This window comes from Alteromonas sp. AWQ4_252 (assembly GCF_056158205.1).
The window spans coordinates 1,787,332-1,844,805 of the sequence record NZ_JBSWSV010000001.1 but is presented as its reverse complement, the minus strand read 5'-3'; the positions used below and the strand labels follow the sequence as shown (position 1 = coordinate 1,844,805).

Annotated in this window: 60 protein-coding genes and 1 other RNA gene (2 of these 61 cut by a window edge); 26 read left to right on the top strand and 35 right to left on the bottom strand. The window is 45.9% G+C overall.

All coding sequences use genetic code 11. The features are described from left to right. Positions 1-932, bottom strand: partial view of an undecaprenyl-phosphate glucose phosphotransferase gene (locus tag ACXACM_RS08285; protein WP_474821017.1) — the 5' portion only. 466 nt of this gene lie to the left of the window's left edge; 932 of the gene's 1,398 nt are visible here — the first part of the coding sequence; its start codon is at positions 930-932; its stop codon lies beyond the left edge, outside the window. A gap of 832 nt (positions 933-1,764) precedes the next feature. Between ACXACM_RS08285 and ACXACM_RS08280 the strand changes: the two genes are divergently transcribed. Both ACXACM_RS08280 and ACXACM_RS08275 read left to right on the top strand, forming a co-directional pair. Further along, positions 1,765-2,487 carry a hypothetical protein gene (locus ACXACM_RS08280; RefSeq protein WP_474821016.1) on the top strand — a complete coding sequence of 241 codons (723 nt, stop codon included), beginning with the start codon at positions 1,765-1,767 and terminating at the stop codon, positions 2,485-2,487. After that, on the top strand, positions 2,477-3,841 hold the full coding sequence (locus tag ACXACM_RS08275) for an O-antigen ligase family protein (RefSeq protein ID WP_474821015.1): 1,365 nt from the start codon (positions 2,477-2,479) through the stop codon (positions 3,839-3,841). Before ACXACM_RS08280 ends, ACXACM_RS08275 begins: the two co-directional genes overlap by 11 nt. Here ACXACM_RS08275 and ACXACM_RS08270 read toward each other — a convergent pair. The 5 genes from ACXACM_RS08270 to ACXACM_RS08250 all read right to left on the bottom strand — a co-directional run bounded on the left by ACXACM_RS08270 (position 3,807) and on the right by ACXACM_RS08250 (position 10,116). Then, complete coding sequence (locus ACXACM_RS08270; RefSeq protein WP_474821013.1) at positions 3,807-6,755, bottom strand: CHAT domain-containing protein; 2,949 nt, start codon at positions 6,753-6,755, stop codon at positions 3,807-3,809. The genes ACXACM_RS08275 and ACXACM_RS08270 overlap by 35 nt on opposite strands. Further along, complete coding sequence (locus ACXACM_RS08265; RefSeq protein ID WP_474821012.1) at positions 6,756-7,223, bottom strand: hypothetical protein; 468 nt, start codon at positions 7,221-7,223, stop codon at positions 6,756-6,758. Then, complete coding sequence (locus tag ACXACM_RS08260; protein WP_474821011.1) at positions 7,210-8,682, bottom strand: peroxidase family protein; 1,473 nt, start codon at positions 8,680-8,682, stop codon at positions 7,210-7,212. The genes ACXACM_RS08265 and ACXACM_RS08260 overlap by 14 nt, the downstream gene beginning before the upstream one ends. A gap of 74 nt (positions 8,683-8,756) precedes the next feature. After that, on the bottom strand, positions 8,757-9,356 hold the full coding sequence (locus ACXACM_RS08255; protein ID WP_474821009.1) for a hypothetical protein: 600 nt from the start codon (positions 9,354-9,356) through the stop codon (positions 8,757-8,759). Continuing rightward, positions 9,349-10,116, bottom strand: a complete 768-nt coding sequence (locus tag ACXACM_RS08250) for an RNA polymerase sigma factor (protein WP_474821008.1) — start codon at positions 10,114-10,116, stop codon at positions 9,349-9,351. The genes ACXACM_RS08255 and ACXACM_RS08250 overlap by 8 nt, the downstream gene beginning before the upstream one ends. A 226-nt stretch (positions 10,117-10,342) precedes the next feature. Between ACXACM_RS08250 and ACXACM_RS08245 the strand changes: the two genes are divergently transcribed. Further along, the gene (locus ACXACM_RS08245) at positions 10,343-10,870 is read left to right on the top strand and encodes a hypothetical protein (RefSeq protein WP_474821007.1); all 528 of its coding nucleotides are present in this window, start codon (positions 10,343-10,345) and stop codon (positions 10,868-10,870) included. A gap of 14 nt (positions 10,871-10,884) precedes the next feature. Here the strand turns inward: ACXACM_RS08245 and rnpB are convergent. From rnpB to zapE, 3 genes are all read right to left on the bottom strand, one after another. Then, positions 10,885-11,233: RNase P RNA component class A (gene rnpB, locus ACXACM_RS08240), an RNA gene on the bottom strand. A gap of 79 nt (positions 11,234-11,312) precedes the next feature. Next, the gene (locus ACXACM_RS08235; RefSeq protein WP_474821005.1) at positions 11,313-12,035 is read right to left on the bottom strand and encodes a YebC/PmpR family DNA-binding transcriptional regulator; all 723 of its coding nucleotides are present in this window, start codon (positions 12,033-12,035) and stop codon (positions 11,313-11,315) included. A gap of 924 nt (positions 12,036-12,959) precedes the next feature. Then, the gene (gene zapE, locus ACXACM_RS08230) at positions 12,960-14,063 is read right to left on the bottom strand and encodes a cell division protein ZapE (protein WP_474824279.1); all 1,104 of its coding nucleotides are present in this window, start codon (positions 14,061-14,063) and stop codon (positions 12,960-12,962) included. Positions 14,064-14,362: 299 nt separating this feature from the next. Here zapE and ACXACM_RS08225 point away from each other — a divergent pair, with 299 nt between their 5' ends. From ACXACM_RS08225 to ACXACM_RS08215, 3 genes are all read left to right on the top strand, one after another. Then, positions 14,363-14,800, top strand: a complete 438-nt coding sequence (locus ACXACM_RS08225) for a ZapG family protein (protein WP_474821004.1) — start codon at positions 14,363-14,365, stop codon at positions 14,798-14,800. Positions 14,801-14,880: 80 nt separating this feature from the next. Next, complete coding sequence (locus ACXACM_RS08220; protein WP_474821003.1) at positions 14,881-16,251, top strand: DegQ family serine endoprotease; 1,371 nt, start codon at positions 14,881-14,883, stop codon at positions 16,249-16,251. Positions 16,252-16,442: 191 nt separating this feature from the next. Further along, complete coding sequence (locus tag ACXACM_RS08215) at positions 16,443-17,531, top strand: trypsin-like peptidase domain-containing protein (RefSeq protein WP_474821002.1); 1,089 nt, start codon at positions 16,443-16,445, stop codon at positions 17,529-17,531. Between the two features lie 35 nt (positions 17,532-17,566). Here ACXACM_RS08215 and ACXACM_RS08210 read toward each other — a convergent pair whose 3' ends face one another. Further along, positions 17,567-17,791: a hypothetical protein gene (locus ACXACM_RS08210; RefSeq protein ID WP_474821001.1), complete on the bottom strand. Its 225-nt coding sequence runs from the start codon at positions 17,789-17,791 to the stop codon at positions 17,567-17,569. A gap of 370 nt (positions 17,792-18,161) precedes the next feature. Here ACXACM_RS08210 and ACXACM_RS08205 point away from each other — a divergent pair, with 370 nt between their 5' ends. Genes ACXACM_RS08205 through ACXACM_RS08190 form a run of 4 tightly spaced genes read left to right on the top strand, consistent with a single transcriptional unit; the run spans position 18,162 to position 21,320 of the window. Beyond that, a complete protein-coding gene (locus tag ACXACM_RS08205; protein WP_474820999.1) occupies positions 18,162-19,010 on the top strand; it encodes a MipA/OmpV family protein in 849 nt (282 codons plus the stop codon). Between the two features lie 9 nt (positions 19,011-19,019). Further along, positions 19,020-19,391, top strand: coding sequence for a DUF3019 domain-containing protein (locus ACXACM_RS08200; protein WP_474820998.1), 372 nt, complete (start codon positions 19,020-19,022; stop codon positions 19,389-19,391). Further along, positions 19,391-20,095, top strand: coding sequence for a response regulator (locus ACXACM_RS08195; protein ID WP_474820997.1), 705 nt, complete (start codon positions 19,391-19,393; stop codon positions 20,093-20,095). Before ACXACM_RS08200 ends, ACXACM_RS08195 begins: the two co-directional genes overlap by 1 nt. Before the next feature lies 1 nt (position 20,096). After that, entirely contained in the window at positions 20,097-21,320 is a 1,224-nt protein-coding gene (locus ACXACM_RS08190; protein ID WP_474820995.1) for an ATP-binding protein, read from the top strand. A 10-nt stretch (positions 21,321-21,330) separates the two neighbouring features. Here ACXACM_RS08190 and murA read toward each other — a convergent pair whose 3' ends face one another. From murA to ACXACM_RS08155, 7 genes are all read right to left on the bottom strand, one after another. Then, positions 21,331-22,593, bottom strand: coding sequence for a UDP-N-acetylglucosamine 1-carboxyvinyltransferase (murA, locus tag ACXACM_RS08185; RefSeq protein ID WP_474820994.1), 1,263 nt, complete (start codon positions 22,591-22,593; stop codon positions 21,331-21,333). Positions 22,594-22,606: 13 nt separating this feature from the next. Beyond that, positions 22,607-22,864: a BolA family protein gene (locus tag ACXACM_RS08180; RefSeq protein WP_474820993.1), complete on the bottom strand. Its 258-nt coding sequence runs from the start codon at positions 22,862-22,864 to the stop codon at positions 22,607-22,609. A gap of 26 nt (positions 22,865-22,890) precedes the next feature. Next, positions 22,891-23,199: an STAS domain-containing protein gene (locus tag ACXACM_RS08175; protein ID WP_474820991.1), complete on the bottom strand. Its 309-nt coding sequence runs from the start codon at positions 23,197-23,199 to the stop codon at positions 22,891-22,893. Next, positions 23,196-23,855, bottom strand: a complete 660-nt coding sequence (locus ACXACM_RS08170; protein ID WP_474820989.1) for an MlaC/ttg2D family ABC transporter substrate-binding protein — start codon at positions 23,853-23,855, stop codon at positions 23,196-23,198. Before ACXACM_RS08170 ends, ACXACM_RS08175 begins: the two co-directional genes overlap by 4 nt. Before the next feature lie 89 nt (positions 23,856-23,944). Beyond that, on the bottom strand, positions 23,945-24,418 hold the full coding sequence (gene mlaD, locus ACXACM_RS08165; protein WP_474820988.1) for an outer membrane lipid asymmetry maintenance protein MlaD: 474 nt from the start codon (positions 24,416-24,418) through the stop codon (positions 23,945-23,947). A gap of 9 nt (positions 24,419-24,427) precedes the next feature. Beyond that, positions 24,428-25,204 (bottom strand): lipid asymmetry maintenance ABC transporter permease subunit MlaE, encoded by a 777-nt coding sequence (mlaE, locus tag ACXACM_RS08160; RefSeq protein ID WP_474820987.1) that lies wholly within the window; start codon positions 25,202-25,204, stop codon positions 24,428-24,430. Further along, positions 25,201-26,001 (bottom strand): ATP-binding cassette domain-containing protein, encoded by an 801-nt coding sequence (locus tag ACXACM_RS08155; RefSeq protein ID WP_474820985.1) that lies wholly within the window; start codon positions 25,999-26,001, stop codon positions 25,201-25,203. Before ACXACM_RS08155 ends, mlaE begins: the two co-directional genes overlap by 4 nt. Positions 26,002-26,453: 452 nt before the next feature. On the opposite strand from ACXACM_RS08155, the gene ACXACM_RS08150 reads away from it, so the two are divergent. The 12 genes from ACXACM_RS08150 to mgtE all read left to right on the top strand — a co-directional run bounded on the left by ACXACM_RS08150 (position 26,454) and on the right by mgtE (position 35,829). Further along, the gene (locus ACXACM_RS08150; protein WP_474824277.1) at positions 26,454-27,410 is read left to right on the top strand and encodes a calcium/sodium antiporter; all 957 of its coding nucleotides are present in this window, start codon (positions 26,454-26,456) and stop codon (positions 27,408-27,410) included. Position 27,411: 1 nt separating this feature from the next. Beyond that, positions 27,412-28,383, top strand: coding sequence for a KpsF/GutQ family sugar-phosphate isomerase (locus ACXACM_RS08145; RefSeq protein WP_474824275.1), 972 nt, complete (start codon positions 27,412-27,414; stop codon positions 28,381-28,383). Continuing rightward, positions 28,383-28,937 carry a 3-deoxy-manno-octulosonate-8-phosphatase KdsC gene (kdsC, locus tag ACXACM_RS08140; protein ID WP_474820984.1) on the top strand — a complete coding sequence of 185 codons (555 nt, stop codon included), beginning with the start codon at positions 28,383-28,385 and terminating at the stop codon, positions 28,935-28,937. The genes ACXACM_RS08145 and kdsC overlap by 1 nt, the downstream gene beginning before the upstream one ends. Beyond that, the gene (gene lptC, locus ACXACM_RS08135; RefSeq protein ID WP_474820983.1) at positions 28,934-29,497 is read left to right on the top strand and encodes an LPS export ABC transporter periplasmic protein LptC; all 564 of its coding nucleotides are present in this window, start codon (positions 28,934-28,936) and stop codon (positions 29,495-29,497) included. The genes kdsC and lptC overlap by 4 nt, the downstream gene beginning before the upstream one ends. After that, entirely contained in the window at positions 29,466-30,023 is a 558-nt protein-coding gene (lptA, locus tag ACXACM_RS08130; RefSeq protein ID WP_474820981.1) for a lipopolysaccharide transport periplasmic protein LptA, read from the top strand. The genes lptC and lptA overlap by 32 nt, the downstream gene beginning before the upstream one ends. A 2-nt stretch (positions 30,024-30,025) precedes the next feature. Then, a complete protein-coding gene (gene lptB, locus ACXACM_RS08125) occupies positions 30,026-30,751 on the top strand; it encodes an LPS export ABC transporter ATP-binding protein (protein ID WP_474820980.1) in 726 nt (241 codons plus the stop codon). A gap of 89 nt (positions 30,752-30,840) precedes the next feature. After that, on the top strand, positions 30,841-32,328 hold the full coding sequence (locus ACXACM_RS08120) for an RNA polymerase factor sigma-54 (protein ID WP_474820979.1): 1,488 nt from the start codon (positions 30,841-30,843) through the stop codon (positions 32,326-32,328). Between the two features lie 31 nt (positions 32,329-32,359). After that, positions 32,360-32,647 carry a ribosome hibernation promoting factor gene (hpf, locus tag ACXACM_RS08115; RefSeq protein WP_474820977.1) on the top strand — a complete coding sequence of 96 codons (288 nt, stop codon included), beginning with the start codon at positions 32,360-32,362 and terminating at the stop codon, positions 32,645-32,647. A 3-nt stretch (positions 32,648-32,650) separates the two neighbouring features. Next, a complete protein-coding gene (gene ptsN, locus ACXACM_RS08110) occupies positions 32,651-33,094 on the top strand; it encodes a PTS IIA-like nitrogen regulatory protein PtsN (RefSeq protein WP_474820976.1) in 444 nt (147 codons plus the stop codon). A 48-nt stretch (positions 33,095-33,142) separates the two neighbouring features. Beyond that, positions 33,143-33,988 carry an RNase adapter RapZ gene (rapZ, locus tag ACXACM_RS08105; protein WP_474820975.1) on the top strand — a complete coding sequence of 282 codons (846 nt, stop codon included), beginning with the start codon at positions 33,143-33,145 and terminating at the stop codon, positions 33,986-33,988. Then, positions 33,988-34,260, top strand: coding sequence for an HPr family phosphocarrier protein (locus tag ACXACM_RS08100; RefSeq protein ID WP_474820973.1), 273 nt, complete (start codon positions 33,988-33,990; stop codon positions 34,258-34,260). The genes rapZ and ACXACM_RS08100 overlap by 1 nt, the downstream gene beginning before the upstream one ends. A gap of 210 nt (positions 34,261-34,470) precedes the next feature. Continuing rightward, positions 34,471-35,829, top strand: a complete 1,359-nt coding sequence (mgtE, locus tag ACXACM_RS08095) for a magnesium transporter (RefSeq protein ID WP_474820971.1) — start codon at positions 34,471-34,473, stop codon at positions 35,827-35,829. 37 nt (positions 35,830-35,866) lie between these two features. On the opposite strand, the gene ACXACM_RS08090 is transcribed toward mgtE, so the two are convergent. The 7 genes from ACXACM_RS08090 to rplM all read right to left on the bottom strand — a co-directional run bounded on the left by ACXACM_RS08090 (position 35,867) and on the right by rplM (position 40,959). Next, positions 35,867-36,334, bottom strand: a complete 468-nt coding sequence (locus ACXACM_RS08090; RefSeq protein WP_474820970.1) for a ClpXP protease specificity-enhancing factor — start codon at positions 36,332-36,334, stop codon at positions 35,867-35,869. Further along, positions 36,331-36,963, bottom strand: coding sequence for a stringent starvation protein SspA (sspA, locus tag ACXACM_RS08085; RefSeq protein ID WP_216024528.1), 633 nt, complete (start codon positions 36,961-36,963; stop codon positions 36,331-36,333). Before sspA ends, ACXACM_RS08090 begins: the two co-directional genes overlap by 4 nt. Before the next feature lie 110 nt (positions 36,964-37,073). Then, positions 37,074-37,808: a cytochrome c1 gene (locus ACXACM_RS08080; RefSeq protein ID WP_474820968.1), complete on the bottom strand. Its 735-nt coding sequence runs from the start codon at positions 37,806-37,808 to the stop codon at positions 37,074-37,076. Next, positions 37,805-39,070 (bottom strand): cytochrome b, encoded by a 1,266-nt coding sequence (locus ACXACM_RS08075; RefSeq protein ID WP_474820967.1) that lies wholly within the window; start codon positions 39,068-39,070, stop codon positions 37,805-37,807. Before ACXACM_RS08075 ends, ACXACM_RS08080 begins: the two co-directional genes overlap by 4 nt. Positions 39,071-39,072: 2 nt before the next feature. Continuing rightward, positions 39,073-39,702, bottom strand: coding sequence for a ubiquinol-cytochrome c reductase iron-sulfur subunit (gene petA, locus ACXACM_RS08070; RefSeq protein ID WP_474820965.1), 630 nt, complete (start codon positions 39,700-39,702; stop codon positions 39,073-39,075). A gap of 423 nt (positions 39,703-40,125) precedes the next feature. After that, a complete protein-coding gene (gene rpsI, locus ACXACM_RS08065) occupies positions 40,126-40,518 on the bottom strand; it encodes a 30S ribosomal protein S9 (RefSeq protein WP_474820964.1) in 393 nt (130 codons plus the stop codon). A gap of 12 nt (positions 40,519-40,530) precedes the next feature. Then, entirely contained in the window at positions 40,531-40,959 is a 429-nt protein-coding gene (gene rplM / locus ACXACM_RS08060) for a 50S ribosomal protein L13 (protein ID WP_474820963.1), read from the bottom strand. 400 nt (positions 40,960-41,359) lie between these two features. On the opposite strand from rplM, the gene ACXACM_RS08055 reads away from it, so the two are divergent. Further along, positions 41,360-42,256 (top strand): hypothetical protein, encoded by an 897-nt coding sequence (locus ACXACM_RS08055; RefSeq protein ID WP_474820961.1) that lies wholly within the window; start codon positions 41,360-41,362, stop codon positions 42,254-42,256. Here the strand turns inward: ACXACM_RS08055 and ACXACM_RS08050 are convergent. The 11 genes from ACXACM_RS08050 to djlA form a co-directional block, all read right to left on the bottom strand. After that, positions 42,253-42,678 carry a MazG nucleotide pyrophosphohydrolase domain-containing protein gene (locus ACXACM_RS08050; RefSeq protein ID WP_474820960.1) on the bottom strand — a complete coding sequence of 142 codons (426 nt, stop codon included), beginning with the start codon at positions 42,676-42,678 and terminating at the stop codon, positions 42,253-42,255. The genes ACXACM_RS08055 and ACXACM_RS08050 overlap by 4 nt on opposite strands. Further along, positions 42,656-44,842, bottom strand: a complete 2,187-nt coding sequence (relA, locus tag ACXACM_RS08045) for a GTP diphosphokinase (RefSeq protein WP_474820958.1) — start codon at positions 44,840-44,842, stop codon at positions 42,656-42,658. The genes ACXACM_RS08050 and relA overlap by 23 nt, the downstream gene beginning before the upstream one ends. Positions 44,843-44,848: 6 nt before the next feature. Further along, complete coding sequence (gene rlmD / locus ACXACM_RS08040) at positions 44,849-46,192, bottom strand: 23S rRNA (uracil(1939)-C(5))-methyltransferase RlmD (RefSeq protein ID WP_474820956.1); 1,344 nt, start codon at positions 46,190-46,192, stop codon at positions 44,849-44,851. Positions 46,193-46,202: 10 nt separating this feature from the next. Then, complete coding sequence (gene acpS / locus ACXACM_RS08035) at positions 46,203-46,580, bottom strand: holo-ACP synthase (RefSeq protein ID WP_474820955.1); 378 nt, start codon at positions 46,578-46,580, stop codon at positions 46,203-46,205. Positions 46,581-46,583: 3 nt separating this feature from the next. Beyond that, the gene (pdxJ, locus tag ACXACM_RS08030; RefSeq protein WP_474820954.1) at positions 46,584-47,327 is read right to left on the bottom strand and encodes a pyridoxine 5'-phosphate synthase; all 744 of its coding nucleotides are present in this window, start codon (positions 47,325-47,327) and stop codon (positions 46,584-46,586) included. Between the two features lie 75 nt (positions 47,328-47,402). Continuing rightward, the gene (gene recO / locus ACXACM_RS08025) at positions 47,403-48,089 is read right to left on the bottom strand and encodes a DNA repair protein RecO (protein ID WP_474820953.1); all 687 of its coding nucleotides are present in this window, start codon (positions 48,087-48,089) and stop codon (positions 47,403-47,405) included. 11 nt (positions 48,090-48,100) lie between these two features. Then, positions 48,101-48,382, bottom strand: a complete 282-nt coding sequence (locus tag ACXACM_RS08020) for a hypothetical protein (RefSeq protein WP_474820952.1) — start codon at positions 48,380-48,382, stop codon at positions 48,101-48,103. Continuing rightward, on the bottom strand, positions 48,366-50,099 hold the full coding sequence (gene recJ, locus ACXACM_RS08015; protein ID WP_474820950.1) for a single-stranded-DNA-specific exonuclease RecJ: 1,734 nt from the start codon (positions 50,097-50,099) through the stop codon (positions 48,366-48,368). The genes ACXACM_RS08020 and recJ overlap by 17 nt, the downstream gene beginning before the upstream one ends. Before the next feature lie 2 nt (positions 50,100-50,101). Further along, entirely contained in the window at positions 50,102-50,884 is a 783-nt protein-coding gene (locus ACXACM_RS08010) for a DsbC family protein (RefSeq protein ID WP_474820949.1), read from the bottom strand. A 151-nt stretch (positions 50,885-51,035) separates the two neighbouring features. Then, positions 51,036-51,950, bottom strand: coding sequence for a site-specific tyrosine recombinase XerD (gene xerD / locus ACXACM_RS08005; RefSeq protein WP_474820947.1), 915 nt, complete (start codon positions 51,948-51,950; stop codon positions 51,036-51,038). After that, positions 51,950-52,792: a co-chaperone DjlA gene (gene djlA, locus ACXACM_RS08000; protein WP_474824273.1), complete on the bottom strand. Its 843-nt coding sequence runs from the start codon at positions 52,790-52,792 to the stop codon at positions 51,950-51,952. The genes xerD and djlA overlap by 1 nt, the downstream gene beginning before the upstream one ends. Before the next feature lie 351 nt (positions 52,793-53,143). On the opposite strand from djlA, the gene lptD reads away from it, so the two are divergent. The 3 genes in view from lptD to pdxA are tightly spaced (at most 60 nt apart) and all read left to right on the top strand, a layout consistent with a single transcriptional unit that may run on beyond the window. Beyond that, positions 53,144-55,387 (top strand): LPS assembly protein LptD, encoded by a 2,244-nt coding sequence (gene lptD, locus ACXACM_RS07995; RefSeq protein WP_474820945.1) that lies wholly within the window; start codon positions 53,144-53,146, stop codon positions 55,385-55,387. Positions 55,388-55,447: 60 nt separating this feature from the next. Then, the gene (gene surA / locus ACXACM_RS07990; RefSeq protein WP_474820944.1) at positions 55,448-56,728 is read left to right on the top strand and encodes a peptidylprolyl isomerase SurA; all 1,281 of its coding nucleotides are present in this window, start codon (positions 55,448-55,450) and stop codon (positions 56,726-56,728) included. A 15-nt stretch (positions 56,729-56,743) separates the two neighbouring features. After that, positions 56,744-57,474: the 5' portion of a 4-hydroxythreonine-4-phosphate dehydrogenase PdxA gene (gene pdxA, locus ACXACM_RS07985; RefSeq protein ID WP_474824271.1), read on the top strand. It continues 256 nt past the right edge of the window; 731 of the gene's 987 nt are visible here — the first part of the coding sequence; the start codon lies at positions 56,744-56,746; the stop codon falls past the right edge of the window.

Below are 57,474 nucleotides of genomic sequence, written 5' to 3'. Positions count from 1 at the left end.
AAGATAACTGGCCCCTTGGAAGTCAGTTTAACCGCAGCGGCGATAAACAACATAGGTATAGCAATCACAGTGAGTATAGAAGTGGCGAGAATAATATCTTCCGCCCTTTTAATTGCTGTCATAGCACCACGCATTGGCGTATCAAATACACTGATCGTTTGCATATTTCCGATATTACACAAACGGGAATGAACCATGTTGTACATAAAGAAATTAGGGACAAAATGGACTTCGGCGTTGGTATCACCTAATTCGTGGAGAATTTGTTCGATACGTCGATTCGCTGTCATTGGCAACGTGATAAAAACCTGGTCTAGCTCACCTGCACGAACTGCATTCACTGCATCGCTGAGGCTTCCCTCAATAGTGATGTTGTCTGGAACTGCCAGGCGGGATAAATCCCTGTCATCGTAAACACCGCCGATCTTAAACCCTATGTGGGGGTTCATTCTCAACTCATTGACCAGGGCAACGGCATTTTCATTCATACCGATAATACCCACAGTACGACTGTTGTAACCCTGTCGACGTATGCTGTAGAGAAATGCACGCATGGCAAGTCGCCATGTGCACAGAAACAGTGGTGCAACTGTTATCCATCCAGACAAAACGACCCTGGAGTAGTCTTCAGAGGTTTTCGTGAGGAATAGATAGCTTAGAACGACCACCACACTAACAAACCAGCTTAGTGCGGTATAGAAAATGAGCTCTTTAGTGGTACCTGAACGCCAGGAACGATACAACCAGAAAAGTTCAGCAGATAACAAATAGGTTGTACTGCCAATGAGCCCTAGTAAATGATAATGCACCGACATACCCACAGAGTAAGCTGTGCCGACGGCCAACAAAGTGACTTGTATAATTAGGAAATCAATAAAACGATAGACAATCGCAAATTGATTCACATTATTTCTAACGAAACCGGTCCCCATAATGTGCCGTCCTTGTTCCTTCTAAACACTCAAAATGAAATCATAACCTTGGTAAATTTTAGGCGTACACATTAGTCTGTCTATGGCGCACTCCATAAGCATACGCCATATTAATGAGCAAAATTGATACCAACATGTAGCGAGTGATTTACAACTTATGATGCATAATTATAGTCGCAACTTCACGAATGAGAAACATCTTCTACTATACATACATATGTAAACCACTATATTTATTTGTGCAGAGTTAAACACTCCCTGAACAGGCGACACTAGCAATGTATGCGTCTAAAGATGTGTAAATGAAACTGACAATACCATCAAAAAACTGTCACTAAGTAACAAAAAAGTGCTAAGCCACCCCCATTTTTTTAACATATCTAATTAATTCAGGTTGCGGTAAGAGTTATTATTCACCACACTGCGGTTCGCATAATACTGATTTGACATGAGTAATACTAAAGGCCTAGTTAAACAATACACAGTATCGGTGTTAAATGAAGTTCATCAACGCCTGTAAAAAAAGCGGACACCACAGTAGGATGCGCATCCTTTTATACACAAATAAATAGCATGAAGCTGTTAGGCCAACCAGGTTTTTACCATTCTTTTGAAAAAAGCGACCTACAAAGTGGAACGAAATTTGAATTAAATTTCAGTACTGGTAGCCTGATAGTCGTTTCTTTGTTCAAATACCGCTCCATGCAGGTCTACACATATTTCTCGTGAAACTGGTATGATTCAATTTTGGTTGTCTTGCCGTTTTTGTGATAGTTGTTGCCATATACCACTTACACGTCGCTTTCGTACATTACGGAGAGTTAACACGGTAATGCCTAATAGTGCCACTGCTGCCCATCAGTCCCTCAGAATACCAATTATTTTCGGTATGGCAGTTTTATTTTCTGGGTTGTATTGTCTTTATTACGCGACAGTTTATGCTGATTTGCAATCAGCGAAAGAATCGGTGAACCGCGCTTTCAACTCGGCCTATGTCGGCAATAAAGCGGTAGCACCTCTGCCGAACAAAACTATAGAAACAATAAACACCCTGGGCAGTTATCTCCCCTACGACAGTGAAGCACAAACTACAGTTTTAAAAGCTCGTATGGTTAATTGGAAGCTAGGGGAAGCTTGCACTCCTGATAACCTTGAGCACGCCCTGAAAATGATTTCGCAAACAGAACAGATTCAGCCTACGCACTATCAAGCTTTTGTTATCCGTACGGTGTTATTGCATCATTTTGGTTCTGCCGATCAACTTTTTATCGACCAACTCGACAAAGGGTTGGCTATAGCTCCTTTCGAGTGGGAGTTTCAGAGCTTAGTAGCACCGGTTTTAGTGGCGCGCTGGCATAGTTTGCCCTCCCAGGTTCAGGAGAAAGCTCTACCAGTCATACGTGGTGCACTTCGCCAGAAACCCACACGAGAACTACTCATAGCCACAATGAAGCGGGAGAAAAATGTTTCCCCTTTTATCAAGCTATCGCCGGGTAAATGGATAACTAAACGATTGCGTAAAATTGAGAGTGAACTTGCCAGCAATGAAGTTTAGCTCTGTAAAAGAGTTCGGGCAGTTAGCCTTTCTAGCTGTAATATTTATTGTTTTCCCTTGGCTCCACGGGCTCGACCTTGTTTGGGAGCAACTTTTTGCGGCAGGTATTATTCTTCTCTTTTCGGCATCTGGGTTATTGTTTTGCAATTTTCAGATGACGCGAAACAGTGCTATTGCTATATCTTTATTGGCATTATGGGTAGTTTATAACCTCATTTATATCGTTCCGCTTCCACCGTCATTTATAGCGCTGGTGTCACCCAAAGCACCTTTCTGGTATGCCTACCAGGGTTTGAATGAAGCAACACACCTAACCGTATATTGGCAAGCATCAATAATTGAGTGGGTGAAATTTCTGGCGTTAGCTTTGTTGTTCATTGCTATGTGGATTTTCATCACGTCGTCTCGCCGGCTAATTGGACTTATTGTTGTTATCTTTACCGGAGCCGCACTAACTACGCTTTATTCAATCTGCAACTTCATTACTGCTGGTGAATACGAGATAGTCAGTGCAATTCCTCCCTGGACGTATCCGTGGAAAGATGGAATAAGAGGTACATTTAGCTATAAGAATCAATATGCTATTTATATTGGACTGGCAGCTTCCCTGGGTATTGGCTTATTAATAGATACACTCAGGGATAATAGTAAAAGATGGATAAGTGTTGTCCTTGCTTTAACAATTGCGGCCATGGCGTATACCCTTATTAATACCAGTAGCAGAGGAGCCTTACTGTCAGTGAGTGCTGGGCTAGGCGCATCTGCGTCACTCTACATGATTAGGCAACCCCGCATTCTTACCATGTTGTTCTCTCTGCGTACTGCGATTGTCACCGCTACAGTTGCGGGTATTTTGGTAACCGGATTTCTGCATTCTCCGTTATATCAACGCTTCTCTGAAGATAAACTTGATGACAATGGGCGAAACGAGTTGCGACAAACGGTTCAAAGTGTGATTAGAGATCACCCTTTAGTAGGTTCTGGCCCCGGGACTTACCCGTATATTCAGCATATTTATAAGCCCATCTTGCTCGGTAATACAAAAATGTCAAAACGGGCCCACAACGATTACCTCGAAACTTTAGCAACTACCGGTAGCATTGGGTTCGTGTTGCTAATGCTTCCACTGGGCTGGCTTTTAATACGACAATTTAAGGCGATAAACACTGCGCACCCTGGTGTTTTATTCGGCTGCCGGGCGGCAACAGTCTCCTATTTATGTCAGGCGACGTTTGATACCAATGCTGGGATCTTCTTTTTACCGGTGTTGTTTATCAGCGTACTGAGTATTGGTTTTATTTTGGGAGAGCGCCCTACCCTTACAAAGCCAAACGCTCATAATGAGGTGTTGTAACAGTAAATACAAAACCCGCCCAATATCGAGGGTCTTGAAAGCGTCGATTTTGCGAAAGTTTTTGCCGAGCGAAAAGCATCGCTTTTGCAATATTTCCGTCATTATCACTTAATGCCGAATAAAATAACGCCATAAATTCAGCCGTCGCCCGATCAGGCACTTTCCATAAGGTTGAGATCGTGGCGCCAGCGCCCTGATATAAATACCCATGACTAAGGCTTCGCATACCAATTCCCCGGTACGCTTTCCCCATCTCTGTTTCACAGGCACTAATTACAACCAAATCATTATGATAAGTGTTAGAAAAGAGTATTTCGTAAGGCAGAAAGCCATTACTGTCTTCTCCGTTTGACGCAGTGACGATACCCACTAGATCTGGCTGTTCTGGCGAATAATACGCATGACTACCGACATGTAAAAGCCTTGCATATCGAGCAGAGTCAGACATTAAATTCTCATCAGTTGCCTGTTCACCCGTATAAGAAATCATGAGAGCATCAGGAAAGGCTGCGGTTACCGATTGAATAGCCTTAGCGGTCCATGGCAGGGGGGGGAAACCAGCTCGCCACTTCATCGCTTCTGAGGCTGGCATGTATTCTGGATCGGGATTTGCCGGGTTGGTAAAGGCCACCACATTATCACGGGCGCTGGAAGGTATATCTTCGCCGAAAAAATCCCTGAGTGACATTACGCGAATAAGCGCCATTTCTTGCCCCAGATACCTGTTTCCCCGGTCACTTGCAAGTGCTGCGAATGATACATTTCGCCAACTCCCTTCAGGCATCAGATAGAGAGTTTTGAAACCGTGAAATCGAAATAAAACTTCCCTAAGCCAATCTGAAACAGACGCTTCGTCATCCGCACATGTACCTTCTATGTATTGTTTGGCAATCAGGTATGCACAGTCCTTTTCTCCTAAGGAAAACAACTTCAACATGGCACTTTCGTTATCCAGGAATCGCCTGATATCTTCTAGTCCGAAATCAGTTTCGCCAATATCAGGTAAGACTCCGGAAAGCATTTTTTGCTCCCACTGTCTATCGTTCACCAATACCTGGCTAAAAGGCAATGATTGAGGTCCAAACTCTGAAACATAGGCGTAATCTTCACCTACGATACTCCCTTCAATATACCTGTCGGAATTACTCGCTAATGCCATTCTATGCCTGCGAAATACGATGCTGGCAAAATGTTCAGACAACATTAGTGCAGTTTCAATATCCTCTTCATTTTTACTTGGCAACAAATAAGAAAGATATTGATTTATCAAGGTTCGAGATTGGCTTAACCAATTCATTCCCACTTCATTACTCTGAAATTTGGTAGAGGCGCCTACTATTTTCTCAAAAGCCCTGCCAAACACCTGTGTGATCTGGCCTCGTTTATGCACTGATTCTGGCTGGGTCAACAAGGATTCTAATTTGGCATTTGCAATTGCGAGATCAACTGACAGAGGGTGCTGATCAGACATTTCAATATTTTCAATAAGTGGCAGAGATAAATCGAGCCTTCCTGCTTGTCGCAACACCTCTAACCATTCACTTAAAATCTGTGAGCGATACGCTGTTGTATATGTCGCCATAATCGTTTCAATGGCACTCAGATATTCAGCTTCGTCAAAAGCTTCCGGTTGTTCTCGGGTCTCAAGCAGCTTCCGCAAGACCCTGGCTCGCTCAAAAGATTTTTCGGAAGATATGTACGTTAACGCCTCAAGGAGATAATGTTCGGCGGCGTCAGGCTCATCAAGGGCAAGCTTAAGCCTCGCCATGTACATTAAGGTACCAGCGTAATCGTGATCATTACTCTTACCCTCGCCATAAGCCAAGGACTGTAAATAGTAACGCTGGGCTTTTTGCAAATCGCCGACTAAATAATATGCTCTGCCTAAGTTCGCATAACTCACTGCGAGTTTCTCTGGTGCAAGTTTGTGTGTATGCTGAAATACTGAAGCCCGTAACATCGTAAGATACAATGGTAAGTTTCCCTGGCGTCGATAAACCCATGCTAAATTGTTAGTTAAATCATCCTGCATTTCCTCTTCTTGCAAACCTACCGAAGGTTTCACACACGCCAGACCGGCGTTGAGTTCACGCTCTGTGCTTTGTAAATCGCCCAATAAGCGGTAATAACTCGCAAGTCCATTTCTGGTTTGGGCACACAATAAACCACTCTGTTCATCAGCGATGAGTTCTGAAGCTTGAGTTAACTGGTTAAATCCGAGCTGAGACGCTTCGGGTGTCTCGCCATGTAACACGCGACTAAAACCACAATATGTCAGGAAAACGGCTTTTTGCTTGCTATTGAAAAAAACTTCGTTATCGCTCCAGCCATCACAAAATTCAATAACATCGGCATATTTACGGCGAAAAAACTGACTCTCTAAGTAAACCAGACTAACGGTTTTAGCCACCTGCTCAGGGGCGTTCAGGTAATCATCTTTGAAAGTAAGGGCAAGAGAATAACTCGTGTTGTACTCCATGGTAGAAAGGGCAAACAGCATGTGCCTAACGTTGGCATCCATGGCAAGAAAGGTGCCGTCATAAGTAGACAGAAATTCACTTAACTCTCGCCGTTTTTCACCCGTCACCGTTGAAAAAGAAGAACGGAGATGCTGGTCGATGAAAGTCAGGTTTTCAATAAGTTGAGCATCTTCTTGATTTGACGCCGACAGTGAAACTCTGCCTTCCGGTGTACACTGAATGTATTCACCATTAACGCTAAAAATACGATTATATTGTTTCCATGAATCGGGCTCTTCACCGCAGATGAAAACAGATTCAGCCAACACAACGTTAGTGTTTATCAGGCACAATAAACAAGCAGCGAGATAAAACACACGTCGCGGCGCTAAACGCGGAGAACGGCATTTGTATTGCATCTTGCCAAGAGCTGAATTCAAAGCGGTGAGGAACACTTAGTCGTTGTCCTTCCAGCGGTAACTCGTCATCACCATCTCTCCAGGGTCTCCATCGTTCTCTGCCGGTCCATCTCTTAACCATGCTAGCGTCGAGCTATAATCTCTGGCGCGTTTCCCGTCGGATTCATACTCATGCGCAATTATAGACACTCTTAATGCCTTGAACCCGTCGACATCAGTATCGTACTTACTCTCAAGAGGAATGAGATTAGAAATAAAAATACCCGCAGGATCAATCACTTTGAATTCACTTTTTGCCATAATGGCTTGCGCGGTACCATTCCACAATCCGCCCAAAGCCACAGCATAAGTATTGTCTTTTTCATTATAAGTAAATTTGACCGGGTAGTTTTCCCCCAATCCTTCTGGATGATAGCTGCTTAGGGACGGGATTATACTGCGGTGGTTAACATAGCTGACACCCGCCTTAGCTGTGGCCCAATAACCCGGCTTAAAATCGTTCATTATTATTCTCTCCTGTTGTGAGTAAATCAGCCATGGTAATGTGTGATGTATCTTTCACTCCAATGTCTGAGCAAAGCATGTGCAAAAATTCGCTGAAATCAGGCACATCTGTAAACGGCGTTCTACTTTCAAGTGTCGCTTGGCTAATTGCGAACTTCAACACATCAGCAACCACGATACTCCCCAGTTTCCCCAGTCGGTGCCCAGGGTTGTCTTTCTGCGCCCCCGCTTCTGCTAATATATACGGCCACAAAGGCAAACGCTCTTCCTGATATAATCGATAAAATGAAGCGCTCTGCTGCATAGGATCTATTTTTAATTCCTCAAGTACAGCTTCCTCTTCCTGAAGCGACAAACCCACAGCCTCTGTTAGCTCAGGATAATATTCGCAAAGATGATGTTTACACTCGTGAACCGTAGCGAGGTTCGCTTTTATACCTGCGCTGATGTTGCGCTCTGCAATATTCCTGGAAATGGGAATATTGCCCATTCCAGCAACGATTATGAGGTTGATAGGTTGAATTTCCTGGGCAAACTCGCCAAAAAACAGTGACCAGTCGATAGGCGGAATTGCCTTACCTTTAAATGGTTGATGAGTGAGAAGTGAATGTAAATTAAAAGAATCATTTCCTCTTAATTTGTAGGTTTCACGAACCATACTATGGCCAAACCGAAAGGCTGCATGACTAAACTCGTAAGGAACGCGAACTAGCTCTGAATCTGATTTGATGAGTACGCTGTCATTTAGCGTACCAGAGAAATAGTAATCATAAACGGATTTATCAAGTATGGCCGGAAGCCACTCTTTTAACACTAATTGATGAAACAGACAGGTGGTGTAATATCTTGCAGTGTAGAAAATACTCGAATTTTCATGCAAATAAGGGAGCTTACTTCCCCCTACCATACGCAAAATACGATTGTGTAAACGCTGCCATTGAACGTGAAACTGCAAAATTATTGTGTTGTCGTTGTTGCGCGGTTCGGGAACCAAAGGAGCTCCACTGCAATCTCTTAGACAGTCCCAGCCATTTTCCGCCAATTTAAATAACCCGTGCTCATCGAAATATGCGTGAGGAGGCAAACCGTGGGCACAACCATACAAACTATCCAGATTGAGAATAGGGCTTACTGTTCGGCTTGAGTAATGGTTTTGCAATGGGTGTGTGGGAGTAATAATGTCATGAGCAATCCATTGCCCCCAATAAGTGAAACCTGCTGGTAGTTTATCGCCCAAGGGGATACGTGACTTCACTGCCAGGGAAATATCGTTCGATACAGGCATCTCAGTTCGGGGAGACAACGCAGCCATTTCGGCCGAGGAAAACGGCTGTTCTGTGTTATCAGGTAAAGGCGAAGACCACGGAATAATCGCTTCGACCATCTCCACAACTTCTGCTTCGGTGGGTACCTTCCTTGTGGTCTCTCCAAAAAGATAATCCTTATCTTTCATTTGCATGATCAACGCTCTTTCAAAGAATAACTCTATTTATATAACTTTTTAGTGATCACTTATAGCTCTTTTTTTAGGCACTACTCATGAGTAATGTTCAAAATAAAACGATTTATTTCCTGATCGCCGGCAGTGAATACAAGTGTGTACAGCCCCGAATCGACTTCTTCCCGTTCAATTATCAGTGAAATTTCACTATTACTATTTGGTTTGATAAGAGATTCCAACACCACCTGAGCATCTTGAGATACCAATGAAGCACTAATGGTTTCTCTAAGTGACGGCGGCGCATCGCTAACGACTACTTTAAAGGCTTCGCCGCTAGCGAAATGCAGTTTAACTGTTTCAGTTGCGTGGCTTCTAAAATCTTCGAGATACACTATACCAGGGCTTATCGTCTCCTGCTTCACCAACAGCGTTGGTAACCATAACCAGGCTACTATTCCAGCCGCTATAGCTGACACCGCCACAGTACTGCGTTTCACCCGCCCATTTTTCATAGGGCTAATCGATGGAACACTTGTCACACCCGCTTTAATGCTGTTAGAGAGCACGACTTGCTCAGTTTTCGCTGCGCTCGATAGCATTTCAGTCTCAAAGTTGATTTCCTCCTCGGGAGAAAGACGTTTATTGAGATAATCTCTTACCAGGTTGTCATTAAACAGTTTACTTTCAGACATAGGAACTATTCTTTAACCTTGGATTAGCCGGCTTTGCCAACCCATTCTGATCATTAAAGTGTTCCGGGCGGACATATTCTCCCACCTCAACTTGAACACCCTGAGCAAACTTTTGAAGTCGTGTATCCTGCCATTCAGCTGAAGTTGCCAGCGTGCTGATTAATGCCAGGATAATTGTGTTGTCTATGGCAGACCAAATTTGAGCGGTATCTTCTTCGTTATTTTCAACTAAAGCTTTTAGACGTTGTCTGGCACGAAAAAGCACGCGATCGAAGTGCGCTGTTGTAAGTGCATACTCATCGCACAATGCCTGCTTATCTTCATCGTAAAGGTAATAGCGCGTGAGTAAATCTTTATCGCGTTTCGTCGACAGTTGTGCCAATAAACGTCTGACCAGCTCAACGTTATCTTGTTTCTGTAATTGATGAACTAAGGATTCTTGTTGTGATTCAAAAGCGTCGGCATGCTCAGTACTTTCGGTTTGTCTCCTTGCTTGCTGACGGCGGTACGCAATGAGCGTGTTAATGCCTGTTTGTCGAATAAAGGAAGACAAGGCGTCTGGATTGCGAAGATCGCCATTGCGAAGTTTTCTTATCACAATGACGAACGTATCTTGCACTAAATCCTCTGCCAGGCTAAATGCATCTGTCTGACGATAGAGAACAAACAACAACCCCTGGTAGTAACTTTCAATGAGTTGTGTTTCTGCTTTTCTGTCGCCGTGAACAATACGGTCAATGAGTTCAGCTGCCGGCACCACAAAGGATTCCACTGTAATAAAATTATTGTCAAAAAGTATTGCTAAACCTTAACGGGTTACGCACATCAGATCAACGCCAATAACACTGATATTTCACGGCAAACTTAATAAAAAAGAACCACATAATAACTATAAATATTATTTTATGATTTTGGTGAGAGGATTATTCATACCGCGACACTTCCTGACTAACAATATCAAAAAATTACAATAATCAGAGGGAAACATGTCTCACCATATTATTGCAGTGGTACTCCACGGCATTGACGCGCACAAGGAGCACAGTGCCGCACAACTTAATGCCCATATTGAAAATTATATGAAAGCCTATGATTTGGAAAACACCTCTGTGACATGGCTTCCGATCCACTGGGCTTGGATTCGGGAGCTTCGCGGCGTTACCAAAAGCAATGACGACGTATTGAACAGCGAATTGGACTATGGCCGACTCTTTGACTATATAAAAAACGCCCAATCTACTTTTACGCTCTACCAAACTGACACGCTAATAAAAGACGAATGCCTAGTTTTGCATAAAACCATAGAGCAGCGCCTGATCGAACTGCTTAATCAGCGTGACTATTCCTTGGATAAGAACGTACCAGTTGTAGTGTTAGCTTCAACACCCACTGATATTATCGTGGAACGCTTCAGATGGAATTCTTCTCATCCAGCCAAGCGGGCCTCTGCGCCATTGCGATTGGAGTTAAGTAGTGCCAACGATAATGTCAACCCTAGTCGAGTGTTTAAATAAACGGGTGAAATATTGGAAGGAGCTGGCCATAAGCCGGGTTCTGTCTTGGGCAATCATTCCTCTAGGCCTGTCATCGCTAACAGGCTCAAGCAACCTACCCGCCTTCCGTGCGGGCCGCACGTATAGAAGGCCTATTTGGTCTTGCTCCGGGTGGAGTTTACCATGCCACATACTGTTACCAGCTGTGCGGTGCGCTCTTACCGCACCCTTTCACCCTTACCGGCGCCTAAGCGCTTAGGCGGTTTACTCTCTGCTGCACTGGTCGTCGACTCACGCCGCCCAGACGTTATCTGGCACCCTGCCCTGTGGAGCCCGGACTTTCCTCCCCTCTCTTACGAGAGCAGCGATTGCCAGGCCAGCTCCGGCGAGCATTTTACAGAAATTATGGAACTGAACAACTAAAAAAGGGGCGATAAACGCCCCTTCTAATCCAATTCACCTGTTAGTTAGGTGTGATTGCATTGTGATATACATCTTGTACGTCGTCACAGTCGTTCAGCATGTCCATGAATTTCTCAAACATAGGCATATCTTCTTCGCTGATCTCTACTTCAGTCTGCGGAATAAAACTAATTTCTTCAGCATCTAAGGTGATATCAGGATACGCGTCAGTCAGTGCGGTTTTCACACTGTAAAATTCTGTATGGGGTGCATAAACCGTAACTTTACCGTCTTCACACTCAACTTCAGTTACGTCTACGTCTGCTTCCATCAACACTTCCAACACAGCATCTTCATCATCACCAGCAAACTGAAAAATCGCCTGATGATCAAACATATGTGCGACTGCGCCGGGACCACCAATTTTCGCATTGGTTTTAGTAAAACAGTTACGTACATCGGTGATAGTGCGGTTATTGTTGTCAGTTAAGCAGTCGACAATGACCATACAATTTCCAGGGCCAAAGCCTTCATAGCGTGCCGGTACGAAATCTTCTCCTGCACCACCTACCGCTTTATCAATCGCTTTTTCGATGACATGACTCGGCACCTGATCTTTTTTCGCTTTTTCCATCAGACGCTTCAACGACAAATTAGTATCTGGATCAGGACCACCGTTCTTCGCGCACACGTAAATTTCTTTACCGTATTTAGAATACACTTTGGTTTTTGCGCCGGCTGTTTTAGCCATGGCGTTCTTTCTTACTTCAAATGCTCTGCCCATCTTAAGTCTCTGTATCTTACTTTTATCTGACAATGCCCGTGAAAAATACAGGCACAGTTAAAAAATTATTCGCATTTTACCGACTTTACGAAAGAGATAACAGTGCTGTGTTATTTATCCCGTAGAGTCAGCGCCGCAGACGAAGTAGCTAAGTAACAATGAAACCAGCTATCGCAGGGAAGCGGCAGTCGAGGCCACAGGGATGTGTTCACGCCGCGTTTCATTTTTACTTGGCGTTTCGGCTTGAAGGCATTTCAGCCAGCGCCGCAGCCGAACCAGCAAAGTGAAAATGAAACCGTCTGCCGCAGGGAAGCGGCAGTCGAGGCCACAGGGATGTGTTCACGCCGCGTTTCATTTTTACTTAGCGTTTCGGCTTGAAGGCATTTCAGCCAGCGTCGCAGCCGAACTAGCTAAGTAACAATGAAACCGTCTGCCGCAGGGAAGCGGCCGTCGAGGCCACAGGGATGTGTTCACGCCGCGTTTCATTTTTACTTGGCGTTTCGGCTTGAAGGCATTTCAGCCAGCGCCGCAGCCGGATTAGCAAAGTGAAAATGAAACCGTCTGCCGCAGGGAAGCGGCAGTCGAGGCCACAGGGATGTGTTCACGCCGCGTTTCATTTTTACTTGGCGTTTCGGCTTGAAGGCATTTCAGCCAGCGCCGCAGCCGGATTAGCAAAGTGAAAATGAAACCGTCTGCCGCAGGGAAGCGGCAGTCGAGGCCACAAGGATGTGTTCACGCCGCGTTTCATTTTTACTTGGCGTTTCGGCTTGAAGGCATTTCAGCCAGCGCCGCAGCCGGATTAGCAAAGTGAAAATGAAACCGTCTGCCGCAGGGAAGCGGCAGTCGAGGCCACAGGGATGTGTTCACGCCGCGTTTCATTTTTACTTAGCGTTTCGGCTTGAAGGCGCTGGCCTCACTAAATGTTTAAGGAAGGTGTTCCCGTGCCAAATACTCTCTCGACTGCATTTCTTTGAGCCTGCTCAGACATCGACGAAATTCAAAGTTCAGTCGACCGTCGGAGTAGAGTTGTTCAAGCGCCACTTCTGCTGTCATGATGAGCTTGACATGTCGTTCATAAAACTCGTCAACCATTGCAATAAAACGTCGGGCCGTGTCGTCATTATTTGCCCCCATTTGTTTTACGTTGGCAACTAGCACGGAATGATAACAACGGCTAAGCTCAATGTAATCGCTTTGGCTTCGTGGCCCTTCGCACAATGCTGAAAACTCGATGACCAACACACCATCGGCTTGTCGCCGTGTAGGGATGTGGCGATTATTAATCTCAATCAGTTCGTTTTGGGTACCTTTTTCTGGCGCCAGCTGTTCAAAATATTCATCCAGATGAACATCGCCATCTTTGTCCAAAGGAAAGTGAAATATTTCTGCTTGTTCCAGTGTTCGTAAACGATAATCTATACCACTATCGACATTGATCACGTCTGTGTATCGATTGATCAGTGCGATAGCCGGGAGGAATCGCGCTCGCTGCAACCCATTTTTATACAACTCATCAGGCACGATATTGGATGTTGCCACTAACGTAATGCCTCTGGCGAAAAGCTCCTGCATCAAGGTACCCAGGATCATTGCGTCAGTAATATCTGAGACAAAAAACTCGTCAAAACAAATAATTCTTGTTTCTTTAGCGAGTTTCGCTGCGATAATTTTTAGCGGGTCAACCGCATTGGGTAACCCCTTGAGTTCATCATGCACCCGATGCATAAACCGATGAAAATGTACGCGCATTTTGTTTTCAAAGGGCAAGCAATCATAAAAGGTATCGACCAAATAGGTCTTTCCGCGCCCCACACCGCCGTAAAAGTAAATACCTTTCACAGGCTCTGGTGTCACCTTTTTACCAAGTATCCCTTTAATCTTACCGCTTAACCTACTAGGTTTTGTCCGCTGTGACTGAATCATATCGTCGTATAATCGCTGTAGAGCCCTAACGGCGTTTTCCTGCGCGGAATCATGTGAAAATGAGGGTAACTGCAAATCCTGCTGATATTTTTCCCAAGGCGTCATCGCCAACACTACTCCCGAAAATTCAGTTTAAAGGTCTGGCTGCGCCGACCTCCTTGAAAAATTGAAATATGTTCTTAAATACCGGGTAAATACCGGTAAAATCAACAACGGCGTTAATCATACCGCAAGGGGCGCCAACAGATGAAGGTTTTACCTTACGAATATAAATGATTGTTACAAATCTCAGTCCGACGCCGCCGAGTATTAGGGGCATTTGTATTAAGATATTGCTATAGTCACGAAGTAGTTTTGCATTTCAGTACTGTCGTTCACCGTACTGTTATTTTTTGGAGATATCAATGGACGTACTTATTCCGGTTGCCTTATTAGTTGTTGGATTAATCATAGGTTTTTTTACTGCTCGATTTATGTATTCAGGAAAAGGTAATACAAAGGCGAGTAAACAAGCTGAGCAGAACATCAAGGAATTGCTGTCTCAACAGGCTGAGCATCATATTCACCAGACTCGTCAGGCTGTGGAATCCATAGAAAAGCAGTGTGATGCCCTCAAACAGCAAATTAACGAATACGAAGGATTGCTCACCCAGGGTGAGGACGACACGCCCCGTGTACCGTTTTACGGTGAGCAAGCAACGACCTACTTGAGAAATAATATCCAGGGCAAAGAAAAAGCGAAGCCAGTCGCCGTGCCCGAAGCGCAACCCAGAGACTTTGCAAACGAAGGATCTGGTTTGTTTGTCGGCGCAACCGGTCAGTCTACCGCACAGAAAGACTGAGTTCGGAACTTTTGTATCTCGCCCGGGTCTGTCAGTGAACGTAACCATATCGCATGTGACATGAAGGAGTGTAAGCGAATATGAAGAAATCTTTACGCCAGATGTTTGTAGTATCGAGTGTTGTAGCAAGCAGTTTAGGCATGTCAGCCAGCGCTAATGCCGCATTGCCTTTTTTCGGTGAAGAAAAAAAACAGGAAATGCCATCACTAGCGCCCATGCTGGAAGAAGCCATGCCAGCAGTCGTCAGTATCTCTGTTGAGGGCACTCAAACTGCCACCCAACGCGTTCCAGAAATGTTTCGCTATTTCTTTGGCGGTCCACAGGAACAAGTGCAAGAACGCCCTTTTAAAGGACTTGGCTCCGGCGTCATTATAGATGCCGATAAAGGTTATGTCGTAACCAACAATCACGTTGTTGATAACGCGGACGAAATTACTGTTAAACTGAGTGACGGACGAGAATTCAAAGCAAAGAAACTTGGTGCAGATGAACAAAGTGATATTGCGCTGTTAAAAATTGATGCTGAAGACCTTACAGCACTGCCCTTGTCCAATTCTGACAGCATGCGCGTTGGCGACTATGTTGTAGCTATTGGCAACCCTTTTGGACTTTCGCAAACAGTAACATCAGGCATTATTTCTGCGCTGGGTCGCTCAGGCCTGAACATTGGCGGTTACGAAGACTACATTCAAACAGATGCTGCTATTAACCGTGGTAACTCTGGTGGTGCACTGGTGAATTTACGGGGTGAACTTGTTGGCATCAATACCGCTATTTTTGGTCCCAATGGCGGCAACGTTGGAATAGGTTTCGCGATCCCGAGCAACATGATGAAAAGTCTTGTCGACCAAATTGCTGAGTTTGGCGAAGTTCGTCGGGGCTTGCTGGGTATTATGGGTAATGACGTGGACGCCGGTTTAGCTAAAGCCATGGGAGTAAGCTCTAACAGAGGCGCGTTCGTCAGAGAAGTTACACCTGAATCTGCAGCTGAAAAGGCGGGCCTCAAAGCCGGTGACATTATTACAGAAGTCAATGGCCGAGAGTTAACCGGGTTCCGCGAACTTGCGGCGAAGATTGCCAGTATGGGTGCCGGTGCTGAAGTCGAACTCACCATCGTGCGCGACGGCGACGAAGAAACAGTAATGGTAACCTTAGACGATGCAGCCAACAGCCAGGTAACTGCATCCACCATTCACCCGGCTTTAGAAGGAGCTACCTTGGTGAATGGAAAAGATGCAGCAGGAAATGACGGCATTCAGGTCACAGAGATTGAGCGAAATAGCCCATCAGCGAGGGTTGGTCTGGAAGCCGAAGATGTCATTATTGGCGTAAACCGTCAACGAGTAAGGACTGTGGCTGAATTCAGAGAAAAACTCGACGATTCAGCGGATGATGTCATTGCGCTAAATGTTAGACGAGGCAATGCTACCATCTATTTGCTTATCCGCTAAGCTACACGGCGCCACTATTTAATGTGGCGCTGTTTTTCCTTCCCTATATTTCTCGTTCATCCTGCCTCATTTTATTTAGATTAGTTAAGTTCGACTGAGTGGTGCATTACTTACGTCAATTGGTATGATAGAATTCTATTAAGTACTTCGCCTCGTTTATCATTGTTGAGGCAATATGGAATGATACAGGCGTGGCAGGCAAGCAATTCATCAGCTTTATTATAAAATCAATTTTTCTGGGCGTAGTTGCAGGGGTTTTACTGTTGTTTTTTGTGCCCAATTTACGCAGTGGCGCAGGCTTCGCTGACTTTATTTTCTCTGTCGACAATTCATTACCTCCTAGACAAACCCACTATACTGCCATTAGCCGTTCGGCACCCGCTGTGGTGAACATCTATAGCGTTAGTATTGAAACTGACACCGGATTGTTTCGCAGTCGCCCCCGAGAGAGAACCAGCCTGGGCTCCGGGGTAATAATGACGGATACAGGTTACCTGCTCACCTGTAATCACGTAGTTGCCAATGCCGATAGCATTTTTGTGGCAGTTCAGGACGGTAGAATCCTCGAAGCACAGATTGTAGGTACAGACCAGCTCACCGACCTTGCCGTCCTAAAAGTGAATGCAGAAGATTTACATGTCATTCCGCAAGCCGGTGAGCCGGATTTACATGTGGGCGATCTTGTTATGGCTATTGGAAATCCTTTCGATTTGGGCCAGACGATTACGCACGGTATTGTTAGCCGCGCAGGCAGAAACGGCTTGTCTAATTATGTTGATTTCATTCAAACCGATGCCGTACTAAATCAAGGAAACTCCGGCGGTGCTTTAGTTGATAGTAACGGCACCTTGGTAGGCATTACCAACGCAAATTTTCAAGTGAGAGACTCTCGCAGCGGTGTCAGAAATGTAGATGGTATAAATTTCGCTGTCCCTTACGAGTTGGCAAAGCGAGTAATGGACGAAATTATCCAGAAAGGCAAGGTCATTCGCGGTCAACTGGGTTTTATTGGTAGCGAAGTAAGAGATCGCCCCGGCATTGAAGTGACTGCAGTTGCCTCTTCAAGCCCTGCTGATCAGGCAGGATTGCGCGCTGGCGACGTCATTGTCGCAATAGATGGGATCCGTCTTGAAAGCGCTTCAAAAACACTTGATATGATTGCCGAAACAGAGCCTGGCAAAACACTCGAACTGGAAATTAGTCGCAATGGTAACAGCATGAAAATTTCAGCGACTGTGGCTGAGTTAGGGCAACCCAGTAGTACCGGCTCTTCTCGCTAATTCAACACTTAACAAGACAAACATAAAAAAACCGGTTAACTCCGGTTTTTTCTATCACTACACTTATCATTTTGCTGACAGTAGTTTTCAGCCTTTGCTGTATTGTCTGGCTCAGCGTTTTCCGCCAGAGCATAAGGCGGTTCACCCAGAAAAATGATTGTGGCCAGCATCAGTGAAAATAGCACAGCAGGAATACTGTTTTTAGGATCTGACGCTAAACAATTCAAAATGTAACGTTGTAACGAGAAAAATTTTCTCACGCGCACACCTCACCCAATGAGCTTGGACTGCAACTTATTATTTTATTTTTTTAGTTACAGAACTTTTGTAATAAAACCACAAACTAAACGAAAGTATATATAGCACATATTGCAGAACGTTGACAGCAAACGACACCATTCTTATTTGTTTTTTCTAACATTTTCTATAAATTTCATACCATGTGTACATACGTTTACCAACTTGTAAATACTGTGTGAATTTTCAGTTTAAATACTTTGTCATCGTAAAGGTTGACGAGTCTGACGTCAGTTCAAAAACGTCATAAATTGTGTGAAAATGTAACCTCCCCTTTTTTACATTCACGTGAAACGGTACTCTGTCATCGAGTTTTTTACAGGACGGGTACTCTTGAATCGCTGGCTTATTTTTCTTCTGTTTTCCCTATGCTTTTCTCATAGCTATGCTGATGATAGCTGCGAACCAGGCGAATGTGTCACTGCTGACTCCTTTCGTTTTGCCCTAGCCATCGGTTACGGACAACGCACCAACCCCTTGCGTAATGGCGACAACCAAAATCTCGTTCTCATCGGTGATTTCGCTTGGTATGGCGAATCGTTTTATGTAGATAATCTGGAACTTGGTTATCAATGGGCACAGAAAGATGCCTTTGGTGTGAGTAGTTTTATTACTTATGATCGTGAGGCCCGGCCATTTCATTTCTTTGACGGGTTTGACGCCAGTCCGCTGGACCTGTTCACCGCCAATGAAATTTTATCCACACCCGGTAGTGTCACGTCGCGAATTAACATTGAATCTCTCGCCAGAAGAAACAATGGTGTTCATGCAGGTATTCGACTCAGCACCGGTAAAACCAATAGTATTTTTCGCCTGACGGTTGAACACGATATAGCCAACGTCCACCGGGGTATGAAAGCAATGTTGTCTTATCGATATCGGTTAAGTTTGGCTGAATGGATAATCTCTATCGGCCCGGAGATTACCTGGCACGATGCAACTTTTAATAACTATTACTATGGTATCTCCACCCGGGATACAGATGATAAACGTTTGTGGTATAGCAGCGGTAGCGGCATTCGGCCAGGTGCTAACCTTTCTTTGACGAAACAACTTGATCCTCAATGGGGTATTTTATTATTTGCAAGGTTCCAACACTTGCCGTCTTCCATAACCCAGAGCCCCATTGTCAGCCAGAACTATATCCGCACGGTTTTTGCCGGCTTAACGTACACGTTCTGAGGGATGGCATTGACAAGCAAGTTAATCGCTCTGGCGTTAATCGGAATTACCTTACCCGTTGTAGCCCTGGCAGCTGGCGGCAAATGGTTGGTATCCCCTCAGACTTGCATTACAGGCCACTTCGGTGATCAGTGCACAATGACTGTGTCTATAAGATCGCCGATAGATCAGGGTTTTCCTGTTTGCCTGTTTTTAGGGTCGGAACAGTTAAACTGCTTTCAACAACCTGGGGAAATGACTCACCAGATAAAGCTAAGTGAGGACAGCTGGGTGTATATTAAAGACGAGGCGGGGCACACCATTTTCTCACAAAAACTAATGGTAAAATGGGAGTATCGACGAGACAAACGTCGTGTTAAAGATCCTTGGAGTCTGTTCTAATGTCACATATTATTCTTGTTGAAGATGATGCCAGGCTACGTACCCTGGTAAAGGATTTCCTAATTCAGAATCAGTTTGATGTGACTGATATGCCGGATGGCTATGCACTGCTTTCCGCGGTGAAAGTGTCGCCACCGTCTCTCATTATTTTAGACGTAATGTTACCTGGGGATGATGGCTTTACGCTGTGTAAACAATTGCGAAGACACTATAATGGCCCGTTATTGTTTATGACGGCCAAAGACGATGATTTTGATCACGTGCTGGGTTTGGAAATTGGTGCAGATGACTACGTAACTAAACCCATTGAGCCAAGAGTATTGTTAGCAAGGATCCACGCCCTCCTTCGAAGAGCGACGGCCAGTCACCAAGAGGAACAAAACCAAACGCCGGCGGTGTTAACTTTTGGCAAATTGAGTATTGATAAAGCAGCTCGTTCTGTTGTTTTGGGGGGAGAATCCATCAAATTAACCAGCCATGAATTCGACATGTTATGGCTTTTAGCCATCAATGCCGCTTCTGTTGTCGACAGGAACACCATTTATAGTGAGATCATTGGTCGCGAGTACGACGGCCTCGACCGCTCTGCTGATGTAAGAGTATCCAGGCTACGCAAAAAGCTTAAAGATAATGCGAGTAACCCCTATCGCATTAAGACCATCTGGGGCAAGGGTTTCTTCTTTGTCGCCGACGCCTGGAACTAGTGTGACCCGTCTTTTCCTCAGCTTTTACTTATTTATCGCCATTGCCATTATCGGCTTAAGCACAGCGTTAGAACCCCTGTTTTATGGTGATGACAAATTACTCCCTCCCCAGGCGAAAGATATTAAGGCTCAATTAGCCGGCCTCTCGGGAGAAAATAAAGCAAAGGTGGTGGCAAACCTTGATGTACACAAACCCAAAGTGTTGCCGTTAACTTCACTGGCTTTCAGTGAAGATTCTCTTACCAAGCTGTTCGAGGGTGAAGTGCTTGCATTGTTTTATCAGGATTCAGTACAACTCTATGCACTTGCTGACAATGAAAGTTTATACGAGTTTACCTTTTCAGTGCCACCCAATGTTCTTCCCGCCCGATTGTATAGCCTGGTCTTTTTTATCACGTTGGGCATTGCAGTAGCACTTTGGATTTGGCCTCTTTGGCGGGACCTTTCGAATATCACCAAAGGGATCCGGTCGGTCAATACAGATGGCTCCTTACCGACTATTATCGTGCCGAAACGTTCTGTTGTCGCCCCAATATCAACGGCGTTAAATGCGCTGAGTCAGCAGGTGTCAGAGTTATTGTCACGCCATAAGGAAATGACCGGTGCCGTTGCTCACGAGCTCAGAACACCGTTGGCGCGCCTTAAATTTACCTTAGGAAGCAACGATACTCCCGATGAAGTCAGTTGGTTAGCCATGCGGGAAGACGTCAACGAACTGGAAAGAATGGTTCAGGAAATGCTCGACTACCTGCGATATGATGGCAAACCTCCTGAATTAAACGTCAGTCAAATTCCAGTCTCCGAATTGCTGCAAAATATAGCTCTGCGCGTAAAACCTCAGTATTCAGAACTTAATATTGAAATATTGCCCGCTCCACTTACCATAATGGGCGATGGTTATTTTATTGAAAGAGCCATTGAAAACGTGGTGCTCAACGCTATCAGATATGCTCACACCAAAGTGGTTTTATCTGCTGAGCAGCACAAAGAGTGGGTTGTTATTCACGTGGAAGACGATGGTCCAGGCGTAGCTCCTGAGGATGCGGAAAAGATTTTCACTCCATTCTTTCGCCCGGACAGCGCCAGAACCAGGGAGCGGGGAGGTGCAGGATTAGGTTTGGCGATAGTAAAACGGATCCAAAGTTGGCATCACGGTCACTGTAAAGTGTCGAGAAGCAAGCTGGGTGGTGCTGACTTTTCTATTAGCTACCCCACCCAACCTTAAATTTGCATTGCTACTCTTTTTCTCTGCGGATATTTGCACCCAATGCACTGAGTTTTTCCTCAATACGCTCATAGCCACGGTCGAGGTGGTAGATTCGGGTGACATGGGTTTCACCTTCGGCGATTAGACCGGCGATAACCAGGCTCGCTGATGCCCGAAGGTCTGTAGCCATGACAGGAGCACCTTTCAGGACAGAACTACCTTTAGAAACCGCACTGTTGGCTTCTAAAGCGATTTCAGCCCCCATGCGTTGAAGCTCAGGCACGTGCATAAAACGATTTTCAAAGATTGTCTCTGTGATTACACCTGTACCACTGGCTACACAGTTTAAGGTAACAAACTGAGCCTGCATATCGGTGGGAAACGCCGGATGTGGTGCCGTTTTGACCTGCACAGCGACTGGCTTCTTGCCTTCCATGTCCAGTGTTATCCAATCATCTCCCGTAGTGATGGTTGCACCTGCCTGGCGTAACTTATTTAAAACAGCTTCCAGTGTTTCCGGTGCTGCATGAGTGCAGGTAACCTTGCCGCCGGACACAGCTGCGGCCACCAGGAAAGTTCCAGTTTCAATACGGTCTGGTAAGACCCGGTAATCACAACCGTGTAAACGTTCAACGCCCTCAATAGTAATGTGATCAGAACCCGCTCCTGTGACTTTCGCTCCCATTTGATTCAAACAGTTCGCTAAATCGACAATCTCTGGCTCCCTGGCAGCATTCTCAAGCTCAGTGGTGCCCTCTGCCAATGCGGCTGCCATCATTAAATTTTCTGTAGCACCTACACTGACCATATCCATAAAGATGCGCGCACCTTTAAGACGACCATCAACTTTTGCCCGGATATACCCCTCATCAACTTCGATATGAGCACCCATCTGTTCTAACCCTGACAAATGGAGATTCACCGGTCTGGCACCTATGGCACAGCCTCCAGGCAGTGATACATTCGCCTGCCCTTGTTTTGCGAGTAAAGGGCCTAAAACCAGAATTGAGGCTCGCATGGTTTTTACCAGTTCATATGACGCCGTAACACTTTGCAGGCTGGCTGCGGAAATGCGTAATTCATTGTCATCAGGCTTACTTACTTCGGCCCCAAGCTGCTTGAGCAAGGCGGTGGTGGTATTTATGTCGCGCAAATTAGGCACATTAGTAAACCGGCAGGCGTCGTCAGTAAGAAGCGGAGTCATGAGTAACGGCAACGCCGCATTTTTAGCACCACTAATGCGAACCTCACCGTTTAAAGGCGGGCTTTTTTTTATAACTAGTTTATCCACGTATTAACGACCGTTATTGAGGTAAGTGAAACTGACGCTCACGCTGCCAGTCGGACTCTGAAAAAGTTTTGATTGAAACGGCGTGCATGGAGCCGTCAGATATTTTGTCTTGCAAAGGGCCGTATACTGCCTGCTGACGCTGCACGCGACTCATGCTGTTGAAGCTGTCGCTAACGGCAATAACAGTATAGTGTGAGCCTTCACCCTTTACATAAACTTCAGTAAGTTCCAGCTTGTCTTTTAACAAGGCTTCGATTTCAGATATTTCCATGATTCTTCATTCTGCCATATAGTGGATTAGGTTACGGGTAAGAGCGTATCGACTTCGCTGATCCTGGCGAGTTTTAGAAGTTTCTCTGGTACCTGCGCAAGTGACACTTCAATGTGATGCCCCTTGCTATCGCGCACTGCGTTTATTAACCAAGCTAAACCTGCACTGTCAATTCTCTCAACATCTCCAAGATCGAGAACACACTTACCCAATTTTGCCAGTGAGGCCTTTTCCGCGGAGTTTAACATACACCACCAATTTTTGGCGAGAGTATCACGGTCGAGATGACCGTGAATGTGCACTACGCCGGCGTCGTTTAGCTGGAATAAACTCACGCTGCTTCCTTGTCTTTCGCTTGTTTTACTTGCTCACCCACCGGCTGCTCAATTTTTTCCCGCATAAGCTTAATTACTGCGTCGATGCCCTCTTGACGCAGGATGGGCTCAAACTCAGCGCGCTTACTGTTGAGTAAGCTGATACCTTCCGCAACCATGTCATATGCTTTCCATTCGTTGGTTCTGCTGTCTTTACGCACCTGAAAAGCGACCTTAATTTCCGGACGACCCGGATCCTGAACAACAGCGCGAACTGTTACAGACTTCTGACCTGTAAAATCACTTTCCGGTTCAAACACTACAGTTTGGTCATCGTAATACCCCATAGCAACTGCATAAGTGGTGATGAGGTACTGACGGAAAACCTGAACATACTCAGACAACTTATCTTTCTCCACCGATTTAAAATACTTACCAAGTACCTTAAATGCTGCGAACTGATAGTCTACGTGCGGCAGTAATTCCTCTTTCATTATCGTGCGCAGTAACTCCGGATCCTGTTCAATCTGGTCCTGACTGTCTTTAATCCGATCAAAGGTTTTCAAGCCTACCGCCTTGACCAGCTGATACGGGTTTTCCTCGTTGACTTCCTGAGCATATGCAGTACTTACCACACTGGCGAATAAAAGGCTGGCAACAAGCAATAGTTTTTTCAATGGATTATCTCCTAAGTTTACAAATTTGGTACAGATTTCAGGTCACGGCTCTATTTAACAGACCTGCGCCACAATGAAAATCTTTCGGGCTATTCGTCTTTTCCACCCCGGTTAAACAAAAACTGGCCTATCAGATCTTCCAGTACCAATGCTGATTTCGTGTCCTGTAAATAGTCACCCTCTTTAAGTTCTTCAACCCCATCAAAAGAAAAACCAGGTTGGAATCCGACGTATTGCTCACCGAGCAGGCCAGACGTCAGAATCGACACAGAACTGGTATCAGGGAACCCTTCGTATGCTGTGGAGATACTCAGTGTCACGACTGGGGTATAATCATCTTTATCAAGGTGTATGTCCGCCACACGTCCAATGGTCACACCACCTACTTTCACTGCAGAACGTACTTTCAGCCCGCCAATGTTGTCGAATTTTGCATAGAGGTTGTACGTGTCTCCGGCACTTGTCATGGTTTGATTAGCGACTTTTAACGCCAGCAATAAAATTGCGCCAACGGTCAGGACAACAAAAACGCCAACCATAAGCTCAGTTTTGTACTTATTCATTACTTTCCCCTACTCAATTCCGAACATCAGGGCGGTGAGTACGAAATCCAACCCCAATACAGCTAAAGATGAAAAGACAACGGTTTCAGTTGTCGCTTTACTGATCCCTTCCGAAGTGGGGATTGAATCATAACCTTTAAATATGGCAATCCAGGTCACAACTAAGGCAAATACGAGGCTTTTAATCACCCCATTTATGACATCTTTTTCCCACTCAACGGTGGATTGCATTAACGACCAGTAGCTTCCTGCATCCACACCCAGCCAGTCAACACCAACTAAATGACCACCTAAAATACCTACGGCACTAAAAATAAGTGCCAGTGCTGGCATTGAAACCATACCCGCCCAGAAGCGAGGTGCCACCACGCGACGTAAGGGGTCCACTGCCATCATTTCGAGGCTCGACAACTGTTCTGTGGCTTTCATAAGCCCTATTTCAGCAGTAAGTGCAGAACCTGCCCGACCAGCGAACAAAAGCGCGGTTACCACAGGTCCTAACTCCCTTAATAAAGAAAGAGCAACCATGGGGCCGAGACTACCCTCTGCGCCGTAATCTACAAGTATCGTATACCCTTGCAACGCCATCACCATGCCGATGAATAATCCTGACACGACAATAATTAACAGAGACTGAACACCCACAACATAAATCTGACGAATAGTAAGGTGCACATTTTTGAGGCGTGGAAGAGAGGCCAGCGCGCCAAATAGCATAAGTCCGGCACGCCCTATTGCTGCCACCTTACTAATGGTGCCACTGCCAATTTGCTGCAAAAGATTCATGCGCCACCTCCAAGCAAGCTTTCTTTCAGCCCAGGCGCGGGATAATGGAATGGGACTGGCCCATCGGCTTCTCCCTTCAGAAACTGTTGAACAAGTGCAGAGTCACTATTGCGTATATCTTCAGGCGTACCTTTACCAATGATGCGTTTATCAGCAAGAATATAAATATAATCTGCGATAGTCAGTACTTCAGTCACATCATGAGTAACAACAATACTGGTTACATCCAGCGCGTCATTCAATTCGCGAATAAGTTTCACAAGCACGCCCATTGATATAGGGTCTTGCCCCGCAAAAGGCTCATCGTACATGATAAGTTCAGGGTCAAGGGCGATAGAACGGGCGAGTGCAGCCCGCCTTGCCATGCCACCAGAAAGTTCACTGGGCATCATATCCACCGCGCCTCTTAGACCGACGGCCTGCAACTTGAGAGCAACAATGGTATTGATAATATCGTCGCTCAGCTTGGTGTGCTCCTTCAATGGAAAAGCGACGTTTTCGCCCACCGTCATATCGGTGAACAAGGCACCACTTTGAAACAGCATACTCATTCTTCTGCGCGCAGCGTACAACTCGCCCCGGGTCATTGAAACAATACTTGCCTTATCAAATCGGATATCTCCCGAACTGGGCAAAAGCTGCCCCCCAATAAGCCTGAGTAGCGTAGTTTTACCGATACCGCTAGGGCCCATCACTGCTGTGATTTTCCCTTTGGGAACCTGGATTGAGACATTGTCGTAGATCACGCGATCACCGCGACGAAATGTCATGTTATCTATCTCGACTAAATTTCCCATAGAGTTTGAAATTACGTTTCCTTTCACTGTCGCGAAATACTCGCGTTAGCTGATAAATTAAAAACTACACACTTCAGTGTAGTTTTTTTGCAATTGTACGTGTTTTCGTTCACGACGCAAAAGCGAAAAAAGTTACAAGGTATGTTCGTTTTTTTAGAACTGTAGACCCGGGCTTATTAAGCGCAACCTACGCTAACACCCAGTGCTGCTTTAAACGGTGAGTTTTGCTCCGAACGGGTGAAATATTCTGAAACTCCCCCATATAGAGTGTATCAACGGGAAAACGTTCATGCTGTATGCCAGGAACCTGTGATTACTTCTATTTTTAAACCCTGATGGCATTTATTACATATACGTTTCTATTGTTAAACTAGTTTTGATTCTACTGAAATCATGGGAAAAAGCCCTGGATTTTGCGACAATCAGAAAAAACGAAGGATGAATGGTTTATTGTGTTACTTTCTGTCTGTATTTTTCTGCTCGGTTTAGCGGTACTTAGCTGGAGTGCGGATCGCTTTGTTTACGGCGCTTCAGCATTGGCGAAGAATATCGGCATCTCCCCAATGATGATTGGCTTGACCATCGTAGCCATGGGGTCATCCGCCCCTGAGATTGTCGTTTCCGCTATTGCATCTGCAAACGGAAACATGAATACAGCGGTGGGAAATGTACTTGGGTCAAACATTACCAACATCGCGTTGGTACTTGGTGCAACAGCGTTGATTTCACCGCTGGTAGTTCGCTCCCTCACCTTAAAGCGAGAGTTTCCCGTTCTCATGATTGTAACCATGCTGGGCATGTTATTTTTGCATGATGGTTCACTTACGTCAGTGGAAGGGATTATACTCCTCGCCCTATTTATATTTGTATTAGCCGGTATGGCGTGGATATCTCTTGAGGTAGATAAAGAAGATCCTCTGGTGGCAGAAACTGATGGTGAAATTCCATCAAATGTGGAAACTAAGCACGCCGTATTATGGATTGGCGTAGGCATACTTTTACTCCCCCTCAGCGCGCAGTTTATGGTGACATCGGCGGTCGACATAGCTCGAACTCTTGGAATTTCTGACCTGATTATCGGCCTGACCATTATCGCTTTGGGAACTAGTTTACCGGAACTTGCAACCAGCGTTGCAGGTGTCCGCAAGGGCGAAAGCGATTTGGTGCTGGGAAATATTATAGGGTCGAATATATTTAATTTACTGGCTGTTCTTGGCATGCCAGGCCTGATAGCACCAGGATTACTGGACGAAGATGTTTACAATCGGGATATGTGGGTCATGTTCGCACTAACCGTAATGCTCTTTTTCCTCAGTTTTAATTTTATAGGCAAGCGACAGTTAGGCAGAATAGAAGGTGGCATTTTTGTTCTGTGTTTCATCGCCTACCAGTTTTGGCTTTTTGGATAAGATGAACAGCAATACGTATATTAAATCGGCTCAACGGGTTATACAGATAGAATCTGACGCTGTCAGTGCACTGACAGACCGCCTGAACGAACAATTCGTTGCGGCATGCACCTGTCTAGCCAACTGCAAGGGCAAAGTTGTCGTAAGCGGTATGGGTAAATCCGGTCACATCGGCAATAAAATTGCTGCAACCCTGGCAAGTACAGGTACGCCGGCTTTTTTCATGCATCCGGGAGAGGCCAATCACGGTGACCTGGGTATGCTGAGTAGTAATGACGTCCTGCTGGCTATTTCTAATTCTGGCGAAACCAATGAACTACTGAGTCTTTTACCTGTGGTTAAGCGGCTCAATGTACCCGTTATAGCAATGACAAACAGCGCCACCAGTAGTTTGGGCCAGTATGCCGATATTTTTCTTGATATCAGTGTTGAACAGGAAGCCTGTTCATTAGGTCTTGCCCCAACTTCCAGTACAACGGCAACCCTGGTAATGGGTGACGCGTTAGCCGTTGCGTTACTTGATGCTAAAGGATTTACGCCAGATGATTTCGCCCTGTCTCACCCCGGCGGAAGCCTAGGGCGGAAATTGCTGTTAAAAGTGAAAGATATTATGATAACAGGTCGCGATTTACCCTTGGTAGCCAAAGAGGCGACTGTGTCTGAAGCCCTGTTAGAAATTTCCACAAAGGGACTGGGAATGACAGGAATTACAGATAGCCAGGGAGAGCTCGCAGGGATATTCACAGATGGTGACTTACGGCGTATATTGGACGCCAGAACCGATATTCATTCTACCTCTGTAGGTACGGTTATGACCGCAGGCGGTCGCGTTACCCAACCTGATACTTTAGCGGTTGAAGCGCTTAATATCATGGAAACTCACCGTATCAGTGCACTGATAGTGGTTGATTCACATCACAAGCCAGTGGGCGCGTTTAATATGCATATGTTGCTAAAAGCAGGAGTAATTTAATGGGCCATGAAGTCACATTTTACGGGGTTATCAGTGAAGAGCGTTTTGAAAAGCTAAAATCCTTAAAACTATTAGTATGCGATGTTGATGGCGTTTTTTCAGACGGGCGCATCTATCTTGGAAACGATGGAGAAGAACTCAAAGCGTTTCATACCCGGGATGGTTATGGTGTCAAAGCACTGGTTAACAGTGGCGTTGAGGTTGCCATCATTACCGGCCGCAACTCCGAGATTGTTAAAAACCGCATGACATCATTAAATGTCGCTCACATTATTCAGGGCCAGGAAAATAAAAGCGAAGCCATTGCCCAGTTGTGTCAGTCTCTTGATTTGACTCCAGCCCAGGTTGCTGCGATAGGAGACGACATGCCTGATTTGGGTATGTATGCCCATGCAGATACTAAGATTGCCGTGAAAGACGCCCATCCCGCGATAACGCGGGAAGCCAACTGGATCACTACACAGCGGGGCGGATTTGGCGCGGTACGCGAAGTCTGTGATGTCATCATGCAAGCGTTAGGCACGCTAGACACCATTCACGGGGCCAGTGTATGAATCGTTTAGGCATCAGTATTTCAGCGCTGTTTGTATTAGCACTGTTGATGTACATGCCTGTGTGGATGGCCGAAGACGACAGTGAAAAAGCCAAAACTGGCTCAGATGCCTTGCGTCCGGCTTATAAGGCCAAGAATTTGACCACCACGCTTTACAACCAGGAGGGAAAGCGTAATCACGAAGTCTTTGCCACGTCCATGGAACACTACGATCAGTTGGGGTTCGTACTTTTTTCCAAACCCAGGTACACGGTTTTCGTTGATGAGGGAAGCCCACCATGGCAAGTTACCGCGGAAGAAGGCACACTGTACAACAATGATTTAATTCAGTTGGAAAACCAGGTGGTCATTAAAAGTCAGAATGCTGATGAGTTTATTCAAACCATTACAACCGACTTTATCAAAGTAAACTTAAACGACAAGACCATGATATCCGATCAGCCCGTGGAGATCCGAGGAGCTGAAACTGTAATAGAGAGTCATGGATTTAACGCAAACCTGCGCACACAAAAATACGAGTTGATAGACCATGTTCAAACAACGTATTCCCCAGGCAATTAGTGCTTTAGGGCTGTCTGTATTACTCGCCACAGCGCACGTGGCTGCTGATACTAACGACTTTGACAAACCGATAACCGTTGATGCTAATTCTCAATTTATCGACGGCAAAAAGAAAACATCAGTCTTTAAAGACAATGTTAAAATTACTCAGGGCACGCTGATCATAGAAGCCGATGAGGTTGAGGTTATTGCCACAGAAGGTGAAGGGAAAGAAATATTTATAGCCAGAGGACAGCCAGCCAAGTACTCTCAGACATTGGATGACGGAGCAAAAGTCAAAGCCAGTGCCGAGATTATCCGCTACGAAGTTTTCGGACAGTTGATAGCACTTAACGGTAACGCCACTATTCAACAAGACACCAGTATGGTTCAAGGCGATAGTATTACTTACGATATGGCAAAGGAACAATTACAAGCCACTGGCGGAGAAGACAGTGGTAATGGTAGAGTGACAACAGTTTTCCGGCCTGATGCTATAAAAGCGAAAGACAGTAAAGATACTGAAAATGAAGGAGAAAACAACTAGCCATGGCCACTTTATCTGCGTCGCATCTCGCTAAGTCTTACAAATCCAGACAAGTTGTGCGGGATGTGAGTCTGTCGGTATCAACCGGGCAAATCGTAGGTCTTTTGGGGCCAAATGGCGCTGGAAAAACCACGACTTTTTACATGATAGTAGGTCTGGTGCCGCTGGATAAAGGCAAAATCAATATAGATAATCAAGAGCTTACGCATCAGCCAATGCACGAACGGGCACGAAAGGGGATTGGTTATCTGCCCCAGGAAGCGTCGATTTTTCGCAAGCTTACTGTTCATGAAAACATCATGGCCATCTTGCAAACCCGTAAAGATTTAAAAACACATCAACGGGAAGCTGAAGCAGATGCGCTACTTGATGAATTTAATATTAACCATATACGCAATAGTACAGGAATGAGTTTATCCGGGGGAGAGCGACGCAGGGTTGAAATTGCCAGGGCGCTTGCAGCCAATCCGCAATTTATTTTACTCGATGAACCCTTCGCTGGTGTTGACCCTATTTCGGTTAATGATATAAAGAAGATCATTCAGCATTTACGTGACAGAGGTATTGGCATTCTTATCACTGATCACAATGTGCGTGAAACTCTGGATGTATGTGAAGAAGCGTATATTGTCAGCCACGGGGAACTCATTGCTCAAGGCACTGCCGAAGAAGTATTGAGTAACCAAAAAGTGAGAGATGTATACCTAGGCGAGCAATTCAGGCTATAGTTAAGATAGCCCTGATAGCAATGCGAATTATCGCAGGCACGGCAGGCATTCTGTCGGGTATCCTTTTTAAGAGTTATAATAAGACGTAGATGAAACCATCTTTACAGCTAAAATTTAGTCAACAACTAACCATGACGCCGCAGTTACAGCAGGCAATTAAATTGCTGCAACTGTCTACGCTCGATTTGCAGGCGGAAATTCAGGAAGCACTGGATTCAAATCCGTTGCTGGAAGTAGATGAAGGCGCAGATAACGAGGTAGTTGAGAAAAATAATATCGATAACGACGACAGCGCACAGGAAGCTGTGAGCGCGTCTGCATCAGATAATATGGACACCGGCGAAGCGCTTGAAAAAAACGACTTACCCGATGAGCTTCCCATTGACAGCACCTGGGATGAATACATTTCGGCCTCATCAGCCCCTGCCCCAGGGCCTTCTTCCGGCGGTGACGACGAACAAGTATTTCAGGGCGAAACCACTGAGAACATTCAAGACCATTTATTGTGGCAAATGCGGTTAACCCCTTTCTCAGACACCGACCGCGCAATTGCCTTAGCCATTATCGACTCCATCGACGAGTCCGGCTACCTCACTGTTACCGTCGACGACATTCTACAAAGTGTCAACAGTGAGGATATGGAAGAACCGGTGGAAGAGGATGAAGTGGAATGTGTCTTGAAACGCATTCAGATGTTCGATCCCATTGGTTCAGGTTCCAGAACGCCTCAGGAATGTTTATTGGTGCAGTTAAATCAGTTTGCGCCTGAAACGCCGTGGTTAGAAGAAGCAAAGTTGATTTTAAAAGACTATGCAGATTTACTCGGCAGTAAAGATTACCGTACGTTAATGCGTAAAACCCGCCTCAAAGAAGATCAGCTTCGGGAAGCCATGCGCTTGTTACAGACGTTGAATCCTCGTCCTGGTAGTGCGCTAATTACCAAAGAACCTGAGTACGTTATTCCCGATGTGTCAGTGGCGAAGAAAAATGGTCGCTGGGTAGTTGAACTCAACCCTGACAGCCTGCCGAAACTCAGTGTTAATCAGCAATATGCGGCCATGAGTCGACGGGCCAAAAACAGCAGTGACAGCCAATTTATTCGCTCTCACATGCAAGAAGCCAAGTGGTTCATCAAGAGTCTCGAAAGCCGGAATGATACCTTGTTGAAGGTAGCAAATTGCATTGTTCAACAGCAAATGGGCTTTTTTGAACACGGTCCGGAAATGATGAAGCCCATGGTATTAAACGACGTGGCGGAAATGGTAGATATGCACGAATCAACCATTTCGCGGGTGACTACACAAAAGTATATGCACACGCCCCGAGGCATTTTTGAGTTGAAGTATTTCTTCTCCAGTCACGTTGCCACTGAATCAGGTGGCGAGTGCTCATCTACGGCGATTAGAGCGCTGATTAAGAAGCTGGTTGCGGCCGAAAAGCCGAGCAAACCACTAAGCGACAGCAAGATTGCTTCATTGTTGGCCGACCAAGGTATTATGGTGGCACGGCGAACAATAGCAAAGTACCGGGAATCACTATCGATTCCACCGTCTAACCAACGCAAAAGCCTAATTTAACTAAGGCTGCTCACAATAAGGAAGACGAAATATGCAAATCAACCTTACCGGTCATCATGTTGAGATCACTGATTCTTTGCGTAATTATGTCGATACTAAGTTCAGTAAACTGGAAAGACACTTCGATCACATATCGAATGTACACGTCATACTGAATGTTGAGAAACTTAATCAGAAAGCGGAGGCAACTGTTCATTTGAGTGGCGCGGAGGTGTTCGCATCCTCGCAGAATCAAGACATGTACGCTGCAATTGACAGCATGGTTGATAAGTTAGACAGGCAAGTACTCAAACATAAGGAAAAGCTGAAAAAGCACTAAACCATGGATATACAAGCCATAGTAAGCCTGGATCGCACCGAGTGTGCGGTCCAGTGCAATAGCAAAAAGCGCATTCTGGAAATAATCAGTGGCATTGCCGCTAAAAATAACCCGGAAATAGACGAAGCAGTGGTGCTTAGTAGCCTCATGTCACGAGAACGCATGGGTAGCACAGGGATTGGGAACGGCATCGCGTTACCTCATGGCCGGCTCGAGGGGCTTGACCACGTAATTGCCATTGTTGTTACCAGTAAGCCAGCTATCGATTTTGACGCCATCGACAGTAAGCCTGTGGATATTTTCTTTACGCTCTTGGTTCCTCAGGATCAAACAGAGGGGCATCTGCAAACCCTTGCCACGGTAGCAGGTAAGCTCAGTGATAAAGAAACGATAAAAACTATCAGAAAAGCGGAAACAAGTGATGATATTATCCGCGCTTTACAGTAACTTATTGTTAAAGGAACTGTTCTACACGTTCGTTTAGGAGAAACGCCCGTGAAACTTATTATCATCAGCGGCCGCTCGGGCTCAGGAAAATCGGTGGCTCTGCGCGCACTGGAAGACTTGGGCTATTATTGTGTCGACAATATTCCTGTCAATTTATTACCCGCACTTACCCACACGGTAGCCGACGAATACGACCAGGTTGCCGTCAGCATAGATGTGCGTAACTTACCAAAAGATCCCAGCGATTTAGTAGAAATCCTTGACTATCTACCCGCCTCCTGGGAAGTGACTATCGTTTATATTGACGCCAGCGACGATATGCTGCTTAAGCGATTCAGTGAAACTCGTCGTTTGCACCCCCTTGCAAAGCTGAATAAATCTTTATCTGACGCAATACAAACTGAAAAAGCGCTGTTAGCGCCCATCGCGGAACGGGCCGATCTCAACATCGATACAGATACACTGAGCATTCACCAACTGGCAGAATTAATTCGCGAGCGCATTCTGGGTAAGAAAAGCTCACGTTTGGTATTGGTATTTGAGTCATTCGGATTTAAACACGGAATTCCCAAAGATGCCGATTACGTGTTTGACGCCCGTTTTTTGCCAAATCCTCACTGGGAACCCGACTTAAAACACCTCACCGGATTGGATGCACCCGTTCAGGTATTTCTTGGCTCACAGCCCATCGTTACCAAATTCATCTACCAGATTCAAAACCTTATTATCACCTGGTTACCTCACCTTGAGAGGAACAACCGCAGCTATGTAACGGTTGCCATTGGTTGTACTGGTGGCCAGCATCGTTCAGTTTACGTAGCGGAGTCTCTTGCCAAGAATCTACGAGACAAGCACCCCGATATCCAAATTCGACATAGGGAGCAAAACAAGTAATGCGCTGTGAAAAATCTGTGACTATTGTCAATAAACTCGGTCTTCATGCCAGAGCTGCTACACAATTGACTCAATTGGCAAATCAATTTGACGCCGAAGTCACCCTCCACAAAGGCGATAAGCAAGCTAATGCGAACAGTGTATTGGGTTTAATGATGATGGAAAGCCATCAGGGCGAACAAGTCACCATCGTGTCTGAAGGGCCTGATGCACAGGCAGCCCTCGATGCAGTTGAAACGCTTATTGCAACGCGTTTTAACGAAGATGAATAAGCGCAATCTTGTACTGCAATTCACTAAGTCTTAACCCCGCCGCCTCTGCCATTCGCCAGATACGATGTTGGTCAAGCTTCAAAGTGTATCTGCTGCGTTGAACATATGTGCAATCTGCAGCCACATCAATGAATCTTCATGACAGCCTTTGGCGGGTAATGTATCCTATGTAAATCCTCTCTTTCCATCTTGTTTCTCAAGGGAATTTCTGTGGCAGAAGCGCTTGAAAGTAAATCAGCACAAAGTCAGCTCTGGGCACTAAATAGTGCATTAAACGATGGCCGTTTTGTTTCCGTCCGAAAGATGCTACACGAGCTGCCTTCCAGTGACGTTGCCCTAATTCTTGAATCGAGCCCCACTAAAACCCGCGATGAATTGTGGGAACTGATTGACGCTGATTTTCACGGCGATGTATTAGAAGAACTATCAGAGGACGTGCGTAACGGCATCATCAGTAAAATGGTGCCGGAAAAAGTTGTTGATGCCCTTGAAGAGATGGACACCGATGACCTTGCCGAAACGCTGAGCAGTCTTCCCGAAGAAGTGTTGCAGGGCATTTTGCAGTCTATGGACACCCAAGACCGAATGCGTGCTGAGCAAGCCATGTCTTATGGTGAAGAAACCGCTGGTTTCATCATGAACACTGACACCATTACCTTACGGCCCGACGTGACCGTAGATGTAGTGTTGCGGTACCTGCGATTGAAAGGCGATTTACCTGAGAATACAGATACCTTTTATGTGGTCAACCGCACCGATAACTTGGTTGGTCTGGTGCCCGTGGCGCGTTTGTTGACAGCCGATCCTGAAGACAAGGTGGCTGAGGTAATGGACGATGACGCTGAAGCCGTACCGGTTAATATGCCAGATGGTGAGGTGGCTAGTTTATTCGAACGCTACAATTGGCTTTCAGCCCCTGTAGTAGACGATAAACATCGCCTGGTTGGACGAATTACCATTGATGACGTAGTCGACATTATCCGTGAAGATGCTGAACACTCAATGATGAGTATGGCAGGTTTAGATGATGAAGAAGATACCTTTGCACCTGTATTGCAAAGTACCCAACGACGCTCTATTTGGTTAGGTGTCAACCTGGTTACTGCGCTAATGGCCGCTGCAGTCAGTGACTTATTTGAAGCTACTTTAAGCCAGTTAGCTGTATTAGCCATACTGAATACCATCGTTCCCAGTATGGGTGGTGTGGCTGGAAATCAAACTTTAACCCTGGTAATTCGCGGCATGGCATTAGGCCATGTAAACGGAAGTAATGCGCGCTGGCTAGTAAGTAAAGAAATAGCCATTGGATTTTTAAACGGCATGATTTGGGCAATACTCATCGCCACTGTCATCGGCGTTTGGAAACAAGATCTCATGTTAGGGGTGGTTATTGCCTTCGCTATGATGGTAAATATGATCGCCGCAGCACTATCGGGAGCAACGTTACCGATGATCATGAAACGGCTTAAGATAGACCCTGCCTTGGCCGGTAGTGTAATTCTAACTACAATTACTGATGTAGTCGGGATATTTGCATTTCTTGGAACGGCCACATTATTGTTAATGTAAGTCACTAAAATAAAAAATCGGCTCGAAAGCCGATTTTTTATTTAATAACTTTAAGATTGGGTTTGCCTTTTTTCGGCGGTACAGGCGCTTTTTGTGCATCGCCTTCTGAAACATCACCAGTCGGTCTGCTTCGTGAGTCATCATCGGCTTCAACTGACGGTGAAGTGGGTTCAGATGGACTTACGTCCTCTTCCACCGCGAACACTGTGCCAGCACCGTTTTCTCTGGCGTATATTGCCAAAACAGCCTGACAAGGAATATATAGTTGCCGCGGTTGGCCTCCAAATCTCGCTTGAAATGACAAAGCATCGAGATCCAGCGTAAAGTTTACACAGGCAGCAGGTGAGACGTTCAGTACAATTTGACCGTCCTTAACAAACTCCTGGGGTACATCAACACGCTCCATTGTTGCATCAACAACAATGTAAGGCGTGAGCTGATTATCTACAATCCAATCGAAGAACGCCCTAAGTAAATAGGGCTGATTCGGTGTCATCGTATTCATAACGGATTATGGATTTCGCGTTCCTGATCCGTCAGAGAAGCTTTAAAGGAACTACGGGAGAAAATGCGGTTCATGTATGCATTTACTTCCTTACTGCCATTACCTGTCAAGGTGATACCCAAAGCAGGTAAGCGCCACAATAACGGAGCGAGATAACAATCGACCAGGCTAAACTCTTCACTCATGAAGTATGGCATTTCCGCAAAAATAGGACCAAGTGCCAACAAAGCTTCACGCAGTTCGTTTCGTGCTGCTTCCACATCACCTTCGTTGCGGAAAATACGCTTGGCAAGTGAATACCAATCTTGTTCAACACGATGCATCATTAAGCGGCTCTGACCACGGGAAACAGGATAAACCGGCATTAGAGGCGGATGTGGAAAACGCTCGTCGAGGTATTCCATAATAATATGGGATTTATAGAGCACTAACTCTCTGTCTACGAGTGTAGGCACTGTACCGTAGGGGTTCAGATCAATGAGATCCTCAGGCAAATTAGTAGGGTCGGTGTAACTAATTTCAACACCCACGCCTTTTTCAGCCAACACTATACGAACCTGGTGACTGTAAATATCGATGGTATCTGAGAACAACGTCATGATTGAACGCTTATTCGCGGCTACGGCCATTCATTTTCCTCCGTCGAGAATTCTACGCCGACAATCAATTATTCCCGGCAACACATGCTAAAAAAGGGGGCGGAATGCCCCCTTGCGTATTATACACAAATTCGCGCGGTTTAGTGCACTTCCTTCCAGTATTCTTTTTTCAATAAAAAGACAAAGAAGAATAAGACAATGATAAACACTAAAACCCACTTGCCAATACTTTCCGACTGGAGACGGAAAGGTTCGCCACTATATGCGAGGAAATTGACCAAATCAGCTACCGCCTGATCATATTCTTCTGTAGTTAGCGCGCCATCACCGTCAGTCTTAATACCAACAAACTGCTCTTTCATCTCACCATCAATCATGGTTTCTTCATGGGTTAAGCGAGGCGTTCCCTGCAGAGGCTGCAGTACGTGAGGCATACCTACATCTTTAAACACCACGTTGTTCACACCAAAAGGACGACTCTCATCAACATAAAAACTGCGCAGGTAGGTATAAATCCAGTCTGAACCTCTGACGCGATTAACAAGTGTTAAATCTGGTGGAGCTGCACCAAACCAGGTTGCGGCAGCGTCTTCAGGCATAGACCGACTTATGTAATCAGTGACTTTCTCACCGGTGAATTGAAGGTACTCCTGACCAAGTTCGTCGGGAATACCCAAATCGCTAAAGGTGCGCTGATAGCGCTGATACTGCATGGAGTGGCAGCCCAAACAGTAATTCATAAAGATTTTAGCGCCCCGCTGAAGCGACGCTTTATCTGTTAAATCTACTGGTGCCTTGTCCAGATGTACATTGCCGCCAGCAGCAAATACTGCGCCGGGGAGGAGAAAGGCTAGCGCGATAATCAACTTTCTCATTTAGGGATCCTCGCTGGTACAGGTTTTGTCTTTTCATTCTTACTGTACAGGAACAGCGCGACAAAGAAGCCAAAATAAAACACAGTAGCAACTTGCGACGCTATAATTTTCCAGTTTTCCTGTGGCGTGCCGCCGAGGTAACCTAAGAATACAAATACAGCCGCGAAAACCAGTAGATTAACTTTGTGCAGGCCACAGCGATAACGCCAGGATTTCACACGTCCCCGGTCTAACCAAGGCAGTGCAAACAGTGCAGCGATAGCACCGAACATGGCGATAACACCGAATAACTTGTCAGGTACAGCTTTCAAAATTGCATAGAAAGGTGTGAAGTACCAAACAGGGAAAATGTGTTCAGGTGTTTTCAATGGGTTAGCAATTTCAAAGTTTGGATGTTCAAGGAACTTGCCGCCCATCTCAGGCGCGAAGAACATGATGTAGCAAAAGACAAACAGAAATACACTAAATGCGACCAGGTCTTTCAACACAATATGTGGGAAGAATGGCACTACATCATCAGCAATGTCGTACTTACTCGTATAATACTCATGAATTTCGTAAGGTGTTTTCTCACTTTCAGGTAATGAGCCTTTTTTATGTTTTATAGCCACGCCATCCGGGTTGTTAGAACCCACTTCGTGCAACGCAATAATATGCAAGAAGACAAGAATCACAATAACCAGTGGCAAAGCGATTACGTGCAACGCAAAGAAGCGATTAAGGGTTGCGCCAGAAATAACGTAATCACCCTGAATCCATATCACCAGGTCTGGCCCAATAACCGGAATTGCACTAAACAAGGAAACAATTACCTGGGCTCCCCAGTAAGACATTTGTCCCCATGGCAATACATAACCCATAAAGGCTTCCGCCATCAAGGCCAGGTAGATAAACATGCCAAAGACCCACAATAGCTCGCGGGGTTTCTGGTAGGAGCCATAAATCATGCCGCGGAACATATGCATGTAAACCACGATAAAAAACGCTGACGCGCCAGTACTGTGCATGTAGCGAATTATCCAACCGAAGTCTACCTCACGCATGATGTACTCCACTGAGAAGAATGCGCCTTCCGCGGTGGGGTTATAATTCATCGTAAGCCAGATACCGGTAACGATTTGGTTCACCAACACAATGGTGGCCAGAAAACCGAATACATACCAGAAGTTCATATTACGCGGTGCCGGATACTGAATAGCGTGCATATTCGCTACCCGCATCATGGGAATGCGCTCTTCAATCCAGTTCAAAAAAGCATTCATAATTAAACAGCCTCCGCTTCTGAACCAATGATCACAGTGGTGTCGTCAACAAACTGGTAAGGGGGGACGACGAGATTCAATGGCGCGGGTACGCTCTGAAAAACCCTACCCGCCATATCAAACTTGGAGCCGTGACACGGGCAGAAGAAGCCGTTGGGAACCCCTTCCACAGCTTCTTCAAAAGCGCCATCCTTCAAATATTGCGGTGAGCAGCCCAAATGAGTACAGATACCTACCAGGATGAGATATTCTTCTTTAAGAGAACGGTAGCGATTTTTTGCAAATGCCGGTTGCTGTTCGGCTTCTGAATTTGGATCACGTAAGATGTCTTCGTGGTCTGCCAAACCTGCCAGCGTCTCCGCTGTTCTTCTTACAATCCATACCGGCTTGCTACGCCACATAACGCGAATCAGCTGTCCGGGTTCGATTGCACTAATGTCAACCTCAACGTCGGCACCAGCAGCTTTTGCTTTCGCGCTCGGGTTCCATGATGTTACAAAAGGAACAGCGGCGCCCCCGACTCCCACGGCACCAACAACAGATGTCGCTACCGTCAGGAACCGGCGGCGAGTGTTGTCAGGCTGGGTTTCGCTGAGTGCAGAGTCTTTTGCATCAACTGATACGTTACTCATCCACATAATCTCCAGATTCGGATTAAGAGTTTGTTACATTATTTTAACGTTATTAATGATAACAGAACTCGGTTCGGCCTGTTTTTGTCTACTAACACCTTCAACACAGACGTTGAATTTGTGTGTTTTGTTATTTTAGTCAAGGATGATAAGGGAAAACCCCTTAAACTTACAAGGTTTTATCACTTTTAAAAAAAGATGTAATGCGCTCGATCAATTTCGATAGAAACTGAGCGCGTATACAACAACCCGTGGAAAGTATAGACCAAGGTTCGTACGAAGAAAGTTACGTGGCATTAAATTAACGGGTAAAGGAATTTATCGCTAACGTCATGGATATTGCCGCCTTTTGTAGTTGATTACCAAAAGACGCAAAAAAAACCCGGCATATGCCGGGCTTTTTGAAAACAACAGTAAAACGAATTAACGTTTTGAGAACTGTGGCTTTTTACGTGCTTTATGCAGACCAACTTTCTTACGTTCAACGCGGCGTGCGTCACGAGTAACAAAGCCAGCTTTACGTAATGCAGGACGTAACGCTTCGTCATACTCCATAAGAGCACGAGTCAAACCGTGACGAATTGCACCAGCCTGACCGTTTGAACCACCACCTTTAACAGTGATGTAAACGTCAAACTTCTCAGTCATTTCTACCAACTCAAGTGGCTGACGAACAACCATGCATTCAGTTTCACGACCGAAGTACGTGTCTAGAGCGCGTTGGTTTACTACAATGCTGCCTGTACCTGGACGCAGGAACACACGAGCAGTAGAACTTTTGCGGCGGCCTGTGCCGTAATATTGAGTATCTGCCATGTCAAATGCTCCTTAGATGTCCAAAACTTGTGGTTGCTGAGCTGCGTGCTTGTGTTCTGCACCAGCATAAACTTTCATTTTACGGAACATTGCGCGACCCAGAGGACCTTTAGGCAGCATTCCTTTAACTGCTTTCTCGATAACCATTTCTGGTTTGTGAGCAATCAGCTTTTCAAAGTTTGTCTCTTTCAGACCACCAGGATAACCAGTGTGCGCGTAGTACATTTTACCTTTCGCTTTGTTACCTGTTACAGTCACTTTCTCAGCATTAATAACAACGATGTAATCGCCAGTATCAACGTGAGGCGTGTACTCAGCTTTATGTTTACCACGCAGACGGCGTGCAATTTCAGTCGCCAAACGACCAAGAGTTTTGTCAGTGGCATCTACCACGAACCAGTCACGTTGTACCGTTTCTGGCTTAGCAACAAAAGTTTTCATTTCTAAATCACCCGAAAAATTCTTCGTTACAGATTACCGGAAAAGCCGGAAATCTAATTAAAATCAATGACCGGACCCCTTCGAGCCCATTGATTCTTCCACCTTCCCAAAGGTGGGTGTAACTGGGCAGGGCGCGAATTATACAGGATTTGGGCAAAAAGCGAACCCCTAAGTGTTTTTTTCTCTAAATTAATTGTTTTCCTATTTTTGCAATACAAAAACAGCACTTTTTCTTAGCTACACAAAACTCATTATTGTGCCAACTTAAACTTAGTGAGGTGAGAACATTCAAAATGGCTATTTTTCGTCTACTATTTGACCAATCAAAAGGAGAATTGCTTCCTTGTGTGCAATACTATGGAACAGATATATCTCGTAATAATATATTGGGAAAGACTAGATGTTTTTGCGTAGCACGATTATCGGTTTATTGATAGCGCCGTTATTTCTCGCTCAGGGGGCCACTACAAACTACACCCTGACAAAATCATTTGCTGGTGATGGTTATGGTAGCTATCACATAGCCGTATTAAGCGCAGCGATGGCTGTCACTGAGGATGATTTTGGTAAAGCTACCATCACCCATCATCCGTTTCCTATGCCCCAAGGGCGGCAAATAATGACTGTTCGCCGAAAGGAGGCGGATATCATGTGGAGTGTAACGACCGACCAACTCGAAAAGGATTTACTGCCAGTAAAATTCCCACTTATACAAGGCCTCGGAGGCTATCGCGTTTTCGTTATTCACAAAGACAGACAGTCGGATTTTGCGCCAAATCAAACTTTGGATAGCATCAAACTCATGTATGCCGTTCAGGGGAATGACTGGCCTGATACCCAGATTTTGAAAAGCCATAACTTTCGTGTTTCTTCTGCAACATGGAGTGACTGGTATTTGACAATGTACCGAAGTCTTGAGGAGGGTATAGTAGACTATTTTCCTCGCAATGTTGTAGAAGTCTACCGGGATTTTAACTATCACAAACGTCCTGATTTGGTGTTAGAGAAAAACCACCTGCTTATTTACCCAAGCTATGAGTATTTTTTTGTTGGTCCGCATTTACCCCATTTGCAACAAAGACTGAAAATCGGATTAACGCGGCTATTGGAAAGTGGTGAGTTATTACGTTTATTCAACCAATATCAGGATCACAAAAAAGCAAAGTATATGATTGCCGATCCGAACCGTAAAAAGCACTTTTTAACATCACCGCTATTATCTTACGAACTAGAGGGCGCAGACTGGTCCATCAACCCTGAAGTAATGTTGAACGCATTAAAGTCCGACAAAGACTAAACATCTTTACCCGCCTGTTTTGCTCTCAGCCAGAGTTGCTCAAGCTCGACCAAACTATGCGCCTCAATCGCCTTACCATTCTCGTGCACATACTGGACGACGAGTGTAAAACGACTTTTAAACTTTTCACTTGCCGCGAGCAATGCGCGCTCTGCATCTACGTTGCAATGCCTGGCAAGGTTTATCAAAGCGAAAAAGGCATCGCCAATCTCCTCTTCCAACCACGCTTGCTGGCGATTTTCACGGCATAGTTCAGTTTCAATTTCGTCGATTTCTTCTTTTACCTTATCCAATACCGGCATAGGATTGGACCAGTCGAACCCCACCTTTGCACACGCTTCCTGCAAAGCTAAGGCATAAGCCAGGGAAGACTTCTTGGCAGACACAGAGGTAAAAAAATCACTGGGTTTTTCTTTTGACATCAACCACGCCTTTCAATTGCAATAAACGGGACATGACTTTCGTTAGCACTTCACGGTTGTTCACTTCCACAGACACCGTGATTAGCGCGGTTTGTCTGGACTTATCACTCAGGCTATTTACACCCAATAGTGCCACACCTTCATTAGCAAGAATGGTGGTGATATCACGCAATATTCCGGTTCGGTCCGTACAATAGATATCAACGGCGGCTTCAAACCCTACCGCCAAACCGGAAGACCAGCTCACTTCAATTTGTCGCTCTGGGTGCTGCTCGAGTAAATGCTGCAATTGATCGCAGTTTTCTTTGTGCACGCTGACGCCGCGCCCTTGGGTAATATAGCCAAGTATGGCGTCGCCGGGAACCGGTTTACAGCAATTGGCCAACTGACTCATCAGGTGCCCTACACCTTCAATAACAATTGTGTCCTGCTTGCCCTTCGCACCTGCATTGCGACGTTTTTTCACTTTCGGGCTGATATCTTCTTCCACTGGAGCAGGTTCGGGCTCAAGTAACTGCTGAATATGGTTGACTACCGTCATCACCCGCAGATCACCCACGCCGATTGCCGCATATAGGTCATCTACGTGGTTCAGATTATATTTTTCACAGGCTTGCGCCGGCACTTTCACAGGCAAGTGAGCTCGTTGAAGTTCACGTTCGAGGAGTTCTTTCCCGGCTTGAAGATTCTTTTCTTTGTCTTGCTTCTTAAAAAAAGAATGAATAGTTGCCCGGGCACGGGATGAGTGCACGTAGCCAAGCCCTGGGTGCATCCAGTCACGGGATGGATTCAACGCTTTGCCAGTGTGGATTTCTACCTGATCACCGCTTTGTAGCTGATAGGTAAAAGGGACGATACGACTGTTAACTTTCGCACCAATACACCGATGCCCTACATTGCTGTGAATGTAGTAAGCAAAGTCAAGGGGCGTGGCTCCCTGTGGTAAGTCCACCACGTCTCCTTTCGGCGTAAATACATACACCCTGTCATCGAATACCTGACTGCGGAGCTCTTCGACAAGATCGCCGCTCTCCGCCACCTCTTCCTGCCATTGCAAAATACGTCTGAGCCAGTTAATACGCTCGTCGTATCCTGACGCTTTGCCAGTAGAGCCTTCTTTATACTTCCAATGGGCAGCAACGCCTAGCTCTGCATCCTGGTGCATTTGCTGCGTGCGAATTTGGATTTCTACAGGCTTACCTTCAGGCCCTACAATTACGGTGTGAATAGACTGATATCCATTTGGTTTCGGCGTAGCAATGTAATCATCAAACTCATTGGGAATGTGCTTATAATGAGCGTGGACTGTACCCAGTGCAGCGTAGCAGTCCTGAAGACGCTCAGCGATGATCCTGACCGCTCGAATATCAAATAGCTGTTCAAACGTAAGGTGTTTTTTCTGCATCTTTTTCCAGATGCTATAGATATGTTTTGGTCGTCCGTAAACCTCTGCTTTAATGTGATTATTGTCTACTAATGCTTGTAAATCTGTTACCACATTGCTGATGTAATCGGCGCGGGCTTTGCGCTTTCCATCGAGTTGACGAGCGATATCTTTGTAGGTTTTCGGGTGTAGATAGCGAAACGCCAAATCCTCAAGTTCCCACTTCAACTGTCCAATGCCAAGACGATTCGCCAGCGGCGCATAGATAGTCGCACACTCTCTGGCAACCATTACTCTGGTTTCTTCATCGGCTTTTTTGACTTGCTGAAGCTCGCAAATCCGCTCTGCCATTTTTATTACCACAGCTCGGACGTCTTCGACCATAGCAAGTAACATACGGCGAATGCTGTCGATATGCTGTTCATCAGGCACAGATAATGCCGATTCGCCCCGCCTTCTGCTATGAAGTGTTTTAATAGCGTCCATGCGCCTGACACCGCAGATCAGATCACTAATATCGTGTCCAAACTCTGCCTGAACAGCTTCATCTGACAATGCGTGCTGTTCGCAATATGGGTAAACTAAGGCCGCCTGCAGGGTGACATCATCCATATTCAACTGATGAAGAATTTCAACCATTTCCTGCCCGACAAGTAAACGTTCAGGCATATGGGATACGGCTTTCAATTTTTCTTTTGTGGTGTCACTGAGCGACAAACTGTCAAGCCATACGTCAAAGGGTGGCCGGTCAGGTTCGTGAACTTTTCGTGTTGATACCATAAAACATCAACTCGCTTTTCTGGTGTTTTTATTGTCCGTTAACAGCACCATCATTTCAAGGTGCCGGGTTTGAGGGAACATTTCAATAAGCCCTACTTTTTCCATGTAGTACCCAGCGTTTAACAGGCACCTGATATCTCGGGTTAGCGTACTTGGATTGCAAGAAACATACAAAATTGATTTTACTCTGTGTTTCGTCAGCGCTTCACATACGGCAAACGCCCCTTCTCTGGAAGGATCGATCAACACTTTATCCATACCAATGCGAAGGCTTGTAGCAATGGACTGAGGGTCGAACAAGTCACGGTGTGCCCAATCAATGGTCGAGATGCCCTGTTTTAGCGCATTGTCTTTTGCACTCTTTACCATGCTGGCTACCCCTTCGGCAGCAAAAACACTGGCACCACGTTTAGCCAGTGACAGTGAAAAATTACCAAGGCCGCTAAACCAATCTGCAATGCGCTCCTCTGGCTTTGGAGCAAGCCACGCCATCGCCTGTGCAATCATACGTTGATTCACCATGTCATTCACCTGTACAAAGTCATTAGGCGAAGGACTGAGAAAAAAATCGTCCTCGGTTTTAACGCGAAGGGTTGCAACTTCGTGCAGCACCACGGTTTTCTGCTCAACTTCCCATTGCACGTTGACTTGTTGTGCAACGGCAAATTGTTTTAACGCTTCTTGCAATGACGCGGAAGGAGGGCGGCTAAAACGCAGCGTAACACTGGAAACATTATCACCAGCCAGTAAACTAATATGCCCTAAGTGTCGAGTAGCCTGATGGGGCAAAAGCGTTGACTTTAAAGGCGCAATGAGTTTTTGCAGTGAGGGAACCAGTATCGGGCAGGTATCAATATCTACCACCTGCTTACCACTGGCTTCACGATATCCAACTTTGGGATTTTTAGCATTGCGAACATCCACCGCAAGTCTGGCCTTGCGCCGATACGCCTGCCTTTCACCTATCAAGGGCGGCTGCCAGGGAATACTCGTTACCCCTAATTGTTGCTGCCAATATGAAGAAATGGCTTGTTGACGCCACTGCAAAGCATCGTCGGGGTTTACATGTTGAAGCTGACAACCTCCACACTGATGAGCTTTGTCACAGAAAGGCGTTAACCGGGAGGCACTGGCGTCTATGACATTTTTCACGCTGGCCTTAGCACGATTCTTCTGGCTTTGAGTAATGGCTACCGTTACCTTCTCGCCGGGTAGCGCACCATCGACAAACAATACAGGTTTTTCATCCCTACAGACTCCCTGCCCTAGCATATCCCAGCTTTGAATATTTACCGTTTTCGCTTTAGAAATTGGCTTACTTTTCTTTGCTGGCTTGTAAAAACTAACCATGTGTACTCCGCTAGGATTCCAGAATGACAGTCGCTGTTGCGTAATGCTGCTCGTCTGATATGGAAACATGGCTCTTCGTTACGCCTTTCTGGTCGCAGCGTTCGGCGAATGCACCATTGAACGTAAGAAAAGGCGCACCAGACTCCCGGTTGCCTACTTCAATCTGATGCCAACTTATGCCCCGACCAATACCAGTGCCCAATGCCTTTACAGCGGCCTCCTTTGCAGCAAAACGCTTTGCAAGGTAACGAGCCGGCTCATTGCTTTGCTGAAACACAGACATCTCACGGGCAGTTAACACCCGACTGGCCAATTTTATTGAGCGAGTGAGAGAGGCAGCAATTCTCTCAATTTCAACAATATCTGTACCCATACCCATAATTGCCATGATTTACAGCACGCTTCCTGTTCTCGCTTCTTGCATGAGTATACGCATATCGGCTACGGCTTTTTCCAATCCATCGAAAGCGGCGCGGGCAATAATTGCATGGCCGATATTTAGCTCTATCAGTGCGGGAATGGCAGCAATGGGTTTAACGTTATGATAATGCAAACCATGCCCCGCGTTGACCTTCAAACCCTTTTGATTAGCATATTCAATACCGCTTTTGAGTCTTTGCAACTCTACTTCCTGCTTTTCTTCCGTCGACGCCTCGGCATATTGACCGGTATGAATTTCGATATAGGGTGCGCCACACTCAACCGCAGCATCAATTTGCTCTTCTTCAGCATCGATAAACAAAGATACCTGGATACCTGCTTTTGCCAGTAGTTCGCAGGCACGTTTGACATTCACTTTATTACCAGCGACGTCGAGGCCGCCTTCGGTGGTAAGTTCTTCCCGTTTTTCCGGTACCAGGCAACAAAAAGCGGGTTTTACTTCCAGCGCAATATTGAGCATTTCTTCGGTTACGGCCATTTCCAGATTAAGCCGGGTATTAATTGTTTGCGCCAGTAATTTCACGTCTCGATCTTTAATATGCCTTCTGTCTTCGCGCAGGTGAACTGTGATACCGTCAGCGCCAGCGCGCTCTGCAATATCCGCAGCATGAACCGGGTCAGGATAGCGTGTACCCCGAGCATTTCTAAGGGTAGCGATGTGATCAATATTAACGCCAAGAAGAATATCTTTCATTCCACGTTCTGCCTGTGTTGTTACATAAGTAATGTATATCTGTTACAAAAACTGCTGCAAAAGTATCGCCAGCAACTATCGAAATAACTCTCTGCTTTTAAGCGGCTTGCCACCAAGCATCACATTTAACGCCTGACGGTTAATTAATTTTGCTGCGCGCCGCGCTTCTGGCGTCCAGGTTCCCTCTCCCAATGCCAATAATGCGCTGCCAGAGATCCTGTATTTCTGATCTGGCCGACTACTTATTACATAACCTTGTTCAGGCGAGTACACATACCAGGCACCGCTCTGCACTGGCTCCCCGGATGAGCCATCAGAAAACCAGTCTGCCAGCATACCCATTTCTTCCAAAAGGGAAAACTCAAACTCCCGTAATGTTAATTCGAGATCCGCTGAACACTCAAGACTGTCAAGGGCCTGTTGATAACGTTCGAACATCCATTCACTTGGAAGACCCTGGGGCAATAAGCGATTAATGACTTCGTTAAGATACATTGCACAAAACAGCGCTCTTCCCTGCAATTGTACTGCATTACCGTCGCTTTCCAGCAATTTCAAATTTTTTAAATCTGTTTTGCCCGTCAACTGAAACCGCAGTGGGCGGAAGGGTTGAAGAAGACTTTTTCTGTCTGACTTACTGTTGCGAATACCCTTGGCAACTGCGCTCACTCTGCCAGATTCAAAGGAAAACAAATCGACGATATAGGAGGTTTCCCGATACGCTCTTCGATGCAGTACATACCCCCGTAACCAACTGTCCATTTGACCGGGCCTTAGCTTCGCTTTATGCGAACGACTTTCATAAATTCAAATTCTAGGCCGCCCACTAACGTCTGCTGAGGGTAATACGTTAAATTAACCCGCGCCCCTTTGAGAGATTGGTAAACCTGTTTACGGCGAAACACGAAAGGAACATCCACATTTTCTATCATTAGCGTATGCCTTACCCATTCGCCTTCTTCTCGCTGTACATGTGATACAACTTTACACTGTTCACTATGGGTAAGTGACGGATGTTTTTGTGTTAATTCCCTACCTTCACTCAACGGGTTCAATCTCTTCTATCAATAATTGAAGCGACTCACGACCTCTGAACGTATTAATATCGAGCTGATATGCAACATGTACTCGTCGGCAAGTCCCACTTGGCCAAACTGAAGTATCTACGTTAAACGCAATTCCATCCACTTCTTCGCCATTGCTTTTTCGAAGTACAAGCTTGAGGTGATTTTTGTTTTCGCCCACCATTCTTTGGTCAACAAGGTCCATAATGCCATCGAACAGAGGCGCTTCGAAGCCCTGCCCAAAAGGACCAGCCTGACGCAAGGTGTGGGCTAGTTCGAGCTCGAGTTCATCCGCAGACAACTCCCCATCGGATAAAATCACTTTATCACCATCAAGATCACTCAGGTGTTTTTGCGTTATTTTATGCAATGCCGCTTCAAAGGCGGGAAGCGCTTCCAGCGACAAACTCAGGCCTGCTGCCATAGCATGGCCACCGAACTTGTCTATTACACCAGGCCATGCCGTATTGACTTCGTCGAGGATATCGCGAATATGTAACCCCGGTATTGAACGGGCAGAGCCTTTTATTTCTGTCTCACTTTGGTTGGCGAAAACAATTACCGGTCGGTGATATTTCTCTTTTAATCGTCCAGCTACAATTCCCACCACACCCTGGTGAAAATGGGGTTGATATACTACCAGCGCGGGGGGAAGATTGCCTTCCACGTCAATAGAAGCTAAGGCAGCTTCTGCCTCTTCCTTCATTTCGTTTTCAATTGCCCTGCGCTGAAGGTTTAGTCTATCGAGTTCACTGGCCATATGTCTGGCTTGCATCGGGTCATCACACAACAGACATTCAATGCCCAGGGCCATATCCTCAAGCCGCCCAGCCGCGTTCAGTCTTGGTCCGATGACAAAGCCGAGATCAGTTGCGGTTAAATAAGCCAGGGGTTTATTTCTGTTAGCTACCTCAAACAATGCTTTAATACCCGGTCGGCACTTGCCACTGCGTATTCTCTGAAGACCTTGATAAACCAGTACCCGGTTATTTTTGTCCAGACCGACTACATCAGCCACGGTTCCCACCGCTACAATATCCAGTAAATTGGCTAAATTCGGAGCAGGACGAGTAGTGTTGAACCAGCCGTTTTCCTGCAATCTTGCCCGCAGTGCCAACATGAGATAAAACGCTACGCCAACGCCAGCGATACTTTTAGAAGGAAATCCGCAATCAGTTCGATTGGGGTTCACAATAGCGTCAGCGTCTGGCAATGATTGGCCGGGCAAATGATGGTCGGTGACAATAACACTTATTCCCAGCGCTTTCGCATGCGCTACGCCATCGTAACAGGCGATCCCGTTGTCAACGGTAACAATAATTTCTGCGCCCTCTTCAGACGCAATATCAACAATTTGCTTACTCAGCCCATAACCAAAATCAAACCGATTCGGTACCAGATAGCTGACGCGTTCGAAACCCATTTGTTTCAACGCCAGCATGCATACTGCAGTAGAAGTGGCTCCATCGGCATCGAAATCACCGACAATTGTAATTTTTTTCTGCTGGTACAGCCCTGCGACAAGAAGTGTCGTTGCTTTGTGAATGTCCTGCAATTGCTCGTAATGCAATAAGGCTTTTGCCGTGGTGTTTAACTCGTTAATGTCAGAAATATCCCGACCACGATAAACCCTGTCCAATACAGGATGTAATTCAGCACTCAGCCGGTTTTCCTCACCAAGTGCTCGTCTGACTATAGGTAATGACATGGTTATTCAGATTCAAAAATATCCTGAATGAGTACTTTAGCAGGTTTGTAACCCGGCACCAGTTTTCCATTATCGTATATGATGGCAGGTGTACCGCGCACCCCCAGGTCTCGACCGGCAGTGAATTGTTCCGCAACTGTATTTGCACAACGTTCTCCACCAAAGGTTGGGTTAGCAATGGATTTGGCTCTGGTCAATGCAGATTTGGGATCTGCTGCACACCAGATTGACACCATGTTCTCGTAATTTTCCGTCCCCAATCCAGCCCGTGGCCATGCAAGGTAACGCACTGTAATGCCTGCGTCGTTTAATTCGTCCACATCTCGGTGAAGCGTTTTACAATAACCACAGGTGTAATCGGTAAATACAGTAATGACATGTTGTTCGTCGTCGGCTTTAAATTCAATTGCGTCATCCTGAAAAGGGGCAATGGCGTCAAGCCTGACTTTGCCTAAGGCAACCTCGGTGAGGTCTTTCATACCGGCATTGAGGTCGTAAATATGGCCAAACAACATGTAGTTTGCATCTTCAGACAAATAGAAAACCTGATTTGCAGCGGTAACTTCTACTATGCCCTTAAGAGGTGCGTTGGCTATGGTATCTGGCTCGACGCCCACGATGGATTTTACTCTTGATACAATTGTCGCCTGGTTTTCTGATGGGCTTAGCGTTGCTGACTCTTTTGACGCTCCCACAGAGGAAGACTCTTCGACAGTTTCAGCCGTGCAGCCTACAGACAATACAAGACCCAGTGCTATTAGCACGGCATAACGAACTTTTTCCACGGTAACTCCTCGCTTCACCGGATATTCAATCAGAAAACTACAAGACCGGTGCAATGGGCAAAAAATAACAATAACGCCATAATACCACAATAATAATTGCCAGAAACGTCACTGATACGCCCTCACCTCGGGTTCATCGACACATATAAAACTATCCACGGGGATGGTGAGTGTGGATGAGGTTTTGAAGCCGCTCGGTGGCAACATGGGTGTAAATCTGGGTGGTCGACAAATCACTGTGGCCCAACAACATTTGCACCACTCGTAAATCCGCGCCGTGATTTAATAAGTGGGTAGCAAAGGCGTGACGCAAAGTATGAGGTGACAGATGCTGTTCAATGCCCGCCCGCTGGGCGTAGATTTTAATTCGATGCCAAAAGGTCTGTCGCGTCATTTGCACGCCCCGTAAACTTACAAAGAGCACATCTGTCTGGTGTTTTAGCAAAGCAGGCCGCGCGACCTTCATATAAGTGGTTATCCAATCCATAGCATCTTCGCCCAGAGGCACTAAGCGATCTTTATTTCCCTTTCCGGTAACCCGCACTACACCTTGCTGTAAGCTCACCTGATCCAGACGCAAACTTATAAGTTCAGTGACTCGTAGCCCTGTGGCGTAAAGTACTTCGAGCATGCAGCGATCACGACATTCTACAGGGTCCTCATCATCGGGCGCTGCCAGCAGGTCTTCCACCTGTTTTTCACTCAGAGACGAGGGCAACGCCTTAGGAATTTTCGGGTTGCCAAGTTGAGTTACAGGGTTGTCGGTGCGTACCTGACGGTTTATCAAAAATAAGTAAAAAGCCCGCATTGCAGACATTGCACGCTGGGTGCTTCGGGCTGAAAGGCCTTGCTTGTGACGCTCGTGTAAATAGCTTTGTAATGACTCTGTAGTTAGCATTCGACAATCACGAGTACCCTGACTCTGAAAAAAAAGCGCCATTTTTGTCAGGTCGGTGCGATAGCTCTGCTGGGTGTGTTCACTGAGTCCCTTCTCCAGCCAAAGCATATCGATAAACTCATCAATAACAGATGCGTTGGGAACAGAAAGCGGTTCCTTTCTCGCCATTAGAAACCGCGCTTTTCTTTTATTAGTTCGTAGGCGGCCTGAATGTCCTGCGCCTTGCCCTTGGCAATTTCCATAGCCTGTTTTGGCAAACCTTTTGAGGCGAGCTTGTCGGGGTGATGTTCCGACATTCTCTTGCGGTATGCCCGTTTAATAGCTTTTTCATCATCCGACGCCGTCACCCCTAAGATGCGATATGCATCTTCAAGGGTTTGAGTTTCGCTGTAGGTTTGACTGCGCTGCTGATATTGCTGCCCGCGAGCACCGCCCCGTTGTCTGAAGCGAATTTCGGCTTCATAAGCAGAGATAAGAAAATCTAAGTCCTGACGTTTAAAACCCAAGGCCCGTGCAACTTTTTCTAACACCTTGTATTCAGGTGTAGACAAGGTGCCGTCAGCAAATGCGGCCTGAATGAGAATTTCGAGAAACATCTGCAGGATATCCCTGCGTCCATGACACGATTCTACTAATCCTCGCAACGTATCCGCCAACGGGAAATCCGTTGATTTACCTTCCCTGAACGCTTGCTGTGCTTCACTGCGCGCATCACCACCTAATTGCATGTCATCCATCAGCAAGGTAGCAATTTTTATCTCCCGTTCTGTTACCTGGCCGTCAGACTTAGCAAGGTGACCGAGAGAGGAAAACAACGCATGAAAAAAAACGGCCTGCTGCTTAACGCCAGACTGGTCGGTAAAAAAACGGCCGAACCCGCCGAGCTGATTAAAATCCTGGCTGTATGCTTTATCAAAGAAGTGACCGACTATCAGTCCCAAAATAGCGCCAGGTATTTTCAGAAACATAAACCCAAAAATGAACCCGAGGATCTTTCCCCAAAATAACATCGCCATACTCCTGTTTATTTCTGACTATTTGGCTTACGCCTCACATCCCCTGAGGCATTAATCGCAAACCCGGGAGAATTTTTACCCTACAGTAATCCGTGATATATGGCATCTAAAGACGTAGTTTAAAGGGCTGGTTTTCACTTATGATGTCACACTAAGGCAAAACTTTGTCTTTTTTTTGGCGTTGACGGTTGGTTCTTAGCGCAGAAGTGCTTAGAATTACCTCTTTTATCTGGCAATCCCCTGCTTGGCGTGGGGAATGCCTTAACTCGGGACACCTTCGCATCGCTTACTCAATACACTGTGCAACCCGCGATGTGACGACAGAAACAGGCCAACCGTCTATACATGAATAAAACCTGTGCCTCCATTCTATTAGCTGCCCTTTGCAGCGGTGCTGTTGTGGCTCAACAAAATCAACCTAAAAACCCCGATAGTTCAACTGTACCGGGTTTATGCCCCGTATCACCTGTGGCATTTTCCAGTGATAAACTCATGCCTGCAGGAGAAGTACGTGTAGAAGCCAACAGGGCCGAAATAATAGAACGGGAAGTCGCACTGTTTTCGGGCAACGTGGATATTACCTCGGATGCTGCCACGATTCGTGCTGATCAAGCGCAAATTAATGATAATGGCCAGCAGCTCTTTGCCAAAGGCGACGTGGAATATCAGGACAAACAGGTTCGGGTATCCTCAGATACCGTGGATATAGACTCTGCGGGTGAAAGCCTGACCATGGCCAACACAGTTTATCATTTGAACGGCTCTCTTGGTCGGGGTGATGCCAATACCATCGCGGTAAACCGTCAGGATGGTCTCGTGCTCAAAGATGTGAGCTTCACAACGTGTCCTGAAGGTGAAGAAGAATGGATGATTCACGCCTCAGAAATAAGTGTAAGAAGAGGTAAAGCCTGGGGAGAAGCTAAACACACGCGGTTTTACCTCGGTGATGTTCCGGTATTTTACTTACCTTACTTCGCTTTTCCGCTTACCAATCAGCGCCAAACAGGTTTTTTATTCCCGCTCATTTCGAACTCGTCCAATACTGGCATCGATTACGAGCAACCTTTTTATTGGAATATGGCGCCTAATTACGATATGACCCTGTCCCCTCGCTTAATGACAAGCCGGGGCCTACAATTAAAGACAGAGTTTCGTCATCTTTCTCAAAGCAGTTACAGTCAGGTTAATGTAGAATATTTAGCAAAAGATAATGACATTTCTACCGGGCCAGATCGGTATTTTTACCGGCTTTACCATCAAGGCCAAATTAACCAGAACTGGAGCACGGCAGTAAATTTAAATGGTATTAGCGATGATAATTACATTGTTGATTTAAGCTCAGATTTCTATAACCGCGCAGACACCCACTTACAGCGTTCAGCCAGTATTAGCTATGCATCAGACAACGTGTTGTTTTCTTTACATGCCCGTGATTTTGAAATTATTGGTGACTATACCGATGTGTACCGTGCTCTGCCTGAAGCGAAACTAAATGTCACCTACCCTTTGGCCGAATTGCTCGAGTTTCGTCTAAATTCTGAGTTGGCATGGTTCGACAGTGCTTCATCAGATGCGCCCACCGCCATGCGTTTTCATGCTGAGCCTACAATAGCCATCCCCTATCAGCGACACTGGGGCGAATTTACCGCAGAGTTTAGTGCACTAAACACCTATTATCGTCAGGACAATATTGAAGGGACGACTCTGTCTGAAAAAGTAAATCGCACCTTGGGGCAGGCGAAGCTTTACGGCGCATTGTACTTCGAAAAGGATCAAAGCTGGTTTAACGACGACATGTCTATGACCCTCGAGCCGAGAATGCAGTACCTTTATACAACCTATGAAGATCAATCTGACATTGGGTTATACGATACCACACTGTGGTTAACTGACGTTGAAGGTTTGTTCAGAGACAGGGATTTCACAGGCCTTGATCGGATTACTGATAATAATCAGCTTACCGTGGCATTAACCAGTCGATTTTTAGACGAGGCAAACCGGGAACAATTTGTATTTAGTATAGGTCAGATATTTTACCTGGATGACAGCCGGGTAATCAGTAATGTGAGAGAAGACGATCGTTCCTTACTGGCGGTGGAACTCGACTGGCGGTTTAATGAAAACTGGACATTGCACAATGATGTTCAGCTGGCCACGTCAACAGATAAAGTTGAACGCAGCAGTACGACCTTCGAATATCGCAGAAGCAGTAGCAAGCTGATGCAATTAACCCATCGATACGTTCGGGAACTATCTGGTGAAACCATTGACCAAGTAGGAATATCGGCCAGTTGGCCGCTGTCAGAACGCTGGCAACTGGTAGGGAGAACCTACCGTGATTTAGACCGAGACCGCAGTGTTGAAAACTATGTTGGCGTGCAGTACGAGTCGTGTTGCTGGGCAATCCAAATTGTTGCCCAAAGACAAATCAGCAACCGTTTTACAGCAGATGGCGCACAGTCTTTAGACGAGTTTGATTCCGGGATCTCCATGAACTTTATCTTTAAGGGGATGGGGTCTTCATCAACCAGTCAGAATATGCTGACAAACGGATTGTTTGGCTACCGGCAGCCATATAGTTTAAATTAACGCGCCTGGCATTAATGAAAATGCTGGTCTGCAAACAGTAAACCTATAAAAAGAGTGATTATGAAGTTCATTATCCGCGCGATTTACATCAGTGCCCTTTTCTCATTTATGAGCATGGCACAAACTGTATCTTTAGACCGCACAGCGGTCATCGTTGACCAGGGCGTTGTTCTTGAAAGCGAAATAGAAAAACTTATTGAAGAAGTGAAACGCAACGCCGAAGCCCAGGGACAGGCGCTGCCTTCAGACCGGGTACTGCGGACTCAAGCCATCGAACGTCTCATTATTAAGAGTCTGCAAATGCAGATGGCTGAACGTATGGGTGTACAGGTGAGTGATCCGCAACTCGAACAAACAATCACCAATATTGCACAACAACAAGGTGCTACTGTCGATGATTTACGTGCAGAGTTACAGCGAGAAGGCATGTCCTACGACGATTATCGGGAAAACGTCAGAGAAGAATTGATTGTGGGTGAAGTGCGCCGGGCAAATGTGCGCAGACGGGTGTACATCACTCAACAGGAAATAGAAGGTTTGGTAAAACTGATGGACCAGCAAGGTGCAGAGCAAGCCGAATATAACCTTGGCCATATTCTTATTGGTTTGCCCTCTGACCCGACAGATGAAGACGTTACCAGTGCCCGCAACCGCGCTGACAAGGTAATCGAAATACTTGAGGGCGGTGCTGACTTCACCAAGATCGCCATCACTTCATCTTCAGGTACGAATGCCCTCGAAGGCGGTGATTTAGGCTGGCTGAATATAAACTCTATGCCTACCCTGTTTGCAGAAGCGGTACAGGGTAAGGAAAATGGCGCGCTAATTGGCCCTATTCGCAGTGGCGCAGGTTTTCACATCCTGAAGATCAAAGACACCCGGGGTATCGAAAAAGTTACCATAGAAGAAGTGAACTCTCGCCATATACTCATTAAGCCATCAATCATATTAAGTGACGAAAAAGCAAAGTCCATGTTACTTGAATTCCGTCAGCAACTCATTGATGGCGATGCTGATTTTGCGGAATTAGCTAAAGAATATTCAGAAGATCCAGGTTCTGCTCTTAAAGGTGGTGAGTTGGGTTGGGCCGACCCCACCATCTACGTGCCTGAGTTCCGCGACACCCTTGCACAGTTGGAGCCTGGTGAGTATAGCCAGCCAGTTCGAACGGTTCACGGCTGGCACTTGATGCAGTTAATGGAACGCCGCTTTGACGATGCAACAGAAAAGCGCAAAGAAGACAGAGCGTCACAACTTTTGTATAACCGGAAGTTCAAAGAAGAATCGGAAGCATGGTTGCGTGAAATGCGTGATTCTGCTTATATCGAAGTACTGGAATAAGCAACGCGAGCCCACATCATGAAACCTATACGCATAGCAGTGACACCAGGTGAGCCGGCTGGAATAGGACCCGATCTTATTCTGGCACTTGCACAGGAAACGTGGCAGGCACAACTGGTGGTATTCTGTGACAAGGCTATGTTGGAAGACAGAGCCGGGCAACTCGGTTTACCAATAAATCTTGTCGATTTCGATAGCGATAACACCGACATTCTTCCTCCTGGCTCATTGTTTATTCAGCAAATTGACGCTGCGGTGAAAGTCATCCCCGGAGAACTCGACAGCGACAATGGCCACTATGTGGTAGAAACACTGCGTCAGGCCTGTCAGGCAAATATGGACGAGGACTTCGACGCTGTGGTTACCGGGCCTGTTAACAAAAGCATTATTAATAAAGCTGGCGTTTCTTTTAGTGGGCACACCGAGTACTTTGCCTATCAGTCAAATACCATAGACGTGGTAATGTTGCTGGCGACTGAGGGGCTTAACGTTGCGCTGGCTACTACACATATTCCCCTTGAGTACGTGTCTAAGGCAATAACCCGGGATCGCCTGTACAAAGTTATCCATATTATTAATACAGACCTGACCCTTAAGTTCGGTATTAAAAAGCCACGCATTTATGTCTGCGGGTTAAATCCTCATGCCGGTGAGGGCGGGCATTTAGGCACTGAAGAATTGATAACCATTATTCCGGCGCTGGAAGAACTCAGAGCCGAAGGACTGGATATCATCGGTCCCCTGCC

Excerpts from the sequence above, each read along its gene's own strand:
- ACXACM_RS08280 (WP_474821016.1), top strand. The coding sequence starts at position 1,765 with ATGCCTAATAGTGCCACTGCTGCCCATCAGTCCCTCAGAATACCAATT.
- ACXACM_RS08275 (WP_474821015.1), top strand. The coding sequence starts at position 2,477 with ATGAAGTTTAGCTCTGTAAAAGAGTTCGGGCAGTTAGCCTTTCTAGCT.
- ACXACM_RS08265 (WP_474821012.1), bottom strand. The coding sequence starts at position 7,223 with ATGAACGATTTTAAGCCGGGTTATTGGGCCACAGCTAAGGCGGGTGTC.
- ACXACM_RS08260 (WP_474821011.1), bottom strand. The coding sequence starts at position 8,682 with ATGCAAATGAAAGATAAGGATTATCTTTTTGGAGAGACCACAAGGAAG.
- ACXACM_RS08255 (WP_474821009.1), bottom strand. The coding sequence starts at position 9,356 with ATGTCTGAAAGTAAACTGTTTAATGACAACCTGGTAAGAGATTATCTC.
- ACXACM_RS08245 (WP_474821007.1), top strand. The coding sequence starts at position 10,343 with ATGTCTCACCATATTATTGCAGTGGTACTCCACGGCATTGACGCGCAC.
- ACXACM_RS08235 (WP_474821005.1), bottom strand. The coding sequence starts at position 12,035 with ATGGGCAGAGCATTTGAAGTAAGAAAGAACGCCATGGCTAAAACAGCC.
- zapE (WP_474824279.1), bottom strand. The coding sequence starts at position 14,063 with ATGACGCCTTGGGAAAAATATCAGCAGGATTTGCAGTTACCCTCATTT.
- ACXACM_RS08225 (WP_474821004.1), top strand. The coding sequence starts at position 14,363 with ATGGACGTACTTATTCCGGTTGCCTTATTAGTTGTTGGATTAATCATA.
- ACXACM_RS08220 (WP_474821003.1), top strand. The coding sequence starts at position 14,881 with ATGAAGAAATCTTTACGCCAGATGTTTGTAGTATCGAGTGTTGTAGCA.
- ACXACM_RS08195 (WP_474820997.1), top strand. The coding sequence starts at position 19,391 with ATGTCACATATTATTCTTGTTGAAGATGATGCCAGGCTACGTACCCTG.
- ACXACM_RS08180 (WP_474820993.1), bottom strand. The coding sequence starts at position 22,864 with ATGGAAATATCTGAAATCGAAGCCTTGTTAAAAGACAAGCTGGAACTT.
- mlaD (WP_474820988.1), bottom strand. The coding sequence starts at position 24,418 with ATGAATAAGTACAAAACTGAGCTTATGGTTGGCGTTTTTGTTGTCCTG.
- mlaE (WP_474820987.1), bottom strand. The coding sequence starts at position 25,204 with ATGAATCTTTTGCAGCAAATTGGCAGTGGCACCATTAGTAAGGTGGCA.
- ACXACM_RS08155 (WP_474820985.1), bottom strand. The coding sequence starts at position 26,001 with ATGGGAAATTTAGTCGAGATAGATAACATGACATTTCGTCGCGGTGAT.
- ACXACM_RS08145 (WP_474824275.1), top strand. The coding sequence starts at position 27,412 with ATGAACAGCAATACGTATATTAAATCGGCTCAACGGGTTATACAGATA.
- kdsC (WP_474820984.1), top strand. The coding sequence starts at position 28,383 with ATGGGCCATGAAGTCACATTTTACGGGGTTATCAGTGAAGAGCGTTTT.
- lptC (WP_474820983.1), top strand. The coding sequence starts at position 28,934 with ATGAATCGTTTAGGCATCAGTATTTCAGCGCTGTTTGTATTAGCACTG.
- lptA (WP_474820981.1), top strand. The coding sequence starts at position 29,466 with ATGTTCAAACAACGTATTCCCCAGGCAATTAGTGCTTTAGGGCTGTCT.
- lptB (WP_474820980.1), top strand. The coding sequence starts at position 30,026 with ATGGCCACTTTATCTGCGTCGCATCTCGCTAAGTCTTACAAATCCAGA.
- ACXACM_RS08120 (WP_474820979.1), top strand. The coding sequence starts at position 30,841 with ATGAAACCATCTTTACAGCTAAAATTTAGTCAACAACTAACCATGACG.
- hpf (WP_474820977.1), top strand. The coding sequence starts at position 32,360 with ATGCAAATCAACCTTACCGGTCATCATGTTGAGATCACTGATTCTTTG.
- ptsN (WP_474820976.1), top strand. The coding sequence starts at position 32,651 with ATGGATATACAAGCCATAGTAAGCCTGGATCGCACCGAGTGTGCGGTC.
- ACXACM_RS08100 (WP_474820973.1), top strand. The coding sequence starts at position 33,988 with ATGCGCTGTGAAAAATCTGTGACTATTGTCAATAAACTCGGTCTTCAT.
- ACXACM_RS08090 (WP_474820970.1), bottom strand. The coding sequence starts at position 36,334 with ATGAATACGATGACACCGAATCAGCCCTATTTACTTAGGGCGTTCTTC.
- sspA (WP_216024528.1), bottom strand. The coding sequence starts at position 36,963 with ATGGCCGTAGCCGCGAATAAGCGTTCAATCATGACGTTGTTCTCAGAT.
- ACXACM_RS08080 (WP_474820968.1), bottom strand. The coding sequence starts at position 37,808 with ATGAGAAAGTTGATTATCGCGCTAGCCTTTCTCCTCCCCGGCGCAGTA.
- ACXACM_RS08075 (WP_474820967.1), bottom strand. The coding sequence starts at position 39,070 with ATGAATGCTTTTTTGAACTGGATTGAAGAGCGCATTCCCATGATGCGG.
- petA (WP_474820965.1), bottom strand. The coding sequence starts at position 39,702 with ATGAGTAACGTATCAGTTGATGCAAAAGACTCTGCACTCAGCGAAACC.
- rpsI (WP_474820964.1), bottom strand. The coding sequence starts at position 40,518 with ATGGCAGATACTCAATATTACGGCACAGGCCGCCGCAAAAGTTCTACT.
- rplM (WP_474820963.1), bottom strand. The coding sequence starts at position 40,959 with ATGAAAACTTTTGTTGCTAAGCCAGAAACGGTACAACGTGACTGGTTC.
- ACXACM_RS08055 (WP_474820961.1), top strand. The coding sequence starts at position 41,360 with ATGTTTTTGCGTAGCACGATTATCGGTTTATTGATAGCGCCGTTATTT.
- ACXACM_RS08050 (WP_474820960.1), bottom strand. The coding sequence starts at position 42,678 with ATGTCAAAAGAAAAACCCAGTGATTTTTTTACCTCTGTGTCTGCCAAG.
- relA (WP_474820958.1), bottom strand. The coding sequence starts at position 44,842 with ATGGTATCAACACGAAAAGTTCACGAACCTGACCGGCCACCCTTTGAC.
- rlmD (WP_474820956.1), bottom strand. The coding sequence starts at position 46,192 with ATGGTTAGTTTTTACAAGCCAGCAAAGAAAAGTAAGCCAATTTCTAAA.
- acpS (WP_474820955.1), bottom strand. The coding sequence starts at position 46,580 with ATGGCAATTATGGGTATGGGTACAGATATTGTTGAAATTGAGAGAATT.
- pdxJ (WP_474820954.1), bottom strand. The coding sequence starts at position 47,327 with ATGAAAGATATTCTTCTTGGCGTTAATATTGATCACATCGCTACCCTT.
- recO (WP_474820953.1), bottom strand. The coding sequence starts at position 48,089 with ATGGACAGTTGGTTACGGGGGTATGTACTGCATCGAAGAGCGTATCGG.
- recJ (WP_474820950.1), bottom strand. The coding sequence starts at position 50,099 with ATGTCATTACCTATAGTCAGACGAGCACTTGGTGAGGAAAACCGGCTG.
- xerD (WP_474820947.1), bottom strand. The coding sequence starts at position 51,950 with ATGGCGAGAAAGGAACCGCTTTCTGTTCCCAACGCATCTGTTATTGAT.
- djlA (WP_474824273.1), bottom strand. The coding sequence starts at position 52,792 with ATGTTATTTTGGGGAAAGATCCTCGGGTTCATTTTTGGGTTTATGTTT.
- lptD (WP_474820945.1), top strand. The coding sequence starts at position 53,144 with ATGAATAAAACCTGTGCCTCCATTCTATTAGCTGCCCTTTGCAGCGGT.
- surA (WP_474820944.1), top strand. The coding sequence starts at position 55,448 with ATGAAGTTCATTATCCGCGCGATTTACATCAGTGCCCTTTTCTCATTT.